Genomic DNA, 57,671 nt, shown 5'->3' with positions numbered 1-57,671 from the left:
AGGTGCGGCTGGTTCCGCCATAGTGCAGGATTTCCGCCCGCGGCTCGAAATACACCCGTCCACCCATGGCGCGCACCTGGCGGCAAAGGTCGATATCCTCGACATGCAGGAAATAGCGTTCGTCAAACCCGCCGCGATCGAGGAAGGCCTGGCAAGGCACCATCATGGCAGCACCCGACACGACCGGAACGTCCATCAGACCGTCGGCCAGCGGCTGGTTCTCGAAATGCAGATTGCGGGCCCCCCGGACAAACCGTTCCAGCCCGAGGAAGCTGACCATCGCCGAGACCGGCGTCAGTTCGCCGCGGCGGCCGCCGCGCTGTTCGGTACCGTTCTCGTTGGTGATGCGCGCACCCAGCACCCACATGCCGGATCCCAGCCCGGCCGCCGAGGCCTTCATCCGCCGCATGGATCCGGGACGCAGAACGGCGTCGGGATTGAGAAACACCACCCACTCGCCGGAGGCGCGCTGGGCGCCGATATTGCAGCCCTTGGCGAAGCCGAGATTGGCGCCGGTTTCCACGAGGACGAGCTTGTCGCTGCCGGCCGCCATTTCGCGCAGACGGCGGATCAGGTCCGGCGGATTGCCGTGATTGACGAGCACGAATTCATCGACACCAGGGGCCGCCAGGATCGCGGCAACCGCCTCGAGCAGGCGCGGGCCGGTCTGCCAGGAGACCGTAACGACGCTCAGACGCGCGGTACCCGCCCCCGGGGCTGCTTCGCTCCGAGGAAGAAGACCGACGTCGCCGCCAACGCTACTGTCCCTTGGTGCCATTCCTGCCAGACCCCGTAGGAGAACACGATAAGGGATACATAAACCACAAGTATCCAGACCACTCCAACGGCCTGGAGCCGCGAAAGTTGCCGGGCACCTGCAATTCTTCCCCCCATGGCAACCAGACAGGACGCCAGGAGCACAGCTCCGACAGCGCCTGTTTCAAGCCAGATGTGCAAAGTCGCATTGTGCGGATGCAACGGCAAGCGTTCGATTGTGTAACCGGCCAGTTCCATCTCGGCGTTGAGCGGCCGCGAGGCATCCAGCCCGTAGCCCGTCCACGGCTTTTCCCGGATCAGTTCGCCCGCGTAGGACCAGATCTCCAGCCGCCAGACCCAGGACAGCGGCATGGCGTCGCGCAGGCCCTGCGGTATGTGCGCGATCACATCGGGAAGCGCGAGCGGCATCACGATCAGCATGCCCGCCACCGTCCCGAACACGATGGCCAGCAGCGTACGCGGCCAGAACACGGTCAGAACGGCCGCGATCCCGGCCAGCACGAAGGCGACCGTGTTGACCTCGGTATCGAAGGCGAAAGCCGCGACCGCCGCCAGGCCGACGAACAGCGCCCCGATCAGCGGACCGCCCTCGCGCCAGGCGATCAGCGCCGCAGGCACCGACAGCAGGAGCAGCGGTACGGCCGCATGCCCCAGATTGCGGTTCACATGGATCATCTGGTCCCGTTCGGGCAGGCTGCCCATACCCTCCACGGCAACCTTGAAGCCGCGAGTTGCGCTGCCGTCCAGCATGGCTTCGGCAAAGAGATAGAGCCCCAGCCCGGCGACGAGGAACATGATCGCCGCCTCGACACGCCGCTGCCAGGCGCCGCCCAGCTTGCCGATGCGCACGGCAAACAGCGCATAGAGCGGAATGCCCAGACAGGTCCGCCAGATCTGGCCGGGATCGTCGTGCGGCGACCACAGGAAACTCAGCGCGATCCAGACCAGGAAGAGGCCGCCGGCAATCAGCGAGATCGGCACCCGGCCGGGCCGCCAGAAGGACGGCTCGACCGGAAAGGCCACCAGCGCCATGATCGCCACGGCCGGCGCGATCATCAGCGATCCGGCGATACCGAAGAGGAAGGAGAGTGCGAACGCGGCGATGCCGGCTATGCCTGCCCTGGTATCATCGCGCACGTCCGCGTCCCCCTGTAAGCTGCTAGTTCCGCTTCAAGTCCGGCGGGGTTGCGTCAGCCGCCAGGCGGGCGATCGCCGCCTCGAGCGGCAGGACTTCCTGCTTGTTGCCCTCCTCGCCCAGGAAGCGCAGGGCCAGCGTGCCCTCCTCGGCCTCCTTGCGGCCGACAACGGCAATCACCGGCACCTTGCCGACCGAGTGTTCGCGGACCTTGTAGTTGATCTTCTCGTTGCGCAAATCAGTCTCGACATTCAACCCGGCCTTCACCATCGCGGCTTTCACCGTTTCGGCATAGCTGTCGGCATCGGACGTAATCGTTGCGATGACGATCTGTCGCGGTGCCAGCCAGAAGGGCAGCTTGCCGGCATAGTTCTCGATCAGCACGCCCAGGAAGCGTTCCAGCGAACCCAGAATGGCCCGGTGCAGCATGACGGGGCGATGCTTCTCGCTGTCATCGCCGACAAAGGTCGCATCCAGGCGCTCCGGCAGGTTGAAGTCGCACTGGATCGTGCCCGTCTGCCAGTCGCGGCCGATCGCATCCTTGACCACAAAGTCCAGCTTGGGGCCGTAGAAGGCACCGTCGCCGGGATTGTGCTCATATTCCAGACCCGAGGCTTCGGCGGCTTCCTTGAGGGCCGCTTCGGCCTTGTCCCAGACCTCGTCGGACCCGACCCGCGTTTCCGGACGGTCGGAGAATTTGATCCGCGGCTCCTCGAAACCGAAATCCTCGTAAACGGATTTCAGGAGTTCGCAGAAGGCCTTCACCTCCTCGGTGATCTGCTCGACCGTGCAGAAGATGTGCGCATCGTCCTGCACGAAGCCGCGCACCCGCATCAGCCCGTGCAGCGAGCCGGACGGTTCATAGCGGTGGCAGGAACCGAACTCGGCCATGCGCAGCGGCAGGTCGCGATAGGATTTCTGGCCCTGGTTGAACACCTGGACATGGCACGGGCAGTTCATCGGCTTGACCGCCAGGACCTTCTCTTCCTGGTCGATCGAGGAGATGAACATGTTCTCCCGGTACTTGTCCCAGTGGCCGGAGGCTTCCCAGAATTTCCGGTCCATCAGCTGCGGCGTCCTGATCTCGACATAGCCCGCCGCTTCCAGCCGCCGGCGCATATAGTCCTGCACCGCGCGGTAGAGGCGCCAGCCATTGGGGTGCCAGAACACCTGGCCCTGGGCCTCTTCCTGGAAGTGGAAGAGTTCCATCTGCTTGCCAAGCCGGCGGTGATCGCGCTTCTCGGCCTCTTCCAGACGGTGCAGGTGCGCCTTGAGCTGCTTCTCGTCAGCCCAGGCCGTGCCGTAGATCCGCTGCAGCATGGCGTTGCGGTGATCGCCGCGCCAATAGGCACCGGCCACCTTCATCAGCTTGAACGCCTTGCCGATCTTGCCCGTGGAGGGCAAATGCGGGCCGCGGCACAGGTCGAACCAGTCGCCCTGGCGGTAGATGGTGATCGTCTCGCTCTCGGGCAGGTCGCGGATCAGCTCGGCCTTGTAGGCCTCGCCCATCTTCTCGAATTCGGCGATCGCGTCATTACGGTCCCAGACCTCGCGCACGAAGGGCAGATCGGCATCGACGATCTCGCCCATGCGTTTCTCGATCGCCTCGAAATCTTCCGGGCTGAACGGTTCGTCGCGGGCAAAGTCGTAGTAGAACCCGTCCTCGATGGCCGGGCCGATCGTCACTTGCGTGCCGGGGAAAAGATCCTGCACCGCCTGGGCGAGCACGTGGGCGGCGTCGTGGCGGATCACCTCCAGCGCCTTGTCGTCCTTGCGCGTCACGATGGCGACCCGGGCATCGCCGTCAAGCGGACGGGTCAGGTCCCATTCCTGGCCGTCCACCTCGGCGATGATGGCCGCCTTGGCCAGCGATTTGGAAATGCCCTCGGCCAGGTCGAGGGGCGTGGCGCCGTCGGGAAGCTCGCGTTTCGATCCGTCGGGAAGCGTCACATTGATCATCGGTCACATGTCCTTGTTGTCGGCGCGGCCCGCCGGCGAAAGCTCGTCGTGCGCTGGTCCCGGCGACCGGGTCCGGAAGGCCCAGACCCGCCACCAGGGAACATGCGTACGCGCCTCCGGAACCGGGTCGAAACCGAACGTGCCGCCCGGGCGGCATCGTCCCAGCCGCCCCAGCGCCAGCCAGAAACCGCGCCAGGGGCCCTGCGCCGTTACCGATCCGATCGCATAGTGCGAACAGCTCGGCTCGTGGCGGCAGCGCACCCCCAGCGCATAGAAGACCGGCGACAGGGTCCATTGATAGACGCGCAAGGCGCCGATCATCACGGCCCCGACGAGCGGGCGGTCTGGCGTTTCTTTCCGTTCCGTCGAACGCATATGGATGCAAGCCTTTTAACGCCGCTGGACGCGCTGTCCACCATGGACATCAAGCGCGCACCGCGGGCCGCAGTAAAGCCTGTGGGTGAAGTGTGGAAGCCTTTTCGGACTGCCCGGGCTCGTCCCGCCGGCAAAGCGGGGCCGGACAGCCCTATCCAGTGAGCGAGGTCGGAGTCTGCGCGGTCGCCGCCTGGCGGGCCGCCTCGGTCACGGCCTCGAAGGCCAGCATCACCGACTGGTGACGGGCAGGATAGGCGCGCGCGCCTTCCAGAACAGCGAGTTCGCCAAAGCGGTCACGCGGCGCCGGCTTGCCCTGTTTCAGCATGGCCAGCAGGCTGTCGCGGGCGACTTCCAGCTCTTTCAGCGAAGCGCCGACGACCTGGCGCGCCAGCACCGAGGCCGAAGCCTGGCCCAGCGCACAGGCCTTCACCCGCAGGGCGAGATCGGCCACGCGGTCGCCGCGCATGACAATATCGATCTCGACTTCCGAACCGCACAAGCGCGAAACCTTGCGCACCGATGCCTGCGGACGTTCGAGACGCCCGATGCGCGGAATATCCGCTGCCAGCCGCAGGACGGCATTGGAGTAGAGTTCGTCAGCCATTACGCCCTCTATCTAGTGCGTTTCGGCGCGCTTTGCCATGGGGTAAGGCGCCCTCCCCTGAACACCACCCCGCCTTCTCCCGGCCACCCGCATGCGCGGGCGCAGTGCCGGATCTACGGGAGCCTCATCGCTTGAGGTGATCTTCGGTCGGTCCCGGAACTGCAGCCTGCCTGCGCAGGCTGAAGCCTGCGCCCGCGAAAGCGGGTGGCCGGGAAAAATGGGAGAGGTTGAAATGCGCACTGCCGCTTTCCCCGGACCTGTTCCGGGGCCTGCCGGCGTTTCAGGTGCAGGCTCAACCAGGCCCCGGCACAAGGGCCGGGGGAAGTGAGGTTTGGGTGGGGAGAAGAAGCCCGCAGCCTCAGTCCCAGTCTTCCTCGTCTTCGTCGAGATAGGTGGGATCGTTGCGGCCGAGGACTTCGGGGATGTCTCCGAAGTCCTCGTCACCGTCGGGTTCGGGCTGCCAGACCTCGTCGGTCTCGACCGACCAGAAGCCTTCGGCCTGGGCCGCGCCTTCGGCGAGACGCGCGGCCTGCTCCTCGGTTTCCGCCACCACGCCATAGGCGACAAAGCACGGGCCGACCGCGTCCTCGGCCTGCAGCATCACGTTGAAGCCCTTGAGGGCCATGGCGTTATCCCATCTTCCGCCAGGTCGAGCCTTCCGGCCCGTCATCGACCTGGATCTGGCGTGCATTGAGCTCGTCGCGCACCTCGTCGGCGAGCGCCCAGTCCTTGGCCTCGCGCGCCTCCTGGCGCTTGAGGATGAGGGCGTCAATCGCGGCGCGTTCCTCCACATCGATATCGGTCAGACCGAACCAGGCATCCGGATCGGCCTGGCCCAGCCCCATCAGGGCACCGGCCGCCAGAAGACGTCCCTTGGCCTCGGCCTTCTCCTGCGGCGTCTCCGCCTTGTTGGCCTCGCCGGCCAGCGCGAAAAGCTCCGACATCGCCTTGGGCGTATTGATGTCGTCCAGCAGGGCGTCGAGGAAGGCCTCGGGCACATCGCTGGGCACGGCTTCCAGATGACCCAGGCGGCGCAGCACGCCATAGATCCGGTCGAGCGAACGGCGGGTCTTGGCCAGGAGATCCGAATTCCAGGTCAGCGGGGCACGATAATGCGCCGTCAGCAGCGCGCAGCGCAGCACTTCGCCCGGCCAGGATTTCAGGAGATCGTGGATCAGCGCGACATTGCCCAGCGACTTGGACATCTTGTCCGAGCCCATGTTGAGAAAGCCGTTGTGCAGCCAGTAATTGGCCATCGACTTGCCGCCATGGGCGCAGGTCGACTGGGCGATCTCGTTCTCATGGTGCGGGAAGACCAGGTCGATGCCACCGCCATGAATGTCGATCGTTTCGCCCAGATGCGTCTCGCACATGGCCGAGCATTCCAGGTGCCAGCCCGGACGGCCGCGGCCCCAGGGGCTGTCCCAGCCCGGCTCGTCATCCGCAGACGGCTTCCACAGTACGAAGTCGCACGGATCCTTCTTGTAGGGCGCCACCTCGACCCGGGCACCCGCGATCATGTCGTCGAGCGAGCGCTTGGACAGCGCGCCATAGGCCTCGTAGGACTTCACCGAGAAGAGGACATGGCCTTCGGCCGCATAGGCATGACCGCCATCGACCAGGCGCTGCATCATGGCGATCATCGGCTGGATGTGATCGGTCGCCTTGGGCTCCAGCGTCGGCGGCACGATGCCCAGTGCATCGAGATCCTCGCGATAGATGCGGGCGAATTTCGTCGCGACGGCCTCGATCCCCTCGCCACTCTCGCGGGCGGCAGCCATGATCTTGTCGTCGATATCGGTGATGTTGGCCGCCAGCACGACGCTCTTGGCACCGTAGAGATGTCCGAGTACCCGGCGCAGCACATCGAACACGACCGGTGGGCGCGCATTGCCGATATGGGCGTAGCTGTAGACCGTCGGACCACAGACATACATGGTCACCCGGTCCTGATCGATCGGTTCGAATGCGCGCTTTCGCCGCGCCATCGTATCGTAAAGGGTGAGCGATTTCATGTTCTTGTCTGTTCCGTTTGTGTCAAGGGCGTGAAAAATTCACATCTTCCCTGCGGTCATATCATTGGATTTCACACAGGGAAGGCCTAAATACCGTCAAGCGCCGAGGCGCGAACACAGAGGATTTCAGGCTCCGGGTGAAAAAAATCCGGCTCTGCATCCTCGATCCGGAAACCGGCACTACGGCCCTGTCGTATACGCGCAGGACCGACCCGACAACGAAAGGATCCATGGGGATGGACGCCGTGACACCTGAAGCTGCGCGCCTGGCTGGCGTGACAAACTCCAAACCGACCCGCGAGGAGGCCGAGGAGGCCGTCCGCACGCTGATCGCCTGGGCGGGCGACGACCCGGCCCGCGAAGGCCTGATCGATACACCCAAGCGCGTGGTGAAAGCCTGGTCGGAATGGTTCTCCGGCTATGAAGCCGATCCGATGGCCGCCCTCGGCAAGACATTCGAGGACGTGCAGGGCTATGACGATATGGTCATGCTGACCAATATCGATGTCGAGAGCCATTGCGAACACCACCTCGCACCGATCCTGGGCGTGGCCCATGTCGCCTACCTGCCGCGCAAGGCCGTGGTCGGCATTTCCAAGATTGCCCGCGTGGTGGAGATCTTCTCCAAGCGCATGCAGACACAGGAAACCATGACGGCCCAGATCGCCGACGCCCTCACCGAAGCGATGCAGCCGCTGGGCGTGGCCGTCCTGATCGACGCCAAGCACCAGTGCATGACGACGCGCGGCGTGCATCACCCGAATGTGTCGACCATCACCACCACCTTCACCGGCGAGTTCAAGACCGACCCGGCCCTGAAGGACCGCTTCATCCGCATGGTCGAACGCGCCTGACGCGAAACACCGGTTTGATGAGAAAAGCCCCGTCCGGCCGGACGGGGCTTTTCTTTTTTCGGACGGCGCCGGAGCGCCTAGGCGGCGTCCGGCACCTCCAGCGACGACATGTCGATCACGAAGCGGTAGCGCACATCGGCTTTTTCCATGCGCTCGAAAGCCGTGTTGATCTCGTCCATCCGGATCATCTCGCATTCCGGCAGGATGTTCATCCGGCCACAGAAATCGAGGACCTCCTGGGTCTCGGCGATGCCCCCGATGAGGGAACCTGCGACCCGGCGGCGCCCCATGATCAGCGGCACGGACACCAGTTCCTCGAGCGGGCCGACCTGTCCGACCAGGCACAGCGTGCCATCGACGTCGAGCAGGGGCATGTAGGGGTTGAGGTCGTGCTTGACCGGCACGGTGTCCACGATCAGGTCGAAACTGTTGCGCGCCGCCTTCATCGCCGCCCTGTCCGACGAGATCAGGAAGGCATCGGCACCGAGTTCGCGCGCATCGGCCTCCTTGGACGGGCTGCGGCTGATCACGGTGACATGGGCACCGAGGCCGACAGCCAGCTTGATCGCCATATGCCCCAGACCGCCCATGCCGATCACGCCGACCCGGCTGCCCTCGCCGACATTCCACGTGCGCAGCGGTGAGTAAGTGGTGATGCCGGCACACAGGAGCGGCGCCACCCGTGACACATCGAGCGTCTCCGGCACACGCAGGACAAAGGCCTCACGCACGATGACATGTTTGGAATAGCCGCCCAGCGTGTTGTCGCCGGTGATCCGGTCAGGGCTGTTATAGGTCGCGGTGAACCCGTTGCGGCAGTATTGCTCTTCGTCGTCGTGGCAGCGATCGCAATCCTGGCAGCTGTCGACCATGCAGCCCACGGCGACGGTATCGCCGACGGCGAACTTGCTGACATCCGGACCGACCGCCGTCACACGGCCGACAATCTCGTGACCGGGGATGTTGGGGTAGACCGTACCGGCCCAGTCGCCACGCGCTGTGTGCAGGTCCGAATGGCAGACACCGCAATAGAGGATATCGATCGCCACATCGTCGGCACGCAGGCCGCGGCGCTCGAATGTGTATGGCACCAAGGGTGTGTCAGCGCTGTGGGCGGCATAGCCAATCGTTTTCATGTCAGCTCTCTCGAATTGCTGGGCATCGGGACCGGCAGGGCCCGCTTCACGCGCCACACCAGGAATCCCGGCAATATAGGAGAGAAGCCCGGCAGGTTTAACCCGCACGCCCATCGACAGACCGGCCTTGAAATCACCCGAGGTATGTCCGGTTCACCTGAGGATGGCGATCGTTCCGGTCGTGGAAACATGGCGGCCACGAAGCCGCAATCACCCGGACGTCCGGGCGTCATTCTGCAGGATCAGCTCCAGCCACCCTGCTCCGTTGATGATCATCAAAACACAACCACAGTATTTGTTTCAACCGTCTCAGACGTTATGTCGAAACCACGAGCTGTATACATGTGGTGAAATTGTAATGGAACATTGTTAGACCGGTATCGTTCCCACGCTATTGGGCCCTTGAACCCAGATACTGTTCAGCAACCGGGAAGACACTCTCATGATACACAAGATTTTCACCGCCGCCCTGTCCGCAACCGCGCTGGCAGGCGCCGCCGCCCCCGTATTCGCCCAGGACCCGGCCCAGGCCGGCGCCGAGGCCGGAGCGGCCGAGACCTTCACCCTCACCGATGCGCAGGTCACCGCTTTCGTGGAAGCCGCCAACGGCATCAATGCCCTTGTCCAGGACGTCCAGCCGCGCATGCAGGCGGCTGAAGATCAGGAAACCCAGGCGCAGATCCAGCAGGAAGCACAGGCCGAGATGGAAACTATTGTCCAGGACGCCGGCCTGACCGTCGTCGAGTACAACTCCATCGCCAATGCCGCCCGCACCGACCAGAGCGTTGCGGCCCGCATCCAGGCAGAAGCCCAGGCGCAGGCCGGCAACTAGGCCGCAGACACGCCTGACAGCGGGAATGAACGGGCGGCCCTTCGGCCGCCCGTTTTCGTGTCCGGATCAGGCCGCCGGCTGCAGCAGGCCTTCGGCCTCCAGTGCCGCCAGAACGGCCGGCCGCTGGCGCACACGGTCCATGTAGGCAATCAGCTTCGACCGGCTGCCCAGGCCGATACCCGTGGGACCGGTCCAGTTGGTGAGGGTGAAGAGATAGGCGTCGGCGATGGTGAAGGTGTCGCCGGTCAGATAGCTGCGCCCGTCGCCCAGCACGCTTTCGATATGGTCGAGGCGATTGGTAACACGGTCTATGGCGTACGCCTTGGCCTCCTCGCTGCTGTTGGGTTGAAACATCGGCGCGAAGGCCTTGTGGAGTTCGGACGACAGGAAGGTCAGCCACTCATTCACCCGTGCCCGCTCCAGCGTACCGGCGGCCGGTGCCAATCCGGCCTGGGGGTTTGAGTCCGCGATGTGCTGAACGATGGCCGCGCCTTCAGTGACGACCTCGCCCGGCGAGACCTCAAGAGCCGGCACATAGCCCTTCGGATTGATCGAGCGGAAGGCTTCGCCGGTCGACACGATCCGGCCCTCGGCCAGGTCGACACGCTCCAGCTCGACCGGCAGGCCGGCTTCGCGCAGGACAATATGGGGCGAAAGCGAACAGGCGCCCGGAGCAAAATAGAGTTTCATCGGAAGGTATCCTTTCTGGGGTTGGCAAGATGTTGAGGGAGAGATCAGGCGACAGCCCGGACCTCGGCTGGACGGCTCAGATCCGCCATCAGATCGGCCGCCTTGCGGTGACGGAGCAGGGGCGCACCCTGCCCGGCATAGAGCGAGGCAAAATCCTCGTCGCCAGCGGCAATCGCCGCGCACTTGAGATGACCCAGGAACCAGGCCTGCACCGGAAAGGGCGGCAGGCGGTCAGCGCGTGCTTCCATTTCGACGATGACGCGATTGGGAATGCCGCGGGCCAGACGGCCGGTATAGGCGCGGGTCAGGACGGTGTGCCGGGCCCGCGGCGAGAACAGCACATCGCGGTGGGCGTCATTGGTGCCGGACTCGGCGCAGGCCAGGAAGGCCGTGCCCAGTTGCGCTGCACCGGCCCCCAGCGCGAGAGCGGCATCGATACCCGCCCGGTCGGCAATCCCGCCGGCCGCAATCACCGGCACGCGAAGATGCGCTGCGATCTGGCGGGTCAGTGGAAGAGTGCCGACCAGATTGGCTTCGGGCGGCTCGAGAAAGGCCGGCCGGTGGCCGCCGGCCTCGAAGCCCGTCGCGAGCACGATATCGACACCGGCATCCGCGAGCGCCTCGGCCTCGGCCAGCGTCGTCGCCGCGCCCAGCGTCAGGATGTCCCGGCCGCGGCAGGCTTCCAGGACGGCCCGGTCGGGCACGCCGAAGACGAAGGAGAAGACCCGCGGCTTGATGGCCAGGATGGCCTCGACCTGGTCTTCGAAGCGGGGATGGTAGCGCACCGGCGGCTCGGGGCGATCGAGCCCGTATTCGCGGAAATAGGGTTCGAAGACTGGCCAGACAGCGTCGAAGGCCGCCTGTGGAAACGGATCGCAGCCCGGATCGTGATCGCTGACCCAGAGATTGAGCGCGAAAGGCCCGTCCGTTGCGGCCCGCAGATCGCGCGCTAGGGTCTCGATCCCGTCCGGTTCGAGAATATGGGCACCGAATGAGCCAAGCCCGCCGGCATTCGACACAGTTGCCGTCAGCTCGACGGTCGACAGCCCGCCGCCGAACGGTCCCTGCACAACCGGATGCTGGATCCCGATCCGTGATTGAACCTCGCTTCGCTCCGTCATCGCTTGCCTCCTGTCCGCTGCGGTGGGGAGACAGATGGGAGCGCAATTACAGAATGTAACCTTGTGAGTAGGCGTAAGCGGCGTTTTGTACTATCCCGGCGGTAAGCAGCTTTCCGGAGCCCCAGCATGCTGAAACGCCGCCGCAACACGTCCCGGCCGCTCGATGACGGCACCCACTGCCCCGTGAACGAGTGCATGCAGCTGCTCGGCGGGGCCTGGACGCCCTATGTGATCTGGCACCTCGCCGGCGGTCCGCGCCGCTTCTCCGAACTGGAGGCCGACATCCCGCCAATCTCGGCCAAGGTGCTGTCAGCACGCCTCAAGGAGCTCGGCAGGAAGGGCGTGGTCATGCGCACCGTGCAGCCGACCTCACCGCCCAGCGTCGAGTACGCGCTGACCGAGCTCGGCCGCGAACTCCTGCCCGTGATCGAGGCCATCGTCGACGTGGGCACCCGGCTCAAACGGTCCGCCAACGCCTGCTCCACGAGTTAGTGCTCCCGCGGCCGCATTTTCGAACCGCGAAACCGGTGCCCACTTTCGCTGAAAATGCTCTAGCCCAGCCGCTCGACACGCGGAACGCTGCCATTGGACGGACGGCCGATACGCCACTGACTGTCCAGTCCGGCCCGGTAGTCGCGCTGCAGGATGGTCGACACGGTGACATAGTCGGCCTGTGCCTCACCGGGCGTCAGGGTCAGGCGGATATAGCCATGATCGACCATGTTGCAGTGGGTGACGTCCGGATTGGCGTCGATCATCATCTGTCCGTAGTCCACACCCGGTGCGGCAAAGCCCGAGAAGGGCGACGGCGAGGTTACCGAAGACCCGACAAATTCTGTCCCGATCCGGTTACCCTGCGCATCTGTCAGCTCGTTGGCCCAGAAGGAATGCACGTCGCCGGTCAGCGTGATGACGTCGGCATCAACCTCGCGAAGAGCTGCAAACAGACGCTCGCGCTCGGCCGGATAGCCGTCCCACATGTCCAGATTGAACGGGATTTCAAACCGGGTACGCATGATGAAATTGCGGGCAAACTCGCTGTCGCGCGTCGCCCACCAGCGCAGCCAGCCCGGCATTTCCTCGGCGAAATTCGGGAAGTTCACCCGGCTCATGATCACCTGGTTGGCCAGGATGCGCCAGGGCTTGCCCGCGGCGACAGAGGCTGCACAGGCTTCGCGGATGCCGGCGATCTGCGCCGCGCCGATCAGCTCGCGATCCTCGGCGCCGACAACATCGCGCTTCCACGCCTCGACCGCGGCGACCACTTCGGGATCCCCGATATCGGCATCCGAGGCGACCGGGAAAGTGTCGTTCAGGACCTCCTGGTCGCGCGCCGACAGACGGCTCTCGATCAGGCACAGCGTCGCCAGATTGCCGATTTCGTAGACGCCATAGCGATTGCGCAGATCTTCCGGTTCGCGCGAGGGCGTCCAGTCATACCAGGCCCGCAGCGCGGCATCGCGCCGGTCTTGCCAGCTGCCCTCGCCGTCATTGTGGTTCTGCGCGCCGCCGGCCCAGGAATTGTTCGCCGTCTCGTGATCGTCCCAGCTCATGATCCAGGGCGCCGCCGCGTGCAGCGCCTGCAGGTCCGGGTCGGACTTGTACTGGGCGTGCCGCGCGACATAGTCGGCATGCGACACGATCTCGTGCACCGGATCGGGCACACGATTCAGCGCCTCGGCATCGCCGGTCGCATACTCGCCCATCGCGTATTCGTAGATGTAGTCGCCCAGGTGCAGGACGAGATCCAGCTCGCCATTCTCCGCCGCCTCGCGATAGACGTTGAAATGCCCGGCCGGAAAGTTTGAGCAGGAGAAGACACCGATCCGGAATTGCTCGACCGTGCCTTCGGGCAGGGTCCGGGTAATGCCGACGGGAGAATAGGTCTCGTTGAGGCGAAAGCGGTAGAAATACCGTTCGCCCGGCTCCAGTCCGGTTGCGAGAATTTTCAGCGTGCCGAGTGCCTGCGGCTGGATGTAGTTGATCTCTTCGCCCTGCCGGAACACCACGTCTTCAAAGGCCTCGTCGCGTGCGACCTCGACGCCGCGCCAGCCGCCGGCATCGTCGCTCAGGGCGGTCCAGAGCATGATGCTGTTCGTGTCGGGATCTCCCGACGCAACGCCGTGCCGGAAATGTCCCTCGGCACGCGGCTCGAACCGTTCCGGACCGCTCGAGCAGGCGCTTACGGCCAGGCCCGCACCGGCGGCACCGATCAGGGCGGTACGGCGTGTCAGCTTCATCTTGCTCATGGGTCTCCCCCCAGACTTCCGCGCGCAGACCGGCGGTTAACACCGATCACTAGCGCAATTTTGCGACGGGTTCACTACGCTCATAAACGAAGGTGGCGCACCGGGCTCCCCGCCCGGCGCGCCACCCGCCCCAGCCTCCCGGGTAAACTAGAACTCGACGCCGCCGCGGATGCCGTAGAGCAGCGGCGAGCCGGCGATGAAGGTCGGCATGCCGAAGCTGCCGCCGGTATTGCCGGCATCGATCAGGTATTCCTCGTCGGTCAGGTTGGTGCCGTAGAGCTCGACGTGGAAGCGTTCGTCGGCATTCTCATAGCGCAGGCGCGCATTGAGCAGGCCGTAAGCGTCCTGGTGCAGGATGCCGCCGAACCGGTCATTATTGTTGTCGAAGTAGATTTTCGACTGCCAGCTATAAGTCGGCAGAAAGCGCAGCGAACCCCAGTTTCCGGCCGCCACTTCCCAGTTCAGACCCAGCGCGAGGGTGTGCTCCGGGGCATAGCGGAACGTGTTGCCCGCCAGCTCCAGCGCATTGCCGTTCGAGTCAGTGTCGTCGAAAGTTGCCGAATTATAGGCATAGCTGGCGAACAGCTCGGCCCGGTCGGTGATGTCGAACTGGCCCTGCAGCTCGGCACCGTACTGCGTGGCATTGCCCGCATTGTCGGTGACAAAGCTGACCGTGCCCGGGTCGAAACGGGTGGTCTGGAAGTTCTCGTATTCCGAATAGAAGACCGAGCCGGACAGCGTGCCGCGTGCAAACGTCCAGAAGGCGCCGGCTTCCACCGAGTCGACGATTTCTGCCGGAGCTTCCGAGAAGAAGGTCGGACTGTCCGTGTCGACCGAGATCACGTCCGGGCGGCGGCCGCGGGCATAGCTGATCCAGGTGTTCAGCATGTCGGTGACGGCGTAGGAGGCCGCGAAGCGCCAGGTGAAGTCGTCGAACTCGCCGGACTGGCTGACGGTTTCGCCATTCGGCGTGTAGGGCGTCACCAGCGTGTTGGCGAAGGTCACGAAGTTGGGACCGTTGATATTGCGGCCATAGCCCGACGAGGTCTTGTCCTCATAGGTCCAGCGCAGGCCGGCAGTCAGGGTCAGACGGTCGGTGACGGCGTAGGAGGTGTCGGCGAAGATGTCGAACGAGGTCGTCTCGCCGGAATTGGAGCCCTCTTCCAGATAGAAGTCGCGCAGCGGCACCAGCTGCTGCTGTTGCAGCAGGGCAGCCACCGAATAGGGGAAGGGGTTGAGCGGATTGTCCAGATCGACACCCGGGAAACCGTTGAGCGCCAGCAGCCCCTCGAGCTGCGCCACGGTGGCGCCGAAACCGGCCGCCAGAGTCGGTGCGAGGATCGCCTGGGCGACGGCCTCATTCATGCCGATCGGAATGCGTTGCTCGCCTTCCTCGTGGAAGTAGAGCGCACCGAGCGAACCCGTCCAGGCGCCGCCGGCATCATAGGACAGGCGGAATTCCTGGCTGAACTGCTCGCCGGTCGCGTCTTCGGCGATGACGAGGAAGGGCAGTGCCATACCGTCCGGATCGAAGATCTCGACCGAGTCGAAATCGCGCCAGCCGGTGATCGCATTCAGCGTCCAGGTGTCGGACAGCTGCAGATCGGCCAGGAAGGTCAGCTCGCGCACTTCACGGTCGAGGCCCAGCTCGGCGCCGCCCTCGAAACCGCCGAACGTGTTCAGCGAGGCCGCGGTGAACGGATCGGTATCACCGCCGACAGCCGGCAGCGTGCCGGACTTGAAGGAGGTGCCCGGAGGCGTGTCCTGCTGATAGTTGGCGATCAGGTCGAAGGAGAAGACATCGTTCGGCGTTCCGGACAGCACCAGACGCACGGCCTGGGTGTCGCGGCCCTGCAGGTCCCCGCCTTCAGTGTTCTGGATATAGCCATCGCGTTCGCGCGACACGCCGGAGATACGCAGACCATAACCGTCGGCGAGACGGAAGTTATAGTGACCGCGCGCCTCGACCTGGCCCTCATTGCCAAAGCCCATCTCGAACGCGCCGGAGTTTTCGTCATCGGCCTTGTTCTGGATGATGTTGATGCCGCCGATCAGCGCGCCACGACCGAACAGGGTCGGCTGCGGGCCCTTGGCCACCTCGATACGCTCGATGTCGAACAGCTCGATATAGGAGCCGCGCGAACGCGTGATCGACACACCGTCACGGAACACGGCCACGCGGGTTTCCGACGTGGCTTCACCGCTATCTGTCGTGATACCGCGGATCGAGTAGCCGGTATTGTTCGGCGACTGTTCCTGCACGATAAGGCCCGGCGTGAAGGCGGCCAGGTCCTCGAAGTCGGCAATGGCGAGATCCTCGAGCAGGGCCTCGTCGAAGGCGCTGACATTGATCGGCACGTCGGCGACAGACTGTTCGCGGAACTGGGTGGTGACCGTGATCACATCCACCGCGTTGTCGTCCTGGGCAATCGCTGCAGGTGCGAAAAACAGGGGCGCAGCAATCGCCGCGGCCGCCATCAGGCGCGCTTTCAACGTCATGGCTAAGTCCTTGCAGTTACGCGGCCCCCTCGGCCGCGATCCGATGCGCCTGTCTATGAAGTGGCCGTGACGCTTTGCCGACAGAGCCATGACAGGTAGATGACGCACTGCAGCATTCAGCCGCGCGTTGCATTCCTGCATCGCCTGGAGGACGATCCGCCCATGACCGGAACTGACCAGCTCACCGAACTCACCGCCGATGCCGACGCGGCCGGCGAACGCCTCGACCGCTGGCTGGCCGGCCAGATCGAGACCCTGTCCCGCTCGCGCCTGAAGGCGCTGATCGAACAGGGGCAGCTTCGGGTCGACGGTACGGTCCTGACCGATCCGTCCGCCAAGATCCTCGCCGGCTCGGTCTATGCCCTGGAAATCCCCGCACCGCGCGCGGCCGATCCCGTGCCCGAGAAGATGGATCTCGACGTGCTGTATGAGGATGACGACCTGATCGTCCTGCTCAAGCCTGCCGGGCTGGCCGTCCATCCCGCTGCCGGCAACTGGACCGGCACGCTGGTGCACGGCCTCCTGTATCACTGCGCCGGCTCACTGTCCGGCATTGGCGGGGTGGAGCGTCCGGGCATCGTGCACCGGCTGGACAAGGACACGTCCGGCGTGATGGTCGTCGCAAAGTCGGATGCCGCACACCAGGGCCTCGCGGCGCAGTTCGCCGCCCACACGGTCGAACGCGCCTATATCGCCTTCACCCGCAATGCGCCCTCGCCCAAGGCCGGCCGGATCGAGACCCGCATCGCCCGCTCACCGCAGGACCGCAAGAAATTCGTCGTGCCCCGGGACCCGCACAGCGAAGCCGGCAAACACGCGATCACCAATTACGCCACCCTCACCCGCTATGGACAGGCGCCGGGCGCCGCGATCGGTACCGGGCTGGCCGCCAAGGTGGAGTGCCGCCTGGAAACCGGCCGTACCCACCAGATCCGCGTCCACATGGCCCATATCGGCTGTCCGCTGCTGGGCGATCCGGTCTATGGCAACAAGCGCGGCAATATCCTGGCGATCTCGGACAATGGCCGCGAGCTGAAGGATTTCCGCCGCCAGGCCCTGCATGCCGCCATTCTGGGCTTCGAACACCCGGTCACAGGCGAAGACATGCGCTTTGAAAGCGAGCTGCCGAAAGACATGGAACGGCTGGAGAAGTTTCTCGAGCGGCTTTGAGGCTGAAATATTGCCGCTTGCGGAGATTGCGACTAGCGTTTCCTTATGATGCGGACACAGAAAACCGATATCATCGGCCGCAGCGCCCCCTTGCTTCTGCCTTACCGCGCGGATGTTTCCGTCGGGGATTTTGCCCCGGACTTCGAGGCGCTGGACGCAAGCGGCCGAAAGTTTCGCCTGTTCGAGGATGCGTTCGCCGGTCAGCCGCTCGTTCTTGTGATCGCCGACAGGATTGACCGGGACGACGTCCGCAACCAGCTCGCCGCCTGGGCCGCAGCTGAAGCTGACATTGAGACGCTCGGCGCTCGGCTTGTCGTCGTGACGACCTGCACCTACTCGCCTCTGCTGAGATCCTTCGCACGCGAGTTTGGCCTCCAGGCGCCTGTTGTGGGGGACGGAAATGGCGTTCTTCTCGCACGGTATGGCCTGGTGAGGGGCATCGACCTGCAATCACCGGAAACAAGCCGCGTCTTCATCATCACTCCATTGGGACAGATCCGCTCAATCATGACCGAACCGACCGACACCGTCGCCGCCGGCCTCGCCACTCTGAAATCCCTGTCTGGAGAAGCAGCAATGAAGGCGGACGCCGGATGGATACCCGGCCATGCCCCCATCCTCGTTATCCCCAACGTGCTGGAGGCGGAGGACTGCCGCGAGTTGATCGACCGCTATGAAGGGTCGGACGGCTTCCGGGTCGCGAAGCCGGCGCCGGGCGATGCCTCGGGCGACTACAAGTTTGCGGTATCCGACTATAATCGGCAGGATCGGATCGATCATGTCATTCAGGATCCGGAACTGCTCGCCCGGCTGGATCGACGGATACAGGAGCGCGTGGTCCCGCAAGTTCTCAAGGCCTTCGCCTTTCAGGTGACCCGCCGTGAAAGCCTGCACATCGCCCGATATTCGGGCCCGCGGGACGGAATTGAGGTCGGCCACCGCGACAATCAACATCCCACGAGTGCCTATCGCCGTTTCGCACTGTCCATCGCACTAAACGAGGACTACGAAGGCGGCGAACTGACGTTCCGGGAATATGCAGGACGTGGCTATCGCGGCGCGACCGGCACCGCCTTCGTTTTCTCGTCCAGCCTGCTGCACGAGATCGAGGAAACAACCTCCGGCGTCCGGTACAATTTGATAAGTCACTTCTTCAATGAGGCGTCGCTTCAGCAATCCAAGCGTTGACGCGGCAGCCAGAACAACGGAGCACCTGCGCCATGGCCGAAATGCTGATGACACGCGGTGTTGGCGGGTCCGACGCCGCGACCGAACTCTCGCGCCTGAGCGACATGCTGGGGCATTGCAAGCCGATACCCGAGGCGACATTCCGCCGCCGGCTGGACGGGCTGCGCGAGCGGATGCGCGATGCCGGGATCGACGCCATCTGGCTGAATGCCGGTTCCAACCTCACCTACTACACTGGCCTGCGCTGGCCGGCGACCGAGCGTCTTGTCGGCGCCCTCGTCGGCGCGGACGGCGGTCTCTCCTATGTCGGTCCGGCTTTCGAGACCGGCACGCTGGAAAGCTATCTGCGCCTCGACGCGCCGCTGGCCGTGTGGGAAGAGCATGAAGACCCTTATGCGCTTGTCGCGTCGCTCGGCCGGGCAAACGCGACACTCGGCCTGTCACCCGACACACCGCTGATCACCGCCAATGCGCTCAACAACGCCTGGAATGGCCCGGCGGCCGATGCGGCCGGGATTGTCCTGAGTGCCCGCGCCCGCAAGGATGCCGACGAGCTGGCGCTGATGCAGGCCACGAAGACGGCAACGATCGAGGTGCACAAGGCCGCCGCGCGCATCCTGCGTCCAGGCATCTCGACCGCCGAAGTGACCGAGTTCATTCATGCCGCCCACAAGAAAATCGGGGCGCCGGGCGGCTCGACCTTCTGCATCGTGCTGTTCGGACCGGACACGGCCTTCCCGCACGGGGTGGCGCGGCCGAAAGCGCTGGAAGACGGCGACATGGTGCTGATCGACACCGGCTGCGCCATGCATGGCTACCAGTCCGACATCACCCGCTCCTATGTCTTCGGCACGCCGACGGACCGGCAGCGTGAAATCTGGGACGCCGAGAAAGCCTGTCAGCTGGCCGCCTTCGACGCCGCCCGGATCGGCACGCCTTGTGCCGATGTCGACGCGGCCGCACGCACCGAAGCCGAACGCCGCGGCCTGGGCCCGGGCTATGCCCTGCCCGGCATCCCGCACCGCACCGGCCACGGCATCGGGCTGGATATCCATGAAGGGCCCTATCTCGTCGGTGGCGACACGACACCGCTGGCGCCCGGCATGTGTTTCTCGAACGAGCCGATGATTTGCGTGCCCGGCGAATTCGGCATCCGGCTGGAAGATCATTTCTACATGACCGACGACGGCCCGCGCTGGTTCACCGAGCCCTCGAAGTCGATCGACGATCCCTTCGGTTGAGACCGGTCAGCCGGCGCTGGAGCCGCTGGTCGCCTTCAGCCCGATAATGCCGATCAGGATCAGTGCCAGAAAGACGATACGGGCCAGCGTCGCCGGTTCCTTGAAGACCAGGATGCCGAGCGTTGCGACGCCCAGGGCGCCGATCCCCGTCCATACGGCATAGGCCGTGCCGGCCGGCAGCTGCTTCATCGCCAGGAAGAGCAGCGTCATCGATCCGATCAGCGCCAGCACGACCCCGCCCTGCTGCCACCAGGGCGCGTCGCGGCCGACATATTTGAAGCCCAGCGCCCAGACCATTTCCAGGATTCCGCCGAGCACGAGCAGGGTCCAGGGACCGAACAGCGACAGGTTCATGGCCTGTCCTCGACCGGTTTGTGATCCGTGCCTTCGCCTTCGGTGACGAACAGCGCTTCGCCGGGTTCGATGATGACACCGCGGTGCCAGACACCGGTCGGTACCAGCACGGCCTCGCCGGGGCCGATACGGACCGTCCGTTCGCCCGCATCCTCTTCCAGAATGAGATCCATGGTTCCCGACAGCATCATGACCAGCTCCTCGCCGGCCGGATGCCGTTCCCAGTGCGGGAAGTCGCCGGTCATCGGCAGCACCATCGCCAGGCGACCGGGATAGTCGCGCTGGCCGCTGGCCAGCTCGCCCCAAAAGTCGCCGGACGTGTCCACTTCGGACGCCCCGCTGGGCGCCAGGTGGATATAGGTCTTTCGCGGATCGAATGTGGTTCCGGGCAAGTTGACCTCCTGCCGGTGACTGGCGCTATCAGGCGCGTCCCTTGCGAATGGCGGCCTGAACCTTGAGTGCCTGCACCGTCATGCGCACATCGTGCACCCGCACCATCGCCGCACCGGCCTGTGCCGCGCGCAAGGCCGCGGCCAGCGAGCCGCCCAGCCGCTCCATTTCGGCAGCGCCCTCATCGATCGCCGCGATGAAACGCTTGCGCGAGGCGCCGAACAGTACCGGATAGCCCAGACCGATCACCTCATCGAGATCGTGCATGAGCGCCAGATTGTGATCCAGCGACTTGCCGAAGCCGATGCCCGGATCAAGCCAGATACTGTCGGCCGTCACGCCTGCCGCCATAGCAATGTCGGCGCGTTCGGTCAGGAAGTCGCAGACCTCGGAGACGACATCGTCGTATTGCGGGTTCTTCTGCATGTCCTGCGGCGTGCCGGACATGTGCATCAGGATCACCGGCACACCCAGTTCGGCCGCCGTTTCCACCGCGCCCTCATAGCGCAGCGCCATGACATCGTTCCAGATATCCGCACCGGCCTCGATCGCAGCGCGCGCGACGGTCGGCTTGAACGTGTCGATGGAGATCCGCGCCGCCGTCTCGTCGCGCAGCGCCTTGATGACGGGAACGACGCGCCGCAGCTCTTCGGCCTCGGGCACCGGATCGGCGCCCGGCCGCGTCGACTCACCGCCGATGTCGATCACATCGGCACCGTTCTTCAGCATTTCCAGGGCACGGCGCACCGCGGCGTCCTGGTCGATCCACTGCCCGCCATCGGAAAAACTGTCGGGCGTGACATTGAGCACGCCCATGACGAAGGGGATGTCAGAATTTCGACGGGTGCGGAACTTCGGCATGTCCGCTAGCTAGTCCCCGCCGTCAGGCTTGGCAAGTCGAGATGCGCCCTACTCCGCCGGGATGCTGTCGTCCTTCTTCTTCATCTTGTCGAACATCTCCCACACGCCGTTATCGCCATGCCAGGCGCCCTTGGTGGCACCCTTGGAGTATTCGGTGGCGCGGGCCTCGAAGAAGTTGGCGTGCTCGACGCCGTTGAGGATTTCCGTCAGCCACGGGATCGGGTGTTCCTTGACGCCATAGATCGTCGGCAGTTTGAGCTGCTTCATGCGCCAGTCGGCGATGTAGCGGATGTACTGCTTGATGTCCTCGGGCGTCATGCCTTCCACCTCGCCGGCCTCGAAGGCGAGCTCGATGAACTTGTCTTCCAGCTTCACCACCGTCTTGCAGCAATCGGCAATGTCATCCTTCACACCCTGGGTCAGGGCGCCGGTCTCGGCCGCGAACGTGTGGAACAGGCGCATCATGCCTTCGCAGTGCAGCGACTCATCGCGCACCGACCAGGAGACGATCTGCCCCATGCCCTTCATCTTGTTGAAGCGCGGGAAATTCATCAGCATGGCGAAGGAGGCGAAGAGCTGCAGCCCCTCGGTGAAGCCGCCGAATACGGCCATCGAGGTGAGAATGTCCTTCTCGGTGTCGCAGCCGAACTGGCCGAGATAGTCATGTTTCGCCGCCATCTCCTGGTATTCCATGAAGGCGGAGAATTCACTGTCCGGCATGCCGATGGTTTCCAGCAGCAGCGCATAGGCCGCGATGTGGATCGTCTCCATGTTGGAGAAGGCGGCCAGCATCATGCGCACTTCAACCGGTTTGAAGAGCGGCATGTAGTTTTCCATGTAGTTGGCGCCGACCTCGACGTCCGACTGGGTGAAGAAGCGGAAGATCTGCGTGAGCAGATTGCGCTCCTTGTCCGTCAGCTTGGTCGCCCAGTCCTTGCAGTCCTCGCCGAGCGGAACTTCTTCAGGCATCCAGTGAACCTGCTGCTGACGCTGCCAGAAATCATAGGCCCACGGATAGCGGAACGGCTTGTAGGTCAGGCTCGGGCTCAAAAGAGTCGGCGCTTTCTCAACAGACAGGGTCATGGTCGCAGCTCCCACGGGGCGGAACGGAATCGGATCGAACACAAGATATTGTGCCTATCCTTTCCAAAACGTCTACAGCTTGATGCGCTCCGGACGACAGGCGGCTGTGGAGAGTGCGCGATTCGCCTGCAATTCGCCATGCCTGGCTCACCCGGGTGCGGCGCTGTGTCCGGCCCCAAGCGCCCTACCAGGTCCAGTTCACCGTGACGGCGCCGAACTCCTCGGTCTCGTCGAAACTGGTGACGCCGGCGACGTGCTTGTACTCGCGGCGCACATAGGCCAGCGACAGGTCCACCTCGCCCACCCGCACCGCGACACCGGCCTGGGCATCGCCCACGACCTGGCGCTGGGCCAGTTGCATGGCGTTGGAGAAGTCGACCCCCTTGGACGGGTCGTACATCAGGGCGCGCCTGTCCGCGCCGGCGAAGACATACCAGCGCGGCCGCTCGCCTTCACCGCCCCGCAGATACTGGCCGACCCGAACCTCCGCGCCCGCCCCGGCCGCAGAGCCCTCCGGGCCGACGCTCAGGCCGGCTCTCGGCGTGAAGGAGACATCGAGCTCCTCGCCCTGCCCCTGGGTTTCGAAGCGTCGCTCATAATTGACCGCCACCGTCGCTTCGCGCTCGCCGCGGTCGATCACGACCGGCGAATACCCGTCTCCGCGCGGCGAGAAGAGACGCTGCGTCCTGTCGCTGCCGGCCGGGTCGACAATCGCCACTTCCAGCGTGCCCGCCTCGCCCAGATCGACGCGGGCGCCCTGCTGCGATGTCAGCGAGGCAAGCGGTTCGCCGCCGAAAGGATCGTCATTCATGGAGAGCGCCGACAGGGCGACACGGGCAGCTGCCGGCGACAGCGGCCGGACCTCGCCCTCGGCGCGAAACTGATCCTGGATCATGCGGGATGATGACGCCCATTCGCTCGCCGCATCGCCCGGCTCGATGAGCACAAAAGCAACGCCGCCCAGCGCAATCGCGCCGGCCGTCACAAGCTCGGCTGTCCGCCCCAGTCTCATCAATCATCCCCTCTGCGCCGAGATTAGCAATCGGCGCGCGAAGCGCATGCCGATTCACTCCAGACGCGAGGAAAGATTAGACCGCGCACGTGACACGGTCCATCACAAGACCATGACACAGCGCAATATCGCGGGCGCCTTCATTGACGAGATCAATGGGGGACACACCCCGGCAGGGATGGAATGAGAAAGGGGACAGCGAAGCGCCATCCCCTTTCCGGGGCCGGTCTCTCCCCCTCGAAGGACCGGCCGGTATGTCGCGTTCGCCTACTGGCAGGCGAGACACTCTTCGTAATCCGTCGGCGCGGCGGCTTCCATCGATTTTTCCGTTTCCGACTTTTTCTCGGAGCCGGCATAGGCCGCCCGCTGCACCGATTTGGAGCGGCAGTAGTAGAGCGACTTCACGCCCTTCTCCCAGGCCGACCAGTGCAGCATGTGAAGGTCCCACTTATCGATATCGCCCGGCAGGAAGATGTTGAGCGACTGCGACTGGCACACGAAGGGCGTGCGGTCGGCGGCATGCTCGATCACCCAGCGCTGGTCAATCTCGAACGCCGTGCGGAACAGCGCCTTCTCGTGCTCGTCCAGCTCCTTGAGATGCTGCACCGAACCCTCGTGTTCCAGGATCGAGGCCCACACCGCCGGCGTGTTCAGCCCCTTTTCCTCCAGCAGCGCCTCGAGCTGCGGGCTCTTCACCGTGGTCGAGCCGGACAGCGTCTTGTGTGTGTAGACATTGGCCGGGATCGGCTCGATGCCGGCAGAGACGCCGCCACAGATGATCGAGATCGACGCCGTCGGCGCAATCGCCAGCTTGTGCGAGAAACGCGCCTTCACACCGGACGCCTCGGCATCCGGACAGGCACCGCGCTCTTCGGCAAGCTTCACCGACGCTGCATCGGCCGCCGTGCGGATATGCTTGAACAGCTTCATGTTCCACGACTTGGCCATCGCGGATTCGAACGGCGCATTCATCTGCTGCAGGAAGGTGTGGAAGCCCATCAGGCCCAGACCGACCGAACGCTCCTGGATCGCTGAATAGACAGCGCGGTCCATCTCGGCCGGCGCGCGGTCGATGAAGTCCTGCAGGACATTGTCGAGGAAGCGGTAGATGTCCTCGATGAAGTCCGGATCGTCCTTCCACTCCAGATATTTCGCCGCATTGAGCGAGGAGAGGCAGCACACCGCCGTGCGCTCCTTGCCCTTGTGGTCGAAACCGGTGGGCAGCATGATCTCGGCGCACAGGTTCGACTGGCGCACTTTCAGGCCCAGCTTGCGCTGGTGCGCGGGCAGGGCGTTGTTCACCGTGTCGGAGAAGATGATGTAAGGCTCGCCGGTCTGCAGGCGCAGCTCGATGATCTTCTGCCACAGCTTGCGGGCATTGACCGTCTTCACCACCTCGCCCGACTTCGGCGACTTCAGCTCGAACTCCTCATCATTGGCAACGGCATTCATGAAGGCGTCGGAAATGTTGAGGCCGTGGTGCAGGTTCAGGGACTTGCGGTTGAAATCGCCCGACGGCTTGCGGATCTCGAGGAATTCCTCGATTTCCGGATGGTGGACGTCGAGATAGACGGCGGCCGAACCACGGCGCAGCGAGCCTTGGGAAATCGCCAGGGTCAGGCTGTCCATCACGCGAATGAAGGGAATGATGCCCGAGGTCTGGCCGTTCTTGCCGATCTTCTCGCCGATCGAACGCACGCTGCCCCAATAGGTGCCGATGCCGCCGCCATTGGAAGCGAGCCAGACATTCTCGGTCCAGGTGCCGACGATCTCGTCAAGCGAATCCCCGACCGAATTCAGGAAGCAGGAGATCGGCAGGCCGCGATCGGCGCCGCCATTGGACAGGACGGGCGTGGCCGGCATGAACCACAGGCGCGAGATATAGTCGTAAAGACGCTGGGCGTGCTCGCCATCGTCGGCATAGGCCGTCGCGACGCGCGCAAACATGTCCTGATAGGACTCACCCGGCAGCAGGTAGCGGTCTTCCAGCGTCTTCTTGCCGAACTCGGTCAGCAGCGCATCGCGCGACCGGTCGATCTTGACGCTTTCAACCAGACGCAGATGTGCACCGGCCGAGGATTTGGGCTTGCCGCGGCGCGCCGGACGCGTCTTGGCAACATCGGTTTCCATCTGGCGATTTGTGGCCGTATCCAGTGGCGACATGATGGCATTACTCCCCAAGCCCGAGGCAAAAAAGTCCTGTCGCGCGGTAGACAGCTCCGCGCAGCGAACGAACCCGAAAGGTCAAAAGAAACTCTGTATAGTGTGTCGCTGTGTCCAGCCGACCCAACATATAGTGGATCAACGAGACGGGCCGGTCAACGCCCAGAATGGTCCGCGGGCGGATTTTTTGGTTAACAAATCCTGAATGCGCAGCGGGGCCCGTCACACCCGATTAAACCGGATGAGAGGGCCCCGCAACAGGGTTAAATCCCGTTAATACAGGCGATCAGGACAGGTTCAGCAGTTCCGGGTCGCCGCCCTGGGCCGCGATGTTGATCGTGACCGTCCGCTCGCCGGCAAACCGGTGCAGATAGTGTGGACCGCCGGCCTTGGGCCCCGTGCCTGACAGGCCCTCCCCGCCGAACGGCTGCACGCCCACAACGGCGCCGACCATGTTCCGGTTCACATAGACATTGCCCGCCGGAACGATGGACTGAATTTGCCTGTGGAAAGATGCCAGGCGCGAATGGATGCCCAGGGTGAGGCCGTAACCCTTCGCCGCCAGCTCGCGCGCGATGGCACCGACATCGCGGCGCTTGTAGCGCACCACGTGCAGAATCGGGCCGAACACTTCGCGATCCAGCATGTCGAGCGAGGGCAGCTCGACCAGGGCGGGGCCGAAGAAGAAGCCGCGCTCGGACAGCTCGGTATCGTCGATCTTCTTGATCACCTTCGCGGCCGCTTCCATGCGCTCCATGTGGCGCAGCAGCAGCTCGCGCTGCTCATTGTCGATCACCGGGCCGACGTCGGTGGCCGGGTCCATCGGATCGCCCAGCTGCAGCTCGTCCATCGCACCGGCCAGCGACTCGATCAGCTCGTCCGCCGTATCTTCCGGCACGAAGATGACGCGCAGCGCCGAACAGCGCTGACCGGCCGATCCGAAGGCCGACATGATGGCATCGTCGACCACCTGTTCGCGCAGTGCGGTGGTATCAACGAACATGCCGTTGAGGCCGCCGGTCTCCGCGATCAGCGGTGCAATCGCCGTCTCCCGCGCCGCAAGCGACCGGTTGATCGCGCGGGCGACTTCCGTCGAGCCCGTAAAGGCAACGCCCTGTGTGCGCGGATCATTGGTCAGCGCCGCACCGATGATCTCACCCGTGCCCGGCAGGAAGTGCAGTACGCTGGCCGGCAGGCCGGCCTTCTGGAACATGCGGACCGCCTCGAACGCCACCAGCGGGGTCTGTTCGGCCGGCTTGGCGATAACGGCATTGCCCGCCGCCAGTGCCGCAGCGACCTGGCCGACAAAGATCGCCAGCGGGAAATTCCACGGACTGATGCAGACGAAGACGCCCCGGCCCTTCAGGCCCAGATGGTTCGTCTCGCCGGCCGGCCCGGGCAGGCGGACATCCGAATCGAACTCGCGCTCGGCCTGGGCCGCGTAGTATCGGCAGAAATCGACCGCTTCGCGTACTTCGGCAATACCGTCATTGAGCGTCTTGCCCGCCTCGCGTGCCATCAGCGCGATCAGGCGTTCCATATCCGCTTCCATCGCATCGCCCATGGCGCGCAGGATCGCGCCGCGCGCCTTGCCGCCGCGCGCATCCCAGGCCGGCTGGGCGGCGATGGCGATTTCAAAGGCGGCATTCACATCGTCGACCGACGCATCGACCGCCGTACCCACATACTCGCCGGAATCCACCGGTGACATGATATGGTGAGCAGCGCCGTCGAGCAGCTTGCCATTGACCAATGGCGCGGCCGTGACCGGTTCGGCCGTCTCGAAATCGCGGAAGGCTTTCGCCAGGCTGGCGCGGACCCGCGCCTGGGCCAGGTCCAGACCCTTGGAGTTCGGACGTTCCTCGCCGTAAAGATCGCCGGGCAGCGGAATGCGGGCGTGACGGTCGATCGTCTCGGCATCGCGGAACGGACCGCGCGCCACGTCTTCGACCGGCACTTCCGGATCGAGGAAGGAGTGCACGAAGGACGTGTTCGCCCCGTTCTCCAGCAGGCGGCGCACGAGATAGGGCAGCAGGTCCTCATGGCTGCCCACCGGCGCATAGATGCGCACCGGACGTTCCTCGTGAAGCTTGGCAGCAGCGGCATAGAGCGCATCGCCCATGCCGTGCAGCCGCTGGAACTCGTAATGCTCCACACCGGCCTGCTGCGCCATTTCACGGACAGCGCACAGAGAGTGGGCGTTGTGGGTGGCGAACTGGGAATAGATCTGGTCCGGCGCGGTCAGCATGACCCGCGCGCAGACGAGATAGTTGAGATCCGTCGCCGGCTTGGTGGTCCACACCGGGAAGTCCGACCAGCCCATCTGGTGGGAAAACTTGATCTCGGTGTCCCAGTAGGCGCCCTTTACCAGGCGCACCAGGAAGCGGTGCCCGGTGTCTCGGCCCAGCTCGATCAGGCGCTCGATCACGAAGCGCGCGCGCTTCTGATAGGCCTGCACGGCCAGTCCCAGCCCCTGCCAGCCGGCGAGATCCGGCTCACGCGCCAGCCGCTCGAGGAGTTTCAGCGAGACGACCAGGCGATCCGCTTCCTCGGCATCAAGGCAGAAGCCGATATCGTAGGATTTGGCCAGCGTGGCCTGTTCGAGCAGTTTCGGATAGAGCTCGGCCATCACCCGCTCTTCCTTCACCGCCAGGTATTTCGGGTGCAGCGCCGAGAGTTTCACGGAGACGCCGTGTTCCAGCTCGACCGGCTTGTCGCCGCGCACCTTGCCGACCGCATCGATCGCCTCGATATAGCGTTTGTGATAGCGCTCGGCATCGGCCGCGGTGCGAGCGCCCTCGCCCAGCATGTCGAAGGAGCACAGGGCACCCTCGCCCTTCTTCGCCCGCTTGATGCCTTCGGAAATGCTGCGGCCCAGCACGAATTGCTCGCCCATGATCCCCATGGCGCGGAACACCGCCGCCCGGATCACCGGCTCGCCCAGGCGCGCCGTCATCTTGCGCCAGTAGTCGCCGGGGTTCTGGCGCGCATCCGGATCGACATCGATGATCGAACCGGTCAGCATCAGGCCCAGCGTGGACGCATTGACCAGCCAGTTCTCGGACCGGCCCATATGCTCGGCCCAGGCACCGCCTGAAATCTTTTCCGCGATCAGCCGGTCGGCGGTCGGCGCATCCGGGACGCGCAGCAGCGCCTCGGCCAGGCACATCAGCGCCAGGCCTTCCTTGTTGGACAGGCCGAATTCCTGCAGGAAACTGTCCATAAGGCCGCGCGAACGCGTGGTCGCACGCGCCGTCTTCACCAGCTCGATGGCACCGTCATGAACGCGCTTGCGAGCGTCTGTATCCAGGCCCGTTTCATCCGCGAGACGCTTCACGGCAGCGCTCTCGTCGGCGAACTTCACCGAATCCAAATCATCCCAGCGCAGGGCTTCACGGGTCTGGACATTCATAACTGAAACTCCCACTCCAGCAAGTGAACGGCCCGGACAATGGTCCGGTCTTTTCGTCGGGGCAAGACAAGTGTGCGGGTCATTTGTGTTCGTGTGCGGCTAATTTATAACCGCGAAACACCGAAGAGCCCGTAACTTCGCCCAAACATTGCGTGATCTTGGTTCGCGACCCGCCAGCGGACAATTTCCTGTCCGCATTCCGGTCGGCGGCGGCAGGGTATTTTGCGCAGCAGAGCGTCCACCGGACGCAGTCCGCGCGGCGGATAACCGCTTTCTTTCCTTCAAGCCAGCGCTTTCGCCAGTATGCTAATGGCTGACATGCCGGACCGGTTCCGCTAAACGCGGCGGGACCCCGGTTGAACCGGCCACACTATCGGCCCGAAAGCGGCCCGGAAAACGGATCGAGATGACCGACAACAGCCAGCCCCTCGAAGACGAAACCGCCCAGACCGGCACGCAGCTGCAGACCACGGCGGACGATAAGGAAGAACGTCCCCAGCGGATCATGCTGGTGACCGATGCCTGGGAACCGCAGATGAACGGGGTCGTGCGCACCCTGTCGCGCACGGTCGATGAATGCCGCGCCATGGGACACCAGATCGAGGTGATCCATCCGGGCCTCGGCTACAAGACCTTTCCGCTGCCCACCTATCCGGAGATCCAGCTCGCCATCAATGCGCGCGGCGACATCGCCCGGCGCTTCAAGGAGTTCGAGCCGGAAGCGATCCATATCGCCACCGAGGGCCCGCTGGGCCAGGCGGCGCGCGGCATCTGCAAGAAGTGGGGCCTGCCCTTCACGACGAGCTACCACACGAAATTCCCGGAATACGTCAACGCCCGCTTCCCCTTCATCCCGCTCTCGGCGGGCTATGCCTTCATGCGCTGGTTCCACAACGCATCGGGCCGCATCATGGTGACGACGCCGTCGATGCGCGACGACCTCGCGGCCCGCGGTTTCAAGAACCTCACGGCCTGGGCGCGCGGCGTCGATATCGAGCTGTTCAATCCGGACAAGCGCCGCGTGAATGGCGAGGATGTCTATGAGGGCCTGGAGCGCCCGATCTGGGTGAATGTCGGCCGGATCGCGGTCGAGAAGAACATCGAGACCTTCCTCAAGCTCGACCTCCCCGGCACCAAGGTCGTCGTCGGCGACGGCCCGCAGCGCGAGGAGCTGAAGCAGAAATTCCCCGGCGCGGTCTTCCCGGGCTCGAAATTCGGGGACGAGCTGGCGCGCTATTTCGCTGATGCCGACGTCTTCGTCTTCCCGTCCTGGACCGACACGTTCGGCCTGGTGAATCTGGAAGCGATGGCCTGCGGCACACCGGTTGCGGCCTTCCCTGCCCACGGCCCCAAGGACATCATCCCCGGCTCCGGCGGCGGCTTCATCAATGACGATCTGCGCCAGGCCTGCCTGGACTGTCTGGAAATCGACCGCGCCGCGCCCCGGGCCCACGCCGAAAAGCATTCCTGGAAACAGTGTGCCATCGACTTCGTCGAGAACCTGACACCGCACCCCAAGCCGGAACGCCGCCGCTTCTGGCGCCGCCTGCGACGCCAGAAATCGCTGTACTGAGGCAGTACTCGCGATCCGGGAAAGAAAAAGCGCCGGTGAAGACCGGCGCTTTTTTAGTCTCTTGATCGATGTAGCGGCCGCTCAGTCCGGCGCCTGCGTCATCGCTTCCAGCGACTGCGCCTGGCTGGCGATTGCTTCGCGGTCTTCATCGCCCAGCGGGATCAGGCCGCGATCGGTCAGATAGCCGAACTCGCCCCAGGCCGCGTCCGAGGTGAACTCGGCGACATAGTCGGCCAGACCCGGCACGATCGCAGCGTGCTGGTTCTTCACGTAGAAGAAGAGCGAACGGGAGACCGGATAGCTGCCGTCGGAGATCGCGTCGAATTCCGGCGCCACGCCGTCGATCGTCACACCGTAGAGGCGGTCGTAATTCTGGTCGAGGAAGGAATAGCCGAACACGCCGAACGCGTCGGGCGTATTGACCAGCGTCTGGACGATGGCGTTGTCATTCTCGCCCGCATCGATCCAGCGGCCGTCCTCACGGATCCGGCCGGCAATGGTCTCGAACCGGTCGTGATCGGCATCGGCGAGGTCCGACATGCAGTCGATACCTTCGGCACCGGCCTGCATGGCCAGTTCGACGAAGGCGTCGCGCGTGCCCGAGGTCGGCGGCGGGCCGAACACCTCGATCCGCTGACGCGGCAGGGACGGATCAATGTCCGACCAGCGCTCGTTCGGATTGGCAACGAAAGACGAGCATGTATCGTCGGCGGGCACTTCCGAGGCCAGAGCCAGCCAGAGCTGGGTCAGCGTCAGATCGAGCTCTTCAGCCGCTTCGCTGGCCGAGCCCATGACGATGCCGTCATAACCAATGCGCACCTCTGTGATCTCGCGCACGCCATTATTCTGGCAGCGCTCGAACTCGGAGGCATGCATGCGGCGCGAGGAATTCACGATGTCCGGATGCTCGGCGCCGACACCGGCACAGAACAGGCGGAACCCGCCGCCCGAGCCGGTCGACTCGACAACCGGCGTGGAGAACTGGGTCTTGGCACCGAAGCTCTCGGCCACCGCCGTGGAGAAGGGGAAGACCGTCGAGGAACCGACGATGCGGATCTGCTCGCGCTGCTGGATGGCATAGGCACCGGCCGTGCCGACAGCGGCTGCCAGGAGCGCCGCGGTGAATTTGTTGAACGCTGACATGGGTGGGGGTCCCCCGTGGTTGGCTTTTCGCGGTTTCGCCTAGCGCCGAATTGGGACGAAACCAAGTCCTATCCGATGAGCGGGCACCGTCCGGCTAGACCAGACGCTTGCGCAGCAATTGCGACAAGAGGTCGATGGCGCTGACGGCGATGACGATGACAATGACGATGGCGGCGGTGCGCTGATAGTCGAAGGCGCGGACGGCTTCGAACAGGATCTGGCCGATACCGCCGGCACCGATCAGGCCCAGCACCGTTGCCGAGCGCGCATTTGACTCGAACCGGTAGAGACCGAAGGAGGTCCACAGCGGCGCGACCTGGGGAATCACCGCCCAGATCACCTCGTGCAGCGGCACCGCACCCGTGGCGCGCACACCCTCGACGGGCCCGTCATCGACCGCTTCGACGGCCTCCGAGAACAGTTTGGCGAGGACGCCGGTCGTGTGCACGGCAAGCGCCATCACCCCGGCCAGCGGCCCCAGGCCGACGGCCGCGATGAAGACCAGCGCGATGATCAGCTCGTTGATCGAACGGAACACATCCATCAGCCGGCGGACCGGCTGGACGATCCAGGCCGGCGCCACATTGCGTGCCGAAAGCAGGCCGAACGGGATCGCGGCGAACACGGCGATGAATGTGCCCCAGATCGCGATCTGCACGGTAATGATCATCTGCGGCACGGCTTCGCTGAAACCGTGGGTGAGATTCTGCCAGTAGCTGGCCCGTGACGCCGGGCTCAGGTCTTCCGGGAAGAAGCCCGCGATGAACTCGCCCATATCGCCAGCATTCTCGACCAGCAGGTAGGACCGGTCCATATCGGCGCTGTCGAAGCTCCAGACGAGGATGATCACCACGCCCGCCGCGATCACGGCATTGGCGACCCGTTCTGTCAGAGGCACGCGCGGCCCGGGGCCACGCGGGGCCGACGCCCACAGAAGGAGGGTCAGCAGCACCAGGACGAGCACCAGTATCACGCCGGAGGCCAGCCAGTTGATCTGCGAGCTGGCAGCCGCTTCCGCCGGGCCGGCCGCCGCCAGGCCTTCAACGGCACTGGCCTGGCTGATCAAGCCGGTATTGCCGGCTTCGACTTCGGCCAGGCGCTGTTCAAGCTCGGCCACCCGCGCGTCCCGCTCCGCCTCGGTCAGGTCCGGATCGTTCCGTGCCTCGGTCAGGTCGCGCACGATCTCCAGCTGGACGATGGGATCGAGGTGGGCGTTCGAGGACGGCAGGAAGAGACCGAAATAGAGCGGGTTCAGCACGTCGCGGGCCGCGGCGATCTCTTCCGGCGTGCCCATGCGGCCGTAATTCATGAAGAAGTATTGCAGGCGCTGCTTGGCTTCCTCGTCCAGGTCCGCACGCCAGATGATCGGGTCGGTCTGGATCGCCGGCGAGGTCCACACGACGCGGATACGGCTGGCAATATCCGGACGGGTCCGCGCCAGCAGTGTCATATTGGTCGTGTTGTTGGTCGCCACATCGACCAGACCGTTTGCCACGGCAAGCGCATTGGCTTCGTGATTGGCGTTGCGCACCGAGTTGAAGCACTCGCCCGGATCGATCCCGCGCGGCGCGAAGATGAAGGCCGAGGGGACGAGATAGCCGGAGGTGGAATTCGGGTCGCCCATGCCGAAATCGATCGACCTGTCACAGGCCAGCACGTCCTCGACGGACTGGATCGGACTGTCGACCGGTACGATGAGCACCGAGTTATAGCCCTCCGATCCGTCCGGATAGGTCGCCTTGGCGAAGACCTGGCCGCCGCCCAGGCGCACAGCCTGCAAGCCGGAGAAGTTGGAAAACCACGCGACCTGGATCGAGCCATAGCGCATGGCCTGGATCATCCCGGCATAGTCGGACGCGTAGAAGGGCTCGACGTCATAGCCGGTCCATTCCTCCATCGCAGCGATGAAGGGGCGCCAGTTGGATTCCAGGTTGGACGAGCTTTCCGTGGCAATGATGCCGAAATTCAGCGTGCGCCGTTCGCCGCTTTCCGGGTCGGCGCCGGACGCTGCATCCGGTCCGGCCTGCGGCGCGGAACAGGCCGACAGGCCGAGAACGAGGCTGACAAGCGTGATCCGGACGAGGATCTGGCAGAGCGCGCGGATCATTCCTCGCCTCCATAGAAGGCGGTTTCAAACTCGGGACCGTAGATCTCGATCAGCTTTTGCCGATCGAGGCCATTGGACGGACCATCATAGACAATCCGGCCCTTGTTGAGCGCGACCGTGCGGTCGCAATAGCGCTGGGCGTAGTCGACCTGGTGCAGCGTCACGACGACGGTCAGGCCGTCGCTCTGGTTCAGCTCGCGCAGCAATTCCATCACCTTGCGCGCGGAGACCGGGTCGAGCGAGGCAATCGGCTCGTCGGCGAACAGGACCTCGGCGCCCTGCACCAGCGCGCGGGCAATCGCCCCGCGCTGCTGCTGGCCACCGGACAGGTTGGAAGCCCGCCGGGCCGCAAACTCTTCCATGCCGACACGCTCCAGCGCATCCATGGCGGCCTGCTTCACCGAGTTGGGGAACATCCCCAGCGCACCGCGCCAGACGGGCAGACGCCCCAAAGCGCCCAGCATGACATTGCCGAACAGCGACAGGCGCCCAACGAGATTGAACTGCTGGAAGATGAAGCCCAGCCGCGCGCGGTTCTTGCGGACACGCGAGGCGATCTTGCCGCGCGACTGCATTGTCTGGCCCAGCACGGCGACCGGCCCGGACGTGCTGTCTGCTGGCTGCAGCGCGGCAGCCACGCGCAGGAGGGTGGACTTGCCCGATCCGGACGGCCCGATCAGGGCCACCATTTCACCTGGTTCAACCGCAAGGCTGACATCGTCGAGCGCTCGGGTCTCGCCGAATGTCATACGGACATTTTCGGCTTTGAGCGCCGGCACGGCGTCTGTCATCTTGAAAACACCCCTTGTACGCCCCGCCCTTGTGGCGCAGTCGCATGACACTTTTGTGACAGGAGCAGCATGTTTCTCACCCACGCCGCAACCCTGATTCTCATCATTGCGCTTAGCGCCCTGTTCTGGATCGACTTTCGTACATACCGCCTGCCCGACGCAATCACATTGCCGCTGATTGCAACCGGCCTGGCACTCAACGCCTTCGTGTTTTCCACGCCGTGGGTGTCGCTGATCGGGGCAGTAGCAGGCTATCTCGCCTTTGTCGCCGTCGAGACCGGCTTTCGCCGGATGACCGGCCGCAACGGGCTGGGCCGCGGCGATGCCAAGCTGATCGCGGCGGGCGGCGCCTGGTGCGGCGGCTGGCTGCTGCCGGCCATCGTGCTCGCGGGCACAGGCAGTGCACTCCTGTTCGTGCTGAGTAAAGCCGTCGTGCAGCGGCGCCTGCCGGGACGCGACGAAGCCTTCGCCTTCGGCCCCTGGCTGGCAGTCGGGATTGCCGCAGGCTGGATCTACCGCGCCTACGGGCCCGGCCTCTATCCGGTGCTCTAGGCGATACTAGCGGTCTGCCACCATCCGGCAGGCATAATGCCCGATCAGCGGCACGACGCGGGTCTGGCCGTTCGGCTGCAGCACCCGCATCACCACACGCTCGATACGCTGGCCTGTCGGCAAGGGCTCGCCAACGCGGCCGGACAACCGGATATCGAGCCCGCGGGCCGGATCGACATAATCGCGGCGATAGGTCTCGCCCGCGACATAAGGCGCCTCGCGCGGCGGCGTATAGAAGCCGTGCTCGGCGCCATTGGCGTAGACGCGGGCAAAGCCCTCGGTCTCGTTTTCGAAAGCGACAAAGCGATGCGCCGGATCGGCAGTCCAGAAGAAGGTGGCACAGGCACCGGCTTCCAGCGTCTGCGGCGGCAGCGCGCCGGCCGTTTCAGCGGCCGCCGCCGGAGCCGGGTCGGGCCGCGCCTGGCTCAGCGCCGGCGGCCTCTGCAATTGCGTGGAAGCGCTGCCAGCCGTCGCCGTACAGGCTGACAGGGCCAGCCCGGCCGCGAGAAGAAGCAGTCCGTCAGCGGTTCGCACCATAAACTCCCCGTCCCTGCGCCTGCCAGCGCTCACCCTCGGCCTCGAAACCGCCCAGCGCCAGCGCTTCGGCCAGCTCCGGACGTACCGTATCGACCGAGACCTGCCAGTCATAGCCCTCGGGGCGAAGCCGGGCGCTCCCCTCAACCGTCATGTCGGCACTTTCGCCGGAAAAGACGAGTTCCAGATCATCGCCATCGCAAGCCAGCATGCCGTCCAGCGCCGGCGCGTCGATATTGTAGGGCGCCGCCAAGGCCGCCAGTGCATCCGACCGCGCCGACCCGGTGGCGCTTTCGCAGCGCCCGTCGGTCAGACCAAGCTGGGCGATGCGCACAAAGACCGGCGCACGGGGGTCGAGCCCTGTGCGGCCTGTCTCCGCCAGACGGCCCAGCGGAACCGTCAGCGACACGTTTTCCAGTTGCACCCGGCCTGGCGCGATAATCGCGTGGCCATCGCCGGACAGACCATTGTCCGCCACGCGCCAGTCCACCGCCACACGTCCGGTCAGCAGCGCCAGCGGAGACACGGACACGGCCGTTTCGCGAATGCGCTCGCCGCCGATACGCAGTCCATAGACGCGCCCGTTCCAGACCGTGCCGAACACATCGTCATAACCCAGCTGTGCGGCGCCACCGGCGGCAATCGCCACGGCCTTCAGCGGCATGAGCATGACCAGCCAGACCGCGAGCATGGCCAGCACGAGAAGAATGCGCCCGATCATCGGCCGCCTCCCTGACGGCGCAGCACGAAGGACGCCTCGACAATGCCTTCGCCCGCCCGGTCCATCGTGGAGGACGCCACCTGGATGCCGAAGCCGGTCTCCAGCTCGACCAGCCAGGCCATCACGGCGCGGCTGTCGGCGCGGTCGATATTCACGGTCAGCGAGCCGTCGTCCGCGGGAACCATGCGCGCCAGTGAAATCTCGTGACGCAGCGCCGTCGCCCCGGCCACAGCCCGCAGCGAGCGGCCGGTATCGGCCTCTTCACGCGTTTGCGCTGCCAGCTGGCGATAGGTGCGGGCATCGTCCTGGATCGAGCGGTAGAGCCGCATCGCCGCGGCATAGTCGTCGCGGGCGCGATCGTTGAAGCCGATCAGCGGCTGCACGACCAGCACGCTGACCGCCAGCACCAGGACCAGTCCGCCGGCGACGCCGAGCAGGAGCTGCTCGCGCAGGCTTCGGCCGCCCCAGACCTGTTCGAATATGCGGGTCACAGCATTCATCGCAGCCTCACCGTAAACTCGCCCTGGATGGCCTGGCCGCTCTCGCGCGCGCCGCCATCTTCCAGCGCAATGCCCAGCGTGCCTGCCCGCGTATTGAGCGCATCGAAATCGGCAAAATCGGTATAGATCGCCGAGACGGACAGTTCGGACCGGGCCTGGTCGAACCGCACATGATCGATCCGCACCCGCTCATTGCCCGAAGTCAGCTCGCCCAGTGCCGCCATCAGCTGCAGGTAGGACGAGGCCTCCCCGCCGCCCAGACCGGACAGGCGCGCCGCCAGCAGGCGCTCGGCCTCGGCCGGAATGACCCGCCGGGTCACGTCCGGCACCGCGGCACGGAATTCGGCGATACTGGCCGCGTCGAAACGCTCGGCCTGCAGCCGGTAGTAGACGCCCTCGCCCGCCATCAGCGCACAGAAAGCCACCAGCAGACCCGCCGCCAACGCCACCGGTCTGCGGATCGGCCCCAGCAGGCCGCGCCAGTCGACCGTCGTCTTCAGCCGGTCGCCCAGCAGCGGCGGCAGCGCCGCAACGAATTCGGCCGGCAGGGCGCTGGCCTTGAGATCGAGATCGCCGCGCGGCACCTGGCGGAAATTCTCGCCGGCCAGGCCCAGCGAGGCCGAGACGGCGACCGTGCCGCCGCCCGCGCCCTCGACCAGCGGACCGATCACCGGGCCGAAGAGTTTGGGATCCATGGCACCGCCGGCCGCCTCGCCGGGCTTGCGGGTATCGGCACCATAGAGCCAGAGAATGCTGTCGCCGCGGTCAAAGAGGGTCAGCGCCACATCGCGCTCGGCGGCGGCGACACAGTCGGGCATCACCCAGGCCGGCCGCACGACCGCCTCGCCGATCCGTGCCGCCCACTGCGCGACACGGTCGCGGTCTGCGGCCATCACCCAGCGGCGTCCGTCCTCGGCGCGGGCACCGGGCACGATCTCGGTCGCGGCGAGCGACGAGGCCAGCGCCTCTTCGATCATGTAGGGCGCCGCCTGCCGCGCTTCGCGTTCACCGCGCGCGGGCAGGTCGATCAGACCGAGAAAGACATCTTCCGACGGCACGAGGACCAGGGTCCGGCTGACGCCGGGCGTGTCCGGCAGGTCCAGCGGCGCGCCGGGGTCGGCGACACCGGACGCGCGGCGCACCTGGCCGGCGCGGTCGATGATGGACCAGTGCAGCCTGTCCTGCCCGTCCAGCCTGAGGATCAGGTCCTGGCTCATGAAACGCTTCCGTAATTCTGCGAGAGACGGCGCACCTGCCCGCCTCCCAGACTCTGCACCAGACCGTTCAGCGCAAAGCGCTGTCCGGCATGGGCGACATGGATCTCGATCTCGAAATAGCGGGTCTCGATGCCGACGCGTTCGCGTACCGTGGCGTCCGGATCGAGCTCGCGCACGGCGTCGAGCGCCCAGAACGCCTCTTCAGTTTCGAACCCCGATGCCGGCCGGTTCAAAAGCAGGCCCTCGATGGCCGAACGCGACAGTCCGCCGTCAAAGGCCACCGCAAGCAGCGGCCACTGCGCGGCGGTCAGCGTGTTGATGTTCAGCGCCAAGGCCTCGCCGGTCGGGCGCACGCAGACCAGCGGCTGCAGGCGCTCATAGATGTCCGGGGTCATCGCCTCCAGCGCCAGCAGTTCGGCCCGCTCGGCCATGGGCGCATTGGCGGTGCGGTAGCCCGGATAAAGCTCGTCCTCGCCACCCGAAGCCACCGGGCGCATATCGCTGTCGATCCAGTCGGCCGCCTGCGCAGCGATCCGCACGGCGCGGGCGGCCGGGATCTCCATGGCGCGCATCAGCTGTTCGAAACGCTGCATCCGGGCGGTATCGGCCTGCCGCTCGCCCGACGCGCCGGCCGGAGCCAGGCTGTTCAGGTTGAAGCAGTTGTTTCCGTCGCGCACCCGGCCGGTCAGCGCGCCCTGCTCGATCGGGAAAGTGCGCGGTCCGTTGAGCCAGTCGGCATCCGGCCGCAGGGCCCGGCGGGGATCGTCCATCGACCGGGCGATCAGGCCTTCGGCAAACTCGCGCGCGCCGATCGCATACCAGTAGGCCTGGTCACGCACATCCATATTGGCCGACCGGCGCATGGCAAAACGCAGATCCCCCGCCAGCGCCATGGCGAGGCTCGCCATCACCGCCACCAGAAGGAGGGCCGAGACGAGCGAGGCGCCGCGTTCGCTATGGCTGTCGAGGGCGCGATGACTGTCGAGGACCGGCCGGCTCATGGCTGCGCCTCCGGGGTCAAAAGCACATGCTCCATCGCCCCCAGCGGCGGCAACTCGTAGCGCAGGCGCACGGCCGACGGCATCACGCCCTGGCCGGTCTCGGACAGGAAGACCCGGTTCTGCCAGACTGCACCGACGAGGAATTCGAGGGTGAAGTCCTCACCGCCCGCGATCAGCACCTGGTCGGTGATCCGCGTCGCCTCGCCGGGGTCGGGATAGTCGCGCACCCGGCGGACCAGATCGCCGCCGCGTATCAGATAGGTGACATGGACCAGCGAGCTGCGCGGCCGGATCAGGCCCGGATTGGCCCGGCCATGCCGCGTGAACACCATCAGCACCCGCTCGTCCGCATCGGTCTCGTAATCGGCCAGGCCCGTCGCCGCGCCAGCCAGGATCCAGGGGTCGCGATAACCGGCTTCATCGCGCACGGCGCGCCGGGCGATCTGGCCCAGATCCTCGCGTAGGAGGGTGCGGGCGCGGTCGATCATCGCGGTCCGCTCGAGCACATCCGAATTGATCTCCCGCGCCCCCACGCTCGATGCCATCAGCGCGACCGAGATCGTCCCGATCACCGCGAAGACGAAGACAGAGACGAGTATCTCGACAAGGGAGAAGCCGGCCTCGCGCACCGGTGCGGCCGTACTCATTGCGACCTCCGGAACGTGTCGAGCTCGGCGCCGAGATGCCCGCTCTGCGCCTCGCGCACTTCCAGGTGCAGACGGACGAGACCGGCATCGTCGGTCGGGCTGACCGCCAGCGACCAGTCATAGTCCACCCCGGCAATGGCATACTCGCCCGAACCGGATTGCGGCGGGCCGGGGCGCAGGATCTGGCCGTTGAGAATGTTCTCGGCCGCCACCATTGCCAGCGCCCGCTCCTGCACCGCGGCGGTATTGCGCGTCGTCGCCTGGGTCATGTTCATCAGGGCGAGCCCCGCCACCGAGAGAACGGCGAGCGCCATCATCATCTCGATCAGCGTGAACCCGCTTTCAGGACTGGAAACCGGCGCGCGCATGGATCAGCCCCGCGCCGTGCGCTCGATCCGGCCGGCAGCCTGCCAGTCCAGTTCGATCTCGGCGCCATCATCGGCCGACAGGCGCAGGCGGAAAGGTTCGGTCATGCCGGCCGGGTCGAACCAGATCGCCGGATAGAGCGCGGCCCGGGCCGCGGCTTCGGGCGCGACCGGCCGTGTCTCCTCGACCCGCAGGCGCAGCGCGCTGTCAAAGCGGTATTCCGTCAGTGTGGGGTGGTCGCGCACCGGCCACCAGCGCCCGTCGACCAGGCGGTAGAAGGCATAGCCCTCGCCCGCTTCCTCGACCGCCAGCCCCACCGGCGCGCCGGACGCAATCGCTTCGGCCTCGGCCTGGTTGAGCCGTGCAACGAGACGGTCGGCCTCGCGCTCGATCGCCGGCCCGCCCGGCCTGATCGACAGCGTCACCGCAAAGGCGACAATCGCCAGGATCGAGATTCCCAACAGGATCTCGATCAGCGACACGCCGGCTTCGCGGCTGGGCGTATGGGCGGGCCCGGCCGTCATCAGCCCTGCCAGTTCCCGATATCTGCGTCGAGCTCCTCGCCGCCCTCGCGGCCATCCCGGCCGAGCGACCAGATGTCCAGCATGCCGTGCTGGCCCGGATAGGCGTACTGGTAGGGATTGCCCCAGGGATCGTCCGGCAGGCGGCGCACATAGCCGCCCTCGCGATAATTCTCCGCCCCGCGCGGCGCCTCGACCAGCGCCTGCAGCCCGTCCTCGGTCGAGGGGTATTCGCGCATGTCGAGCCGGTAGGCATCGAGCGCCTGTTCCAGCGTGGCGATATCGGTGCGGGCCTTCTGCACCATCGCCTGGTCCTGCGCGGGCAGGACATTGATCACCACGATCGTGGCCAGGAGGCCCAGAATGGTGATCGAGATCATGATCTCGAGCAGGGAGAAACCCGCCTCGCGGTCTTCCTGCGTGTCGTCAGTCGTCTGAGCGGCCGAACGGGTCTGCATCGACGTCTCCCTAGCCAAGAGCCAAAGTGTTGAGTTGCAGGATGGGCAGCAGGATCGACAGCACGATCATCACCACCACCACACCCAGGACGAGAATGATGCCGGGTTCCAGAAGGTTGAGGCCGACAGTGATGGCACCGTCGATCTCCTGATCCATCTGGTCGGCGGACCGGCGGAACATTTCCCCCAGCGCGCCGGAGCGTTCGCCGGCCGCGACCATGAACAGCATCAGGGCCGGGAAGCGGCCGCGGGAGGACAGCGCGTCCGACAGGCCGCGCCCGCTTTCCACATCGGTGACGACCTGGCCGATCCGCTTGCGGATGGCGAGATTTCCGGTCGCCCGCGCCGCAGCGCGCAGGGCGTCCGGCAACACGGCGCCGCTTTCGATCAGGATGCCCATCGTGCGGGCAAACCGCGCCGCCTCGGCCTTGCGCAGGAAGCCGCCGAGCAGGGGCAGCCGCACCATGAGCCCGTCGAACGCGGTGCGCACCGGCGCCTGGCGCAGCGCCAGCGCCCCGCCCACGATCAGCAGGACGAGGGCCGCGACGATAAACGGCCAGCCGGCCTGCAGCGCGCCCGACAGGCCGATCATGACCCGGGTCAAGAGAGGCAGCGCCACCCCCATGCCGGTGAATTGTTCGGCGATGCGCGGCACGACGAAGGTCATCAGCATTGTCACCACGCCCATCGCGACGACGGTCAGCACGGCCGGATAGACCAGCGCGCCCGTGATCCGGTTGCGCACCGCCTGTTCCTTTTCCAGATAATCGGCCAGCCGTTCGAGCACATGGCCCAGACCGCCCGCCCCCTCGCCCGCCGCGATCATGGCACGATAGACGGCGGGGAAGGATTTGGGAAAGCCGTCCATCGCGACCGACAGCCGGTCACCTTCGGAGACGCGGGCGCGCACCGCCATCAGCACGCGCTGCATGTTGTGACGGCCACCCTGGCGGGCCAGCAGGCCCAGCGATTCGGCGATCGGCATGCCGGCACCGATCAGGCTGGCCAGCTGGCGCGTGACCAGCATGAGCTCGCGGCTGGAGATGTCCTGGCGGCGCAACCGGTCCATCACGGATGTCCGGTCTCCCGCCGCCGCAGCCGCACGCCGGCCATCGGCCGAGCGCACGGAGAGCGGCGCCATCGAGCGGCCGCGCAGTTCGCGACGGGCCGCCAGCTCGCTGTCCGCGGTGATCAGGCCTTTCGACTTTTTCCCGCGAGCATCCAGCGCTTCATACTCAAACGCCGGCATGTCGCTCCCCTTCCTCGCGGCTGACGCGCAGGACTTCGGACAGGCTGGTCGTACCGGCCAGGACCAGATCGACACCGTTCTGGAACAGGGTCTTGCGGCGGGTGAAGGCGTGGGCCGCCATCTCGCTCTCGCGGGCATCGTCATGGATCTGCTTGCGCAGCGTGTCGTCGACCACGACGATCTCGTAGATCCCGGTCCGGCCGTCATAGCCGGTCTGCTTGCAGTGCGAGCATCCCGCCGGGCGGTGCAGCGTCACATCGCTGCGGCCTGTCAGGCCCAGCAGCTCAAGCTCGGCCGCGTCCGGCGTGTAGGCCTCACGGCAATGCGTGCACAGGCGGCGTACCAGGCGCTGGGCGACAATCGCCGACAGGGTCGAGGCCAGCAGATAGCTCTCCACACCCATGTCGCGCAGGCGGGCAATCGCGGCGACGGCGGAATTGGTGTGCACGGTGGACAGGACAAGGTGACCGGTCAGGCTGGCCTGCACGGCGATCTGGGCCGTCTCCACATCGCGGATCTCGCCGACCATCACAATGTCCGGGTCCTGGCGCAGGATGGCGCGCAGCCCGGCGGCGAACGTCATGCCGACCTTCGCGTTCACCTGGGTCTGGCCGATCCCGTCGATGGCGTATTCCACCGGATCCTCGACGGTGAGGATGTTGCGGGTTTCCTCGTTCAGGAGGTTGAGCCCCGCATAGAGCGTGGTGGTCTTGCCCGCACCGGTCGGGCCGGTGACGAGGATGATGCCATTGGGCTGGGCCAGCGCCTTCTTCATGTCGGCCAGCATGGCCTGGGGCATGCCCAGATCATCGAGGCGGAAGCGGGCCTGGGAGTTGTCCAGCAGGCGCAGCACGACGCGCTCGCCATGACGCGACGGCAGGGTGGAGACGCGCACATCGATCGACTTGCCGCCCAGGGCAATCGTCAGTCGGCCGTCCTGCGGCACGCGCTTTTCGGCAATATCCAGCCGCGCCATCACCTTGATCCGGCTGACCAGCGGTGGCGCCAGGCGCGGCGAAACGGAGACCGTCTCGTGCAGCACGCCATCAACGCGGTAGCGGATGGAAACACGGTCCTCGAAGGGCTCGACGTGGATGTCCGACGCGGCCTTGCGGACGGCCTCGGCAATCATGCCGTTGATCAGGCGGATGATCGGTGCGTCCGAGGCACTGTCCAGCAGGTCCTCGGTCTTGGGGATCTCGTCGATCAGCCGGGACAGGCTCTCGCCATCTGCCGCATCGGCATCCGCGCTGTCGGCCCCCAGACCGGCATAGGCGTAGATATCCGACAGGGCCTGGTCGAACCGGCCGGCATCGCACTCGACGACCGGATGCGTGGCGCCGACCACGCGCCGCACTTCCAGCAAGGCCCGGCGATCACCGCCCTGACGCAACAGGAAGGCCGGCTCGGCACCGGGCCGGTAGGCGACGCCCTTCTGGCGGGCGAAGGCATAGGTGACCGGGCTGGCCTCGCGGGCCGGGCTGGTATCCGTCTCACTCGCCATCGTCGGCGCTGCCCCGCGGCATGTCGATCATCATCATCTCGACGATGGATTCCAGCGAACTCGCACCCTGCGGATCATTGGCGATCTGCTGGCTGCGGATATAGCCGTAGCGATTGTCGGTCACCGCACGCATGTCCGCCTCGTCGCGGATAATGGTCGGGCGGATGAAGATCATGAGATTGGTGCGGCGGCGCTCGGTGCCCTCGGACCGGAACAAACGGCCCACGCCCGGCACGCGGGACAGGCCTGGCACACCGGTCACCGAATCCTCGTCTTCCTGCTGGATAAGCCCGCCCAGCACGATGATCTCGCCATTGTCGGCCAGCACCGTCGTCTGGATCTCGCGCTTGTTGGTGATCAGGTCGGTCGTGTCGTCATTGACGGTGCCCGCGACCGAGGAAACTTCCTGCTCGATCAGCAGGCGGATCGTATTGCCCTCGGTGATCTGCGGACGCACATGCAGGCGCACGCCGACTTCCTGGCGCTGCACCGTGCGGAAGGGGTTGGAATTGTCGTCGCCCAGCACTTCGCCGGTCGTGACGGGAATTTCCTGGCCGGACAGGAAGGAGGCTTCCTCATTGTCCATCGCCAGGATGGACGGCGTCGCCAGGACGTTGGAATTGCGGTCGCTCTCCACCGCATTCAGCACCAGGCCGAACAGCGTGCCATCGCCATTCTGGCCGCCGAAGCCGATCGTGCCGCCCGTGGCGCCGAGCAGCGAGTTGAGCGCCGCCTGGCGCAGATCGTCATTGAAGTCGCTGTCATCATCGCCGGGCGAAGTGATTGCCCCGGTCAGCGCCAGCAGGTCCGGCGTGTTCGACCCGAAGCGGGTCATCGCCAGGGGCGCATCGCCCTCGCCGCCGGCCAGCAGCATCTGCACACCCAGCTCGTCGGCGACCGTGTCGGACATCTCCACCACGATACCCTCGACCAGCACTTGCGGGCGGCGGATATCGAGCTGGCGGATCACCAGTTCCAGCTCGCGCTGGATGTCCGGATCGGCATTGACGACCACGGCATTGGTCGGCGCGTGATAGGAGACGGACGGACGACGGGCCATGGTCTCGTCATCGGCCATGGTCTCGACCACCTGCTGCAGGATGGGCAGAAGATCCTCGCCATCGGCGTGGCTGAGATAGATCACGCGGAAGCCCTGGTTGGAGCGGCTGACGCCATCCACCCGCCGGATCAGCGACATCATCTCGGCCACGGCGTCGCGATTGCCGCGCAGCACGATCGTGTTGGACGCCGGGATCGGCGCCACGGTGACGCCGAAGGCCATATCGTCTTCGCCGGAGGTGTTGCGGGTGCGGATCGTCTCGATGATGCGCGCCATCTCGCCGGCCGACACATTCGACAGCTCGACCATCTCGACCACCGAGGTATCGCGATCCAGATCGCGCAGGACCTGGCGGATGCGCGACACGTTTTCCGCATAGTCGACGATGACCAGCGCGTTGCCGCCCTCGGCTGCGTTGACGAAACCGTTGGGGCTCACCATCGGCCGCACGACCGTCAGCGCATCGCGCGTGCCGGCATGGGTCAGCCGTACCACGGCGGTGACATACTGGTCGCCGCGCAGGTTGGAATTGACCGGGCTGGAGGTGCGCGCACCGGCCTGTTCGGGAATGATCTGGTAGGCGCCCGACGCGGTCGGCACGACGGCAAAGCCGTGCACCCGCATGGTCGACAGGAAGACCTGGAAATACTGGTCGGGCGTCAAAGGCGCCTGCGAGGTGATGGTCACCCGGCCGCGCACATTGGGATCGACGATGAAGGTATAGCCGGTCACCGACGACACATCGTCGATCACGGCCTGGATTTCGGCCTGGTTGAAATTGACCACGCTGCCCTGGCCGCCGGACTGGGCCGAGGCGGCAGCCGGCGCCATCGCAGACAGGGCGAGCGCCAGGAGGCCCGCAATCAGTCGGTTCACGAAATCGGTCATCACGGCAGGTCCACTTGAAGGGTCAGGGGCAGGCCGCCCCGATTGATCGACAGGGTGAAACCGTCCTCTTCGCGCAGACGGCGGAAGAGAGCGGGCAGGTCGGAAATATCGGCGGCGGGACGGCCATCGACGGCCGTGATCACATCGCCATTGCGCAGTCCGGTCGCCGACAGGAGAGCCGGGCTGGCCTCACTGACGCGATAGCCAGTCAGGCGATTGCCCTCGCGCACCGGCTCGGCGCGGAACAGGCCCGCGACAGACTGGCCGCCAGCGGCGGCGGGCGCCTCGGCCGCGCGCAGCGTGTCCTCGTCGCGCAGGAAGAGCGATTCGGCGATGCCGCGGCGGCGGATCAGCACATGGTCGACATGCACTTCCTCAAGCGTCACGCCATCGAGGATTTCGGCACCGACGGCAAAGAAGCTCTGGCGGCCGCCGGGGATCTGGATGATGGCGCCGCCGGTCTCGGGCGTAGCGCCGCGGCGGATGCCGCGCAGGGTGAGATCGAGGCTGGTTTCCTGGATCGTCGCCGCAACGGGCGCCGCATCGACAGGACCGGCCCGCCGGTCGGCGAACAGGTCGGTTTCAGCCAGTTGTGTGAGATCGGCCTGGTAGGCCGGAGCGCCGCCGAACCGCGGACCGGCATCCGCCGGGTCCTGCTGGAAATCGGTCGCGCTGGCGCCGAAGGCGATGAGCCAGATCAGGCGCGCCGCGATATAGGTCAGACCGGCGAGCAGGAGGAGTTCGGCCAGGGCGAGCACGGTCGCGAGACTGCGCGGAAGGCGCGTTCGCCCTCCCCGTCCGGCCGGCAGTGATTGCGACTGATGCGTCACGATGATCGCCTGTCCCTTCGGTCGCCATCCGCTTCGAACCGGCGTCCGGCGCCCGCCCGGGGCGCGCCGTATCGAAGCTTCGGATATCCGCTCCCCGATACACGTGGCGTACGTCAGTTTTACGACGTTTCGGGATTAATCGTCGGATGAATGCAGACGGGCGGACCCGAAGGTCCGCCCGCCCCAATGCGTATTACCAGCTGCGGCTGATGGAGATCGAGAACTCCGTGCCGACATCATACGTGTCGACCGGCAGTTCGACCCCGCCCGCGGACTGGGTGGCTTCATAACCGTCGCCAAGGATGTTGCGGATCGAGAACCCGAAATCCCAGTCATTGCCGCGCAGGTCGAGCGTGCGGCTGTAGACCAGGTCAAGCGAGTTCGGGACCTGCTCGATGATCGCCGGATTGCCGGTGTTCAGATCGGCCACGGCCCGGGTGCGTTCTCCGGTGTAGTTGAAGAGCAGGGCGCCGCGTGCCCGGCCATCGAAGGTCTCGAAGCCGAGCTGGACGTTGAACAGGTGTTCCGACTGGCCCTGCAGGGCCCGGCCGTCATCGATGAAGCCCGCCGCGTCCAGCACGTTCGCAGACGGCTGGCCGAAGGCACCCTGGGCGATCGTCACCGTACCGTCAGCCGACACTTCCGACTGGATGTAGGTGTAGTTCGTCTTGATGAACCATTCGCGGTCATTGAAGAACGGACGATCGAAGCGGTTGGAAAGATCGAAGACTTTCTCGAACTCGAATTCCGCACCCGTCAGGGTCGCTTCAGGCGCATTGATGAAGGAGGTGCCCAGGCTGTCGCCCGTCGGCAGGATATACTCCTCGATCGGGTTCTCGAGCACCTTGTGGAACACGCCGACGGTCACGAATTCCTCGCGGCCGAAATAGTATTCCAGACGCGCATCGTAGGACTCGATCTCGGTGTTCACGAGGTACGGGTTACCCTGGAAGCGCTGGTCGGTATCGGTGTTGAAGAACTCGGCGAAGGCCAGTTCGCGGAACTGCGGCCGGGCGATCGACTGGGAATAGCCGGTGCGCAGCTGCAGATTGTCGGCGAAGGTCCAGGTCAGCGTCACCGCCGGCAGGACATAGTCTTCCTCGATCCGCGTTTCCAGGAGGCCGCTGTCGCCGGCATTGGCCGGGAAAGCGAACGTGTCGACCTTCTGGACGCCGTCTTCGAAGCGGGCACCCACCGCGGCGCGAACGAAATCGTTCACCGCGATATCGGCACCGGCATAGTAGGCGCGGACATTCATCCGGCCCTCATAGGCTTCCGGGAAGGACAGACCGCCGGTCTCCACCAGGCGCAGACGCTCGTCGACGATGTTCTGCGGGGCGAAGATGTAGTCGATCCGGCTGAAGCGCAGATCGGACGGCAGACCCACACCGCCCTGCTCGAAGGAGAAGGTCCGGGTGTAGGCTTCACGCTCGCGGCTGGTCACCGCCATACCGGCTTTCAGCTCGACATCGCGTTCGAACACCGTCAGCGGCAGGGCAAGATCGAAGCCTGCATCCTGGGTGTTGTCCTCGATTTCCGAGAAGGACGTGCGGTTGTCGGCGACATTGCCGCCATACTGCAGGCCCGCACCGGAATACTCGTAGCGGTATTCACGCTGGTACGGCGCGTCGCGCGTGGCGGTCGCGTCCGAGATGCGCCAGTCCAGGGCGAGATCGCCCAGGAAGGAGAAGACATGCTCGCCGGACAGCTGGTTGAACAGCACCTGACGTTCGAACCATTCCAGGCTGTCGGTCAGGAAGACGCCGTTGCCACCCGCGTTGAACTCGGTCTGGGTCCGGGCTTCCTTGGACGTCGAGCGCAGGGCCATCGTCAGGAAGTTGATCTCGTGGTCATTGTACCAGTCGATGCCGACCGACAGCATGCCGGACACGTCGATGACGTTCTCGGTACCCATATAGTTATCGGAGGCATCTTCCGGAGCGGCGACGTCGGAGAAGTCGTCATTGGCCGGACCGTTGATGTAGCGGGCGGACGTGCCGTCGACACCGCCGCGGCCGCGGATACCTTCGCGCGTCACCCACTCGTTCGAGTAAGAACCGGCGGCGGTGAGGCCGAGGGAGAAACCATCGAAATCGAAACGATCGCCGGCGCTGAAGTCGATGGAGCCATTGGCGTCCGTATCGACCGTCTGCAGCACCCAGAGTTCCGAATTGACCAGCGAGCGGCCGATGGCCTGCTGCTGCGCGGCCGGCAGGTTGTTGCCGACGCGGGTGGTGTTGAAGATCTCGGCCAGTTCGGCCGGCAGATCGCGCAGGCCGTCGTCATAACCCAGCCAGTCCGTGTCGGAACCGTCATAGGTCAGGCCGTTATTGCCCGTCGTCACCGTGTCGAAGCTGCCACCGACGCCGATCGTCAGGAAGCGGTCGTCCGGCAGGGTTGCCGTTTCGACACCGATCACACCGCCGCCGAACTCGCCCGGGAATTCCGGGGAGAAGGTCTTCTGGACCAGCACGTTCGAGAGAACATTGGTCGGGAAGATGTCGAGCGGCGCCGCGCGACGGAAAGGCTCCGGAGACGGCATCGGAGAGCCGTTCAGGAGCGTGTTGGAGTAGCGTTCGTTGAGGCCGCGGACGACGACAAACTTGCCGCCCGTGGTCGACAGGCCGGTGACACGGACCAGGGCCGCAGCCAGGTCGCTATCGCCGGTGGTTTCAAGGTCGTCGATCGACAGGGCCGCCGACACTTCCGAGGTGACGCGGCGGTCATCCGGAATGTACTGGAAGCGGACCGTGATGACGTCTTCGGCTTCGGAGGACGGAGCGTCCTGCGCAAGGGCGGCTACCGGAACCAGCGTGGTTGACGCCAGCAACGCAGCCGAGAGCGCATATCGTGTAGTTTGCATCTTCATCACCATGAGACTGCGATTAAACGATGCTGCAGGTCCCGGGTGCTCTCACACCCGGGACCTGCCGCGTCTGCGTTACTGCTGCGCCGGAACGAAGGTCCAGCCCTGGTACCAGGTGTCGCTGGCGCCCTCGACGGCACCGACATAGCCGGCCGGCTCGAACCAGTTGTCGATGGCGTTGACGTCGGTGGAGGTCAGGCCCGTCTCGGCCGAACCCGGAACCACGCCCGTACCGCCGCTGAAGAAGGCAAAGCCCGTCAGCGAGTTGGTGTATTCGGCGTTGTTCGGCTGCGCGAGGAACCAATCCGACAGGTCGAGCGGGTCGCCCGAGCTCTCGTCGAAATTGTTCACGCAGTCCAGCGCGACCGACTGGATTTCCAGCGAGTCGGTGCCGGCACCGATGCGGGCGAAGGTGGCGTCCTGGTCGACGTCGATGCAGTCATCACCGAAGTTCACGACGAGACCGTTATAGAGCTGGCCAGCCGTACCTTCACGGATCAGCATGCCCTGGTCGCTGTCGTTGGAACCGGAACCGTTGCGGTTACCGATCAGGGTGAAGTTCGCAATCATCGGGTTGGAACGCGGCGTCAGATTGTTCGCCGTGTCGTTGCCGCCGCGGTTGTCGAACTCGAAGCCCTGGTCGCCCGAGGCACCCTGGACGACGAGGACGTACTGGGCGCGGCCGCGCCAGCCGTCGGTGTAGTCCATGGAGTCGTCGTCATTGCCGGTCAGCACCAGGTGGCGCAGATCGACCGCACCGCCGAACATTTCCACGCCGTCGTCCGAGTTGTTGTGGACCTGGACGTAGTCGACGAAGGTGCCGGAACCGACGCCCTGGAAGGCGATGCCGTTCAGCTCGTCCTCATTGTTCACCTTGAAGCCGGCGAAGCGGACTTGCGTGTAGGTGATGGAGCCGGAGGTGTCGTCGGCCGTGGCGCCGCCGAACAGGCCCGAAGAGCCTTCGCCGGACTTTTCACAATCGACCGTGCCGCCGGTGGCGGTGGCGTCGGTACAGGCGTTGATCGGCGCGCGGCCGTTCAGCACCAGACCGCCCCACTGACCCTTGGTGTTCACACCGGCCGTGCCTTCAATGTCCGAACGGGCGGTGAAGATCACCGGCGAGGACGCCGTACCGTTGGAGCGCAGCTCGGAACCGCGGGTCACCACGATGTAGTCGGAACCCGACGAACCGAAGACCGTCACGCCCGGATCGACCGTCAGCGTGGCTTCGATGCCGGACGGCAGCGGGCTGGCCGGATCGGGGCCGCGGTCGACGCCGACGAAGACCGGACCGATCAGCTCGTACATGTTGCCGCGCGTCAGGCGGAGGTCGGCGGTGATGTTGCCGGTGATCTGGCAGACACGCGAACCGTTGATGGTTTCAGCCGATTCCGTGGTGCCCGTCGGGCAGCCGGCGTCGGCGAACAGGTTGTAGGTCCAGCCCGAAGCCCAGTTCGAAGCAGCGATCTCGTCATCGGCGAAAGCGCCGATGTAGTCGATATCTTCAAACCAGCTGTCGGCACCGTTCACGTCGAACGCCGTCACGGCCTGCTCGGCAGGGCCCGAGAACACGCCGTTCAGCGTGTTGGAGATCACGGCATTGTTCGGACGGGACAGGAACCAGTCCGACAGGTCCACCGGATCGCCGGTGCTCTCGTCGAAATTGTTCACGCAGTCCAGAACCACCGACTGGATGTCCAGCGGATCGGTCGCCGCACCGATGCGGGCGAAGGTCGCGTCCTGGTCAACGTCGATACAGTCGTCGCCGAAGTCGGCCACGATACCGTTATAGAGACGGCCGGCCGTACCTTCACGGATCAGCATGCCCTGGTCGCTGTCGTTCGAGCCCGAACCGTTGCGGTTACCGATCAGGGTGAAGTTCGAGATCATCGGGTTGGAACGCGGCGTCAGATTGTTCGCCGTGTCGTTGCCGCCGCGGTTGTCGAACTCGAAGCCCTGGTCACCGGACGGCCCCTGGCGGACCAGCACGAACTGGGCGCGGCCGCGCCAGCCATCGGTGTAGTCCATGGAGTCGTCGTCATTGCCGGTCAGCACCAGGTGGCGCAGATCGACCGTGCCGCCGAACATTTCCACGCCGTCGTCCGAATTGTTGTGGACCTGGACATAGTCGACGTCCGTGCCGGAACCGACGCCCTGGAAGGCGATGCCGTTCAGCTCGTCCTCATTGTTCACCTTGAAGCCGGCGAAGCGGACCTGGACGTAGTTCAGGATGCCCGAGCTGTCGGCCGCGTCGGCGCCGCCGAACAGGCCGGAAGAGCCTTCGCCGGACTTTTCGCAATCGGCCGAACCGCCGACCGCCGTGGCGTCGGTACAGGCATTGATCGGCGCGCGGCCGTTCAGCACCAGACCGCCCCACAGGCCCTTGTCGTTCTCGCCGACCGAACCTTCAACGTCGGTGCGCGAGGTGAAGATCACCGGCGCGTCGGCCGTGCCCTGCGCTTCGATGCGCGAGCCGCGGGTCACGACGATGTAGTCGGAACCGGCCGCGCCGAACAGCGTGGCACCGGCGCCGATCGACAGGGTGGCGCGAGCGCCGCTGCCGCCGGTGGCGCCGTCATCGGTACCCACGAAGGTCGGGCCCGTGATGATCACGCCGGCATTCGGGGCAACCGTCGTGTTGGTCGTGATGTTGCCGGTGATTTCACAGGCATTGATGGTGATGTCGCCATTGGTGACGGAGGTTTCGCGGATCGAACCCGTGCCGCAGCCACCGGCCGGAATCAGATCGATCGTCTGACCGGCAGGCGGCGGGTTGCCGCCGCCCGGAGGCGTGCCCGGGTTTTCAGCGCCCGGAGAGGAGATGGACGTATCCGCGCACGCTGCAAAGAACGCGCAGGACGTGGTCACAAGCAGGAGCTTGCGGAAATTGTGCTTCACCGACATGGAAGACCCCCAAGAGGAATGAATCTCGACCACGGTGGCACCGGCGCATTCCGGCCCAGCCGCTTGGGCGGGGGATAAACATCAGCATTGTAACGGCTGAATGACAGATCGGCGCGGCGGCGCCCGCAGACCGGAACCACAACATCACCAAGGATGGGGATTCATCACGCGGACACCCACTAGATACTGGCCATGCAAGGGATTTCGCGCCGGTGGCAATTCGGCAACATCGGAAGAACTCGAAATTGAAATTTTTGCGACAATCCGCAGTATGACACTTGTTTGACGGAATTCACGTCCTTGAAGACTGGAATCGGACAAGTCGAACAACAGTATTTATTGGTCTCTATACGGACCGTCTGGTGCGAAGGTTGCACTTCCCGCGCCGAGCCGCGACACTACGGTCTCGTTCAGCAACCGAAGGGGCCCTGAAATGACCCCCGACATGACAAAGTGCGCCCGAGGTAAAATTCGTGCTTTACACAGCCCGTATTTGACTTTATCCGCGCTTCTCCCGGCGGAGGCGACGATGCCGGATTGGGTTAACTGCCAACAGGGGGTCACGTGAATTGCACACGTACCATACTCCCCTGGACCTGGTCCGCTCACGGCACGTAGAAAGCCCGGTCGTCTGCGCACGTCCGGATCGCGTTGCACAAGCGAGCCACTGGTTCCAGGAAAACTTTCCGGGCGAAGTCCTCTACGCGGTGAAGGCGAATCCCAGCCCGTGGATTCTCGACGTGCTGTATGCCAACGGCACGCGCTTCTTCGACGTCGCTTCGATTCCGGAAATCCAGCTCGTCCGCGAACGGTGCCCCGAGGCCCGCATGGCCTTCCTGCACCCGGTGAAAAGCCGCGAGTCGATCCGGCGCGCCTATTATGAATTCGGCGTGCGCATCTTCGCCCTCGATTGCGAGGCGGAGATGGCCAAGATCGTCGAGGAGACGAACCACGCCGACGATCTCATCCTGATCGTGCGCCTGGCCGTGTCGAATGACGGTGCGATGTTCTCGCTTGCCGGCAAGTTCGGCGTGCCCGCCTATGAGGCGTCCGACCTGATCCGCAAGGCGCGGGCCCACGCCTTCGAGCTCGGCGTGAGCTTCCATGTCGGCAGCCAGTGCATGCAGCCCTCCGCCTATCGCTCGGCCATGATGGAGGCTTCGCGCCTCATCGCCCAGGCCGGCGTGACGGTCGACATCGTCGATGTCGGCGGCGGCTTCCCCTCGATCTATCCGGGCATGAACCCGCCGCCGATGGACGAGTACATCTCGTCCATCGAGGACGCGTTCGAGGAGATGATGGTGCTAGAGAATGCCGACCTCTGGTGCGAGCCGGGCCGCGCCCTGGTCGCCGAGGCCGAAAGCGTCCTCACCCGGGTCGAGCTGGTCAAGGGCGACGCCCTCTACCTCAATGACGGCGCCTATGGCCGCCTGTTCGACGCCGCGCACGCCAAATGGCCCTTCCCGGTGCGCCTGCACCGCCGCAAGGGTAATGGCATAGCCGGCGAGGGCGAGACAGACGGCGAGACCGCATCCTTCCGCCTCTACGGTCCGACCTGCGATTCGATGGACGCCATTCCCGGCCCCTTCGACCTGCCGGCCGACATCGCCGAGGGCGACATCATCGAGATCGGCATGCTCGGCGCCTACGGCACCGCGCTGGCGACGAATTTCAACGGGTTCGGTGCCATCGAATACGTGACGGTTGAGGACATGCCCTGGCCGTCTATGTTCGAGGTTCAACCCGACAAGGCCGACGACAGCGAAGCGACGGTCATTTCCTTCGCCCGCGCCCGCCGGCGCCGGCCCAAACTCAGGAGACGCGCATGACCGATATGTCGAACCGGAAGGCGGAACTTCTCGCCAACCCGATCCATCATATCGACATCACGGAGTTCGACGGCCGCGAGCTGATCGACAGCTGGGAGAAGATGTCCTTCACCTCGCGCGATGCTGCGCGTGCCGCCCGCATCCTGCAGGCCGCGGTGGCCGATCCGGACTGTTCGGTGATCCTCACCCTGGCCGGCTCCACGTCCGCAGGCGGGTGCATGCACGTCTGGCGTGACATGGTGCGTCACAACATGGTCGACGCCATCGTCTCGACCGGCGCCTCCATCGTCGACATGGATTTCTTCGAGGCCCTGGGCTTCAAGCACTACCAGGCCCGCGAGATCCCGGACGACCGCGAACTGCGCGATCTCTATATCGACCGCATCTACGACACCTATATCGACGAGGAAGAACTGCAGGCGTGCGATCACGTCACGCAGGAAATCGCCGACATGCTCGAGCCGGGTCCGCGCTCCTCGCGCTCCTACATCAAGGCGATGGGCAAGTGGCTGTCCGAGGGCAATGCCAAGAAGCAGGGCTCGCTCGTGCAGGAATGCTATGAGCAGGGCGTGCCGATCTTCTGCCCGGCCTTCTCCGACTGCTCTGCCGGCTTCGGCCTGGTGAAGCACCAGGTGGAACGCATGAAGGCGAACAAGCCCTACCTGTCGATCGACAGTGTGGCCGACTTCCGCGAGCTGACCGATATCAAGATCAAGGCCGGCACAACCGGCCTGTTCATGGTCGGCGGCGGCGTGCCGAAGAATTTCGCCCAGGACACGGTCGTGTGCGCGGAAATCCTCGGCGAGGAAGTCCCCATGCACGCCTATGCCGTCCAGATCACCGTCGCCGACGTGCGCGACGGCGCCTGCTCCTCCTCCACCCTCAAGGAAGCCTGTTCCTGGGGCAAGGTGGACGTGGCCCTGGAACAGATGGTCTACGCCGAAGCGAGCACAGTGGCCCCGGTCATCGTCTCCGACGTCTACCACCGCCGCGCCTGGGAAAACCGCCCGCGCCACCGCTATGGCGACATGTTCAAGGACTAGGGTCTTCGGGCATTGAAGGAATGAAGAAGCCCCGGTGCGCTGCGCCGGGGCTTTTTAGTGTTCCGATATAGAAGGACATTTTACGACCAAGATACCAAAGAGCACAAGCAAGAGCAAAAACCACCACAGGCGGCATTGTTGGCAATTGCCCGCCGAGACCTAGTCGCTTAGGCTCTACCGCATGAGAACGCGCTTCAGTTTAATCAACTCTGGACTTTACCCAGAGACACTCCCCCCCTGTTTTGTCTCGAAAGATGCGAAGCGAGCCTTTCATGGCATCGTAGGGTCGCTCGACGACAAAAAATTCCACGACCGTAGAACCGAGTACGTAAGATACAGTGGCACGAAGCACGACGGCAGCCGCCGATTCTTCGGAACACCAAACATCATATCCTACTTCTATGTTTCGAGTTTTATTTGGAAAAACTGGAAAATATTTCAGAAAAATTTCTCTGCATCTACGTATTCAATCGGCCGACCCAAATTAATGGAGGACGGCGCGCCGCGAGCCGTGAAAGTTCCTTCGCTTTCAGAACTTTCAAAACATGCCTCAAAGAACTTACGATACGCACCTTTTGTTTTGAAAGCCGATATTGCTCAGTGCTTCCCGAGTCTGTACACGCACTCTATCGCTTGGGCCGCACACGGCATAGAAGCCGCAAAGAAAGATATCTCCAAGGATTCTGAAGCGAACAAGTTCAACTCTTTAGACTTCTTTGTTCGGAACGGACAGCGTGGCAACACTCGAGGGGTATTAGTTGGACCCGACGCTTTTAGAATTGTCGCAGAATTTGTTCTATCCAGAATTGACTCTGATTTACAAGATGCGGTGGGGGATAAAATAGTTGGCGCAGTTAGGCATGTGGATGATTATTATATCGGACTCAAGTCAGAACACGACGCTCAATCCGTACTATCGAGGCTTCGAGAAGTTCTGGCAACTTACGAACTAAATTTGAATGACCACAAGACGAAAATTGTATCGAGTCTCGAACCAATCAATGATTTATGGGCGCAAAGACTCCGCGAGCACATAAAGCCTGAAAGGCTGGGCGACGCACTAAGGGTATATATCGGCGAACACAACAGCCACTCATATATAGAACGCGCAGTGTCCGAGGCAGTTTCGTACGCGCAATCAACAGGTTCTGACAGCCCTTTGAAAATTTTACTTCGGTCATTTGATGAAGCGAAACTATATAATTCAGAGGACTGGATCCACGCTGAACCCTATATACAAAGAATCGTACAAAAACACCCACATGCTATTGATTATGCCTGCCTTTTGGTTGCGAAGAGGAAATCACTCGATCTTGAAATAGATACAGCTGGCTGGCTCTCTGTTTCTGAGATCATAATTAGCCGCAGCTTGGCACTTGAACATCACCATGAGGCCATCTGGATGGTATGGCTTCTCATTGTTTGCGAGATAGCGATACCTCAGCCCTTAGCTGAGGAACTCGCAAAGTCCAGGGATGGACATATGCGTGCATTGCTCGCTCAAGCGTATGTAGATGGAAGAATTCCACGGAAGCCTAAGCTAAATCTTGGAAACAAGCTATCAACCGTGAGTTCTGACTGGTTGGCTAACTTGGTAGCCCGTTCACAGGGATTTTCGAAGGCAAATTTCTCTTTCAGCTACTCCGACGAATTTGAACACTTATCCAAACGCGGACTACGTCTTGTGGATTTTGATGATCACATCGAAACCGTAAAACAGGGCAACAGAAAGGCGATAAGTCGAATTCGCTATGGCTACGATGACGAGGGTGAAGGCGACGATGGCGATGGGTTTGATGAATATGACTTTGAGGATGAAGAAATGCCCCTTTGAGGCTCTGCGTTTTCACCTCACGTCATGCCGTCACGCCTAAATTGCTCGCCCGGAAGCGCGTGAGCGCTGTCCGGGACCGACGGGAGACTCATCGCTAAACGCGATCCGCGGCCGGTCCTGGCTCTGCGGACCGCCTTCGCGGGCCATCCGGCCAGGAGAAATTCGCGCTTATCCCTCTCCCCCGTCGGGGAGAGGGCTGGCTTGGCTGACAATCGGGAAAACTTGTCCCCACCCCCTCATAGCGGCCGCATAATCACCCCGTCTTCGCACCACTCGAGGCCCGGACCGGTTATCCGGGGGTGCAAAGAGTACGGAGCTTGTCCGCGCCTGCCGGGTTGACCACGGCAGGCTCCGGCGAGGCCATCGGCAGGGACGACCGGCAAAAAGCTCGACCGGACCGTCCCCGCCGGTTT

48 protein-coding genes (1 of these 48 running past the window's edge) are annotated in these 57,671 nt (G+C 64.6%); 11 read left to right on the top strand and 37 right to left on the bottom strand.

Annotated elements, in window-relative coordinates:
* From ABJO18_RS10845 to cysS, 7 genes are all read right to left on the bottom strand, one after another.
* Nucleotides 1-778, bottom strand: partial view of a glycosyltransferase family 2 protein gene (locus ABJO18_RS10845; RefSeq protein WP_348508360.1) — the 5' portion only. 233 nt of this gene lie to the left of the window's left edge; the window shows 778 of its 1,011 coding nt (coding positions 1-778); its start codon is at nucleotides 776-778; its stop codon lies off the left edge, out of view.
* The gene (locus tag ABJO18_RS10840; RefSeq protein ID WP_348508359.1) at nucleotides 691-1,914 is read right to left on the bottom strand and encodes an O-antigen ligase family protein; all 1,224 of its coding nucleotides are present in this window, start codon (nucleotides 1,912-1,914) and stop codon (nucleotides 691-693) included. Before ABJO18_RS10840 ends, ABJO18_RS10845 begins: the two co-directional genes overlap by 88 nt.
* Before the next feature lie 22 nt (nucleotides 1,915-1,936).
* Nucleotides 1,937-3,871 (bottom strand): threonine--tRNA ligase, encoded by a 1,935-nt coding sequence (thrS, locus tag ABJO18_RS10835; RefSeq protein ID WP_348508358.1) that lies wholly within the window; start codon nucleotides 3,869-3,871, stop codon nucleotides 1,937-1,939.
* Between the two features lie 3 nt (nucleotides 3,872-3,874).
* A complete protein-coding gene (gene yidD / locus ABJO18_RS10830; RefSeq protein WP_348508357.1) occupies nucleotides 3,875-4,246 on the bottom strand; it encodes a membrane protein insertion efficiency factor YidD in 372 nt (123 codons plus the stop codon).
* A gap of 151 nt (nucleotides 4,247-4,397) precedes the next feature.
* On the bottom strand, nucleotides 4,398-4,850 hold the full coding sequence (locus ABJO18_RS10825; protein ID WP_348508356.1) for an iron-sulfur cluster assembly scaffold protein: 453 nt from the start codon (nucleotides 4,848-4,850) through the stop codon (nucleotides 4,398-4,400).
* Nucleotides 4,851-5,208: 358 nt separating this feature from the next.
* Nucleotides 5,209-5,475, bottom strand: coding sequence for a hypothetical protein (locus tag ABJO18_RS10820; RefSeq protein ID WP_271187306.1), 267 nt, complete (start codon nucleotides 5,473-5,475; stop codon nucleotides 5,209-5,211).
* Nucleotides 5,476-5,479: 4 nt separating this feature from the next.
* The gene (gene cysS, locus ABJO18_RS10815) at nucleotides 5,480-6,865 is read right to left on the bottom strand and encodes a cysteine--tRNA ligase (protein WP_348508910.1); all 1,386 of its coding nucleotides are present in this window, start codon (nucleotides 6,863-6,865) and stop codon (nucleotides 5,480-5,482) included.
* 236 nt (nucleotides 6,866-7,101) lie between these two features.
* Here cysS and folE point away from each other — a divergent pair, with 236 nt between their 5' ends.
* Nucleotides 7,102-7,719 carry a GTP cyclohydrolase I FolE gene (gene folE, locus ABJO18_RS10810; RefSeq protein WP_271187304.1) on the top strand — a complete coding sequence of 206 codons (618 nt, stop codon included), beginning with the start codon at nucleotides 7,102-7,104 and terminating at the stop codon, nucleotides 7,717-7,719.
* Nucleotides 7,720-7,796: 77 nt separating this feature from the next.
* Here folE and ABJO18_RS10805 read toward each other — a convergent pair whose 3' ends face one another.
* Complete coding sequence (locus ABJO18_RS10805; RefSeq protein WP_348508911.1) at nucleotides 7,797-8,855, bottom strand: NAD(P)-dependent alcohol dehydrogenase; 1,059 nt, start codon at nucleotides 8,853-8,855, stop codon at nucleotides 7,797-7,799.
* A 442-nt stretch (nucleotides 8,856-9,297) separates the two neighbouring features.
* Between ABJO18_RS10805 and ABJO18_RS10800 the strand changes: the two genes are divergently transcribed.
* Nucleotides 9,298-9,687, top strand: a complete 390-nt coding sequence (locus ABJO18_RS10800) for a DUF4168 domain-containing protein (RefSeq protein WP_348508912.1) — start codon at nucleotides 9,298-9,300, stop codon at nucleotides 9,685-9,687.
* Nucleotides 9,688-9,753: 66 nt separating this feature from the next.
* Here the strand turns inward: ABJO18_RS10800 and gstA are convergent, their stop codons facing one another.
* Both gstA and ABJO18_RS10790 read right to left on the bottom strand, forming a co-directional pair.
* A complete protein-coding gene (gstA, locus tag ABJO18_RS10795; RefSeq protein WP_348508913.1) occupies nucleotides 9,754-10,377 on the bottom strand; it encodes a glutathione transferase GstA in 624 nt (207 codons plus the stop codon).
* Nucleotides 10,378-10,421: 44 nt separating this feature from the next.
* Nucleotides 10,422-11,498 (bottom strand): nitronate monooxygenase, encoded by a 1,077-nt coding sequence (locus ABJO18_RS10790; protein WP_348508914.1) that lies wholly within the window; start codon nucleotides 11,496-11,498, stop codon nucleotides 10,422-10,424.
* A 126-nt stretch (nucleotides 11,499-11,624) separates the two neighbouring features.
* Here ABJO18_RS10790 and ABJO18_RS10785 point away from each other — a divergent pair, with 126 nt between their 5' ends.
* Nucleotides 11,625-11,990 carry a helix-turn-helix domain-containing protein gene (locus ABJO18_RS10785; protein ID WP_348508915.1) on the top strand — a complete coding sequence of 122 codons (366 nt, stop codon included), beginning with the start codon at nucleotides 11,625-11,627 and terminating at the stop codon, nucleotides 11,988-11,990.
* Between the two features lie 59 nt (nucleotides 11,991-12,049).
* On the opposite strand, the gene ABJO18_RS10780 is transcribed toward ABJO18_RS10785, so the two are convergent.
* Nucleotides 12,050-13,747, bottom strand: a complete 1,698-nt coding sequence (locus ABJO18_RS10780) for an alkaline phosphatase D family protein (RefSeq protein WP_348508916.1) — start codon at nucleotides 13,745-13,747, stop codon at nucleotides 12,050-12,052.
* Nucleotides 13,748-13,894: 147 nt separating this feature from the next.
* Entirely contained in the window at nucleotides 13,895-16,246 is a 2,352-nt protein-coding gene (locus ABJO18_RS10775; RefSeq protein WP_348508917.1) for a TonB-dependent receptor, read from the bottom strand.
* A gap of 162 nt (nucleotides 16,247-16,408) precedes the next feature.
* Between ABJO18_RS10775 and ABJO18_RS10770 the strand changes: the two genes are divergently transcribed.
* From ABJO18_RS10770 to ABJO18_RS10760, 3 genes are read left to right on the top strand one after another with little or no spacing between them, the layout of a single operon-like run.
* A complete protein-coding gene (locus ABJO18_RS10770; RefSeq protein WP_348508918.1) occupies nucleotides 16,409-17,416 on the top strand; it encodes an RluA family pseudouridine synthase in 1,008 nt (335 codons plus the stop codon).
* A gap of 45 nt (nucleotides 17,417-17,461) precedes the next feature.
* Nucleotides 17,462-18,604 (top strand): redoxin domain-containing protein, encoded by a 1,143-nt coding sequence (locus ABJO18_RS10765; RefSeq protein ID WP_348508919.1) that lies wholly within the window; start codon nucleotides 17,462-17,464, stop codon nucleotides 18,602-18,604.
* A gap of 47 nt (nucleotides 18,605-18,651) precedes the next feature.
* Entirely contained in the window at nucleotides 18,652-19,845 is a 1,194-nt protein-coding gene (locus ABJO18_RS10760) for a Xaa-Pro peptidase family protein (protein ID WP_348508926.1), read from the top strand.
* 6 nt (nucleotides 19,846-19,851) lie between these two features.
* Here the strand turns inward: ABJO18_RS10760 and ABJO18_RS10755 are convergent, their stop codons facing one another.
* The 7 genes from ABJO18_RS10755 to putA all read right to left on the bottom strand — a co-directional run bounded on the left by ABJO18_RS10755 (nucleotide 19,852) and on the right by putA (nucleotide 29,120).
* A complete protein-coding gene (locus ABJO18_RS10755; RefSeq protein WP_348508920.1) occupies nucleotides 19,852-20,199 on the bottom strand; it encodes a multidrug efflux SMR transporter in 348 nt (115 codons plus the stop codon).
* Nucleotides 20,196-20,591, bottom strand: a complete 396-nt coding sequence (locus ABJO18_RS10750) for a cupin domain-containing protein (protein WP_348508921.1) — start codon at nucleotides 20,589-20,591, stop codon at nucleotides 20,196-20,198. The genes ABJO18_RS10755 and ABJO18_RS10750 overlap by 4 nt, the downstream gene beginning before the upstream one ends.
* Nucleotides 20,592-20,619: 28 nt before the next feature.
* On the bottom strand, nucleotides 20,620-21,450 hold the full coding sequence (gene folP, locus ABJO18_RS10745; protein WP_348508922.1) for a dihydropteroate synthase: 831 nt from the start codon (nucleotides 21,448-21,450) through the stop codon (nucleotides 20,620-20,622).
* Between the two features lie 48 nt (nucleotides 21,451-21,498).
* Nucleotides 21,499-22,533 carry a ribonucleotide-diphosphate reductase subunit beta gene (locus ABJO18_RS10740; protein WP_348508923.1) on the bottom strand — a complete coding sequence of 345 codons (1,035 nt, stop codon included), beginning with the start codon at nucleotides 22,531-22,533 and terminating at the stop codon, nucleotides 21,499-21,501.
* Between the two features lie 184 nt (nucleotides 22,534-22,717).
* On the bottom strand, nucleotides 22,718-23,545 hold the full coding sequence (locus tag ABJO18_RS10735; protein WP_348508924.1) for a lipid A-modifier LpxR family protein: 828 nt from the start codon (nucleotides 23,543-23,545) through the stop codon (nucleotides 22,718-22,720).
* 267 nt (nucleotides 23,546-23,812) lie between these two features.
* Entirely contained in the window at nucleotides 23,813-25,708 is a 1,896-nt protein-coding gene (locus ABJO18_RS10730; protein WP_271187290.1) for a ribonucleoside-diphosphate reductase subunit alpha, read from the bottom strand.
* A gap of 286 nt (nucleotides 25,709-25,994) precedes the next feature.
* A complete protein-coding gene (gene putA, locus ABJO18_RS10725; RefSeq protein WP_348508925.1) occupies nucleotides 25,995-29,120 on the bottom strand; it encodes a bifunctional proline dehydrogenase/L-glutamate gamma-semialdehyde dehydrogenase PutA in 3,126 nt (1,041 codons plus the stop codon).
* A 505-nt stretch (nucleotides 29,121-29,625) separates the two neighbouring features.
* Here putA and ABJO18_RS10720 point away from each other — a divergent pair.
* Nucleotides 29,626-30,693 carry a glycosyltransferase family 1 protein gene (locus ABJO18_RS10720; protein ID WP_348508927.1) on the top strand — a complete coding sequence of 356 codons (1,068 nt, stop codon included), beginning with the start codon at nucleotides 29,626-29,628 and terminating at the stop codon, nucleotides 30,691-30,693.
* Between the two features lie 81 nt (nucleotides 30,694-30,774).
* Here the strand turns inward: ABJO18_RS10720 and ABJO18_RS10715 are convergent, their stop codons facing one another.
* The 3 genes from ABJO18_RS10715 to phnC form a co-directional block, all read right to left on the bottom strand.
* On the bottom strand, nucleotides 30,775-31,836 hold the full coding sequence (locus tag ABJO18_RS10715) for a substrate-binding domain-containing protein (protein ID WP_348515903.1): 1,062 nt from the start codon (nucleotides 31,834-31,836) through the stop codon (nucleotides 30,775-30,777).
* Between the two features lie 94 nt (nucleotides 31,837-31,930).
* Complete coding sequence (phnE, locus tag ABJO18_RS10710; RefSeq protein ID WP_348507172.1) at nucleotides 31,931-33,943, bottom strand: phosphonate ABC transporter, permease protein PhnE; 2,013 nt, start codon at nucleotides 33,941-33,943, stop codon at nucleotides 31,931-31,933.
* Nucleotides 33,940-34,734 carry a phosphonate ABC transporter ATP-binding protein gene (gene phnC, locus ABJO18_RS10705; protein ID WP_348507171.1) on the bottom strand — a complete coding sequence of 265 codons (795 nt, stop codon included), beginning with the start codon at nucleotides 34,732-34,734 and terminating at the stop codon, nucleotides 33,940-33,942. Before phnC ends, phnE begins: the two co-directional genes overlap by 4 nt.
* Nucleotides 34,735-34,803: 69 nt before the next feature.
* Between phnC and ABJO18_RS10700 the strand changes: the two genes are divergently transcribed.
* Entirely contained in the window at nucleotides 34,804-35,286 is a 483-nt protein-coding gene (locus ABJO18_RS10700; RefSeq protein WP_348507170.1) for an A24 family peptidase, read from the top strand.
* Nucleotides 35,287-35,292: 6 nt separating this feature from the next.
* Here ABJO18_RS10700 and ABJO18_RS10695 read toward each other — a convergent pair whose 3' ends face one another.
* The 15 genes from ABJO18_RS10695 to ABJO18_RS10625 all read right to left on the bottom strand — a co-directional run bounded on the left by ABJO18_RS10695 (nucleotide 35,293) and on the right by ABJO18_RS10625 (nucleotide 52,552).
* Nucleotides 35,293-35,823, bottom strand: a complete 531-nt coding sequence (locus ABJO18_RS10695; protein ID WP_348507169.1) for a hypothetical protein — start codon at nucleotides 35,821-35,823, stop codon at nucleotides 35,293-35,295.
* The gene (locus tag ABJO18_RS10690) at nucleotides 35,807-36,541 is read right to left on the bottom strand and encodes a type II secretion system protein N (protein ID WP_348507168.1); all 735 of its coding nucleotides are present in this window, start codon (nucleotides 36,539-36,541) and stop codon (nucleotides 35,807-35,809) included. Before ABJO18_RS10690 ends, ABJO18_RS10695 begins: the two co-directional genes overlap by 17 nt.
* Nucleotides 36,538-37,041, bottom strand: coding sequence for a type II secretion system protein M (locus ABJO18_RS10685; RefSeq protein ID WP_348507167.1), 504 nt, complete (start codon nucleotides 37,039-37,041; stop codon nucleotides 36,538-36,540). The genes ABJO18_RS10690 and ABJO18_RS10685 overlap by 4 nt, the downstream gene beginning before the upstream one ends.
* Nucleotides 37,038-38,258: a type II secretion system protein GspL gene (gspL, locus tag ABJO18_RS10680; RefSeq protein WP_348507166.1), complete on the bottom strand. Its 1,221-nt coding sequence runs from the start codon at nucleotides 38,256-38,258 to the stop codon at nucleotides 37,038-37,040. The genes ABJO18_RS10685 and gspL overlap by 4 nt, the downstream gene beginning before the upstream one ends.
* A complete protein-coding gene (gene gspK / locus ABJO18_RS10675) occupies nucleotides 38,255-39,259 on the bottom strand; it encodes a type II secretion system minor pseudopilin GspK (protein WP_348507165.1) in 1,005 nt (334 codons plus the stop codon). Before gspK ends, gspL begins: the two co-directional genes overlap by 4 nt.
* Nucleotides 39,256-39,906 carry a type II secretion system minor pseudopilin GspJ gene (gspJ, locus tag ABJO18_RS10670; RefSeq protein WP_348507164.1) on the bottom strand — a complete coding sequence of 217 codons (651 nt, stop codon included), beginning with the start codon at nucleotides 39,904-39,906 and terminating at the stop codon, nucleotides 39,256-39,258. The genes gspK and gspJ overlap by 4 nt, the downstream gene beginning before the upstream one ends.
* Entirely contained in the window at nucleotides 39,903-40,274 is a 372-nt protein-coding gene (gene gspI / locus ABJO18_RS10665) for a type II secretion system minor pseudopilin GspI (protein ID WP_348507163.1), read from the bottom strand. Before gspI ends, gspJ begins: the two co-directional genes overlap by 4 nt.
* A 3-nt stretch (nucleotides 40,275-40,277) precedes the next feature.
* Nucleotides 40,278-40,796: a GspH/FimT family pseudopilin gene (locus tag ABJO18_RS10660; RefSeq protein WP_348507162.1), complete on the bottom strand. Its 519-nt coding sequence runs from the start codon at nucleotides 40,794-40,796 to the stop codon at nucleotides 40,278-40,280.
* On the bottom strand, nucleotides 40,796-41,251 hold the full coding sequence (gene gspG, locus ABJO18_RS10655; RefSeq protein WP_348507161.1) for a type II secretion system major pseudopilin GspG: 456 nt from the start codon (nucleotides 41,249-41,251) through the stop codon (nucleotides 40,796-40,798). Before gspG ends, ABJO18_RS10660 begins: the two co-directional genes overlap by 1 nt.
* Before the next feature lie 10 nt (nucleotides 41,252-41,261).
* Nucleotides 41,262-42,500, bottom strand: a complete 1,239-nt coding sequence (gene gspF, locus ABJO18_RS10650) for a type II secretion system inner membrane protein GspF (protein ID WP_348507160.1) — start codon at nucleotides 42,498-42,500, stop codon at nucleotides 41,262-41,264.
* On the bottom strand, nucleotides 42,487-44,004 hold the full coding sequence (gene gspE / locus ABJO18_RS10645; RefSeq protein WP_348507159.1) for a type II secretion system ATPase GspE: 1,518 nt from the start codon (nucleotides 44,002-44,004) through the stop codon (nucleotides 42,487-42,489). The genes gspF and gspE overlap by 14 nt, the downstream gene beginning before the upstream one ends.
* On the bottom strand, nucleotides 43,994-45,952 hold the full coding sequence (gene gspD / locus ABJO18_RS10640; protein ID WP_348507158.1) for a type II secretion system secretin GspD: 1,959 nt from the start codon (nucleotides 45,950-45,952) through the stop codon (nucleotides 43,994-43,996). Before gspD ends, gspE begins: the two co-directional genes overlap by 11 nt.
* Entirely contained in the window at nucleotides 45,952-46,782 is an 831-nt protein-coding gene (locus ABJO18_RS10635; protein ID WP_348507157.1) for a type II secretion system protein N, read from the bottom strand. The genes gspD and ABJO18_RS10635 overlap by 1 nt, the downstream gene beginning before the upstream one ends.
* A 193-nt stretch (nucleotides 46,783-46,975) precedes the next feature.
* Nucleotides 46,976-49,645 (bottom strand): TonB-dependent receptor, encoded by a 2,670-nt coding sequence (locus ABJO18_RS10630; RefSeq protein WP_348507156.1) that lies wholly within the window; start codon nucleotides 49,643-49,645, stop codon nucleotides 46,976-46,978.
* Nucleotides 49,646-49,723: 78 nt separating this feature from the next.
* Entirely contained in the window at nucleotides 49,724-52,552 is a 2,829-nt protein-coding gene (locus ABJO18_RS10625; RefSeq protein WP_348507155.1) for a hypothetical protein, read from the bottom strand.
* Between the two features lie 569 nt (nucleotides 52,553-53,121).
* Between ABJO18_RS10625 and ABJO18_RS10620 the strand changes: the two genes are divergently transcribed.
* From ABJO18_RS10620 to ABJO18_RS10610, 3 genes are all read left to right on the top strand, one after another.
* The gene (locus tag ABJO18_RS10620) at nucleotides 53,122-54,381 is read left to right on the top strand and encodes a type III PLP-dependent enzyme (RefSeq protein WP_348507154.1); all 1,260 of its coding nucleotides are present in this window, start codon (nucleotides 53,122-53,124) and stop codon (nucleotides 54,379-54,381) included.
* Nucleotides 54,378-55,424, top strand: coding sequence for a deoxyhypusine synthase (locus ABJO18_RS10615; RefSeq protein WP_348507153.1), 1,047 nt, complete (start codon nucleotides 54,378-54,380; stop codon nucleotides 55,422-55,424). Before ABJO18_RS10620 ends, ABJO18_RS10615 begins: the two co-directional genes overlap by 4 nt.
* Before the next feature lie 181 nt (nucleotides 55,425-55,605).
* Nucleotides 55,606-57,258 carry an RNA-directed DNA polymerase gene (locus tag ABJO18_RS10610; protein WP_348515902.1) on the top strand — a complete coding sequence of 551 codons (1,653 nt, stop codon included), beginning with the start codon at nucleotides 55,606-55,608 and terminating at the stop codon, nucleotides 57,256-57,258.
* Nucleotides 57,259-57,671 lie beyond the last annotated feature (413 nt).

The organism is Maricaulis sp., assembly GCF_039978735.1.
Classification (GTDB): Bacteria; Pseudomonadota; Alphaproteobacteria; order Caulobacterales; family Maricaulaceae; genus Maricaulis.
This window is presented reverse-complemented; position numbering and strand designations above follow the sequence as displayed.

Bases quoted from the DNA above. Each gene is read 5' to 3' on its own strand.
- ABJO18_RS10825 (WP_348508356.1), bottom strand. From the start codon at position 4,850: ATGGCTGACGAACTCTACTCCAATGCCGTCCTGCGGCTGGCAGCGGAT.
- gspK (WP_348507165.1), bottom strand. From the start codon at position 39,259: ATGAGCCGGCCGGTCCTCGACAGTCATCGCGCCCTCGACAGCCATAGC.
- folP (WP_348508922.1), bottom strand. From the start codon at position 21,450: ATGCCGAAGTTCCGCACCCGTCGAAATTCTGACATCCCCTTCGTCATG.
- gspF (WP_348507160.1), bottom strand. From the start codon at position 42,500: ATGCCGGCGTTTGAGTATGAAGCGCTGGATGCTCGCGGGAAAAAGTCG.
- yidD (WP_348508357.1), bottom strand. From the start codon at position 4,246: ATGCGTTCGACGGAACGGAAAGAAACGCCAGACCGCCCGCTCGTCGGG.
- ABJO18_RS10770 (WP_348508918.1), top strand. From the start codon at position 16,409: ATGACCGGAACTGACCAGCTCACCGAACTCACCGCCGATGCCGACGCG.
- gstA (WP_348508913.1), bottom strand. From the start codon at position 10,377: ATGAAACTCTATTTTGCTCCGGGCGCCTGTTCGCTTTCGCCCCATATT.
- gspI (WP_348507163.1), bottom strand. From the start codon at position 40,274: ATGCGCGCGCCGGTTTCCAGTCCTGAAAGCGGGTTCACGCTGATCGAG.
- phnE (WP_348507172.1), bottom strand. From the start codon at position 33,943: ATGATCCGCGCGCTCTGCCAGATCCTCGTCCGGATCACGCTTGTCAGC.
- ABJO18_RS10760 (WP_348508926.1), top strand. From the start codon at position 18,652: ATGACACGCGGTGTTGGCGGGTCCGACGCCGCGACCGAACTCTCGCGC.
- ABJO18_RS10720 (WP_348508927.1), top strand. From the start codon at position 29,626: ATGCTGGTGACCGATGCCTGGGAACCGCAGATGAACGGGGTCGTGCGC.
- ABJO18_RS10610 (WP_348515902.1), top strand. From the start codon at position 55,606: ATGAGAACGCGCTTCAGTTTAATCAACTCTGGACTTTACCCAGAGACA.
- ABJO18_RS10690 (WP_348507168.1), bottom strand. From the start codon at position 36,541: ATGATCGGGCGCATTCTTCTCGTGCTGGCCATGCTCGCGGTCTGGCTG.
- ABJO18_RS10775 (WP_348508917.1), bottom strand. From the start codon at position 16,246: ATGACGTTGAAAGCGCGCCTGATGGCGGCCGCGGCGATTGCTGCGCCC.
- putA (WP_348508925.1), bottom strand. From the start codon at position 29,120: ATGAATGTCCAGACCCGTGAAGCCCTGCGCTGGGATGATTTGGATTCG.
- cysS (WP_348508910.1), bottom strand. From the start codon at position 6,865: ATGAAATCGCTCACCCTTTACGATACGATGGCGCGGCGAAAGCGCGCA.
- ABJO18_RS10790 (WP_348508914.1), bottom strand. From the start codon at position 11,498: ATGACGGAGCGAAGCGAGGTTCAATCACGGATCGGGATCCAGCATCCG.
- ABJO18_RS10630 (WP_348507156.1), bottom strand. From the start codon at position 49,645: ATGCAAACTACACGATATGCGCTCTCGGCTGCGTTGCTGGCGTCAACC.
- ABJO18_RS10615 (WP_348507153.1), top strand. From the start codon at position 54,378: ATGACCGATATGTCGAACCGGAAGGCGGAACTTCTCGCCAACCCGATC.
- ABJO18_RS10625 (WP_348507155.1), bottom strand. From the start codon at position 52,552: ATGTCGGTGAAGCACAATTTCCGCAAGCTCCTGCTTGTGACCACGTCC.
- gspL (WP_348507166.1), bottom strand. From the start codon at position 38,258: ATGAGCCAGGACCTGATCCTCAGGCTGGACGGGCAGGACAGGCTGCAC.
- ABJO18_RS10685 (WP_348507167.1), bottom strand. From the start codon at position 37,041: ATGAATGCTGTGACCCGCATATTCGAACAGGTCTGGGGCGGCCGAAGC.
- ABJO18_RS10740 (WP_348508923.1), bottom strand. From the start codon at position 22,533: ATGACCCTGTCTGTTGAGAAAGCGCCGACTCTTTTGAGCCCGAGCCTG.
- ABJO18_RS10695 (WP_348507169.1), bottom strand. From the start codon at position 35,823: ATGGTGCGAACCGCTGACGGACTGCTTCTTCTCGCGGCCGGGCTGGCC.
- phnC (WP_348507171.1), bottom strand. From the start codon at position 34,734: ATGACAGACGCCGTGCCGGCGCTCAAAGCCGAAAATGTCCGTATGACA.
- ABJO18_RS10730 (WP_271187290.1), bottom strand. From the start codon at position 25,708: ATGTCGCCACTGGATACGGCCACAAATCGCCAGATGGAAACCGATGTT.
- ABJO18_RS10700 (WP_348507170.1), top strand. From the start codon at position 34,804: ATGTTTCTCACCCACGCCGCAACCCTGATTCTCATCATTGCGCTTAGC.
- ABJO18_RS10755 (WP_348508920.1), bottom strand. From the start codon at position 20,199: ATGAACCTGTCGCTGTTCGGTCCCTGGACCCTGCTCGTGCTCGGCGGA.
- ABJO18_RS10800 (WP_348508912.1), top strand. From the start codon at position 9,298: ATGATACACAAGATTTTCACCGCCGCCCTGTCCGCAACCGCGCTGGCA.
- ABJO18_RS10785 (WP_348508915.1), top strand. From the start codon at position 11,625: ATGCTGAAACGCCGCCGCAACACGTCCCGGCCGCTCGATGACGGCACC.
- gspD (WP_348507158.1), bottom strand. From the start codon at position 45,952: ATGACCGATTTCGTGAACCGACTGATTGCGGGCCTCCTGGCGCTCGCC.
- folE (WP_271187304.1), top strand. From the start codon at position 7,102: ATGGACGCCGTGACACCTGAAGCTGCGCGCCTGGCTGGCGTGACAAAC.
- ABJO18_RS10765 (WP_348508919.1), top strand. From the start codon at position 17,462: ATGATGCGGACACAGAAAACCGATATCATCGGCCGCAGCGCCCCCTTG.
- gspJ (WP_348507164.1), bottom strand. From the start codon at position 39,906: ATGAGTACGGCCGCACCGGTGCGCGAGGCCGGCTTCTCCCTTGTCGAG.
- ABJO18_RS10820 (WP_271187306.1), bottom strand. From the start codon at position 5,475: ATGGCCCTCAAGGGCTTCAACGTGATGCTGCAGGCCGAGGACGCGGTC.
- gspE (WP_348507159.1), bottom strand. From the start codon at position 44,004: ATGGCGAGTGAGACGGATACCAGCCCGGCCCGCGAGGCCAGCCCGGTC.
- ABJO18_RS10660 (WP_348507162.1), bottom strand. From the start codon at position 40,796: ATGACGGCCGGGCCCGCCCATACGCCCAGCCGCGAAGCCGGCGTGTCG.
- gspG (WP_348507161.1), bottom strand. From the start codon at position 41,251: ATGCAGACCCGTTCGGCCGCTCAGACGACTGACGACACGCAGGAAGAC.
- ABJO18_RS10735 (WP_348508924.1), bottom strand. From the start codon at position 23,545: ATGAGACTGGGGCGGACAGCCGAGCTTGTGACGGCCGGCGCGATTGCG.
- ABJO18_RS10715 (WP_348515903.1), bottom strand. From the start codon at position 31,836: ATGTCAGCGTTCAACAAATTCACCGCGGCGCTCCTGGCAGCCGCTGTC.
- thrS (WP_348508358.1), bottom strand. From the start codon at position 3,871: ATGATCAATGTGACGCTTCCCGACGGATCGAAACGCGAGCTTCCCGAC.
- ABJO18_RS10780 (WP_348508916.1), bottom strand. From the start codon at position 13,747: ATGAGCAAGATGAAGCTGACACGCCGTACCGCCCTGATCGGTGCCGCC.
- ABJO18_RS10805 (WP_348508911.1), bottom strand. From the start codon at position 8,855: ATGAAAACGATTGGCTATGCCGCCCACAGCGCTGACACACCCTTGGTG.